Consider the following 57671-nt stretch of genomic DNA (forward strand, 5'->3'; position numbering starts at 1 on the left):
CTTCTGCTGGAGCTGCCTGATGAGTCGATGCCGAAGGTGTATGCTGATCCGGCATTGTGCCGGCAGATTTTTACGATATTGCTGGATAATGCGGTGGCGTATGGGCTGGGGGATGGCGGAAACAGGGAGCAAAGCGTGGCTGTGAGGGATGCGGAAACAGACATTGGGCGCAAAGCAGTCGTGAAATGCGGAGATGGCAGAAGGATCGTACTGCGAGCAAAGTATCTGCATCCTCATGTTGAGGTGTCTGTGATTGATCATGGCCCTGGGATTCCAGATGGGGAGAAGCGGTTGATTTTTGACCGGTTTTACAGGCAGGATCAGTCCCGCAGGCAGAAGGAGCATTTCGGGCTGGGGTTGTCTGTTGCGGCGAAGCTGGCGGAGATACAGGGGGTTGAGCTGGATGTGAGGGATACGGAGGGCGGAGGGAGTACGTTTCGGGTTACGATATAGCAGAGATACTGGTCACACGGTGTCGTGCAGCAAATACATGGCACCATGTGACTAGTAACTATTTATCACTTCGGTGATATGGCCGTCTCAAAACCCATTGGCTCCTTATCACTTTGGCGATACAATTACAGCAATAAGAAGGGAAGTCGGGAAAATGGACAAGCGAATTACAATATACCATGGTTCAGAAAAAAATATAGAACAGCCGGACTTCGGAAAAGGAAAGAATAATAACGATTTTGGTCCTGGATTTTATTGTACTGCAAATGAGGAACTTGCAAAAGAATGGGCGGTATCCTCCTTGAATGATGGTTTTTCTAAACGCTATACGTTGGATACCGAATACCTGAACATTTTGCCTTTGACTTGATCACAGGTTACCGTGCGGACGATTCCTATTTTGATTACGCAGAGTCATTTCTTAACAACGGCATTACGGTTGAGCAGCTCGCATGCACTATGCGGCTTAGAAAGTTGAGAGAACAAATAGTTATTAAATCAAAGTTTGCCTTTTCCAAACTGAAATACGAAGGCTTTGATGTTGCCGAAAAAGGCCAATACTATATTCTGCGCAAAACCAGAGATGAAGAAGCCAATCAGATTTATCTGAAAATGCTTGAAGAAGAGAGTGATGGACTGTACATTCAGGATATTATGAGAGGAGGTATTAAAAACGATGACCTACGCATACCAGGAAATATATCTGAGTAAGGCACAATCGGTACTTGGTGATGTCTTTGATTATGCCGTCAATATTTGCGGTATTTCCGGAAATGACTTCGTGAAACTGTTTATTGTAAGTTCTGTAAGAAAACGAATGGAAAATGGTGAACCCTCCTGTCTTGCAGGTAAAAGCGGTATTGAAATTGTCCGGGAAATTGTTGAAGAAACCAAAGGACAAAAACTTCAAATAAAGCCAAAAGATCGTTTTAAACGCTCCAGGGAATACCGGATTGGTTGGGCTGCCTCCTATTATCAATGGTATTCCGGCAGGAAGTACCATGACATTTTTAAAGCTATTTCTTTTGAGGATTTGCAAAAAATGTACTACACTCTCCACGAAGCAGATATAACAAAATTTGTTGACATTGTGGACTCAAAAATAAAGGAGCATTTTCCTGAAACTAATTTGAAGCGTATTCGTACAGCATATGGCTTTACTCAGGTAGAGTTAGCGGAATGTTCCGGTGTCAGCCTTCGTTCGATTCAGATGTATGAACAGCGAAATAAAAACATCAACAAAGCAAGTGTAGATACGGTGTATAGCCTTGCTAAGGTTTTTGGCTGTACAATGGAAGATTTAATCAAAATTTATGTAAGTGTCTCAAAAGGTTCACATTCTAATCGGTGAGTTTCCTTATTCCAGACGGATTCTCGCTGTTAGGATTGCTTATGATAATCAGCAAGCATACATGCTATCTTCCAGAATCTCGTCATGAACTCTATTGATAAGCTATTCCCTGGTGATTTGCGATAATAATAATTGCGTTTCATGAACTCCCGATAAATTTGAGCCGGATTATTCCGGCTCTTTTAGCACGTATCCAAGTTCCAATATATCTGCAATTCTTTTACAAGCCATACCATCACCATATGGATTCGAAGCATGAGCCTTGGATTGTAGGAGGTACTGTCATCCAGCAGTTCTGTAAAGGAAGAATAGATTACATCCTCATCCGCACAAACAAGCCTTGGTATTCCGACTTCAGTTCCTTCCGTCCTTTCCGTTGTATCATACATGACAAGAACCGACTTTCCGTGCTCTAAAGAAACTATTTCTAAAAAATATATATTTGTTGTATTTTATAGCTTATAAAAAATAAAATAGTATCCACAAATACCTTAATAGCAACCTCTGGTATATATTTTAACTGTATGGAAATCGCTAAAACAAGTACAGCACTCATTGTCATTTGGAGTATTACCAGCATCATATACTTCACATACGATATCCTCTTTTTTTCTTTACTATCGAAAACAAAAATATAATTTATGAGATAATTATATAAGGACGATACAATACGAGCAAGGGCCGTAGAACAAGGGATTACCCATAGGCTATTCCATTTCCCCCAGATTGAGTATAATACTCCAAATAATACAATATCCAAAACGCTTGATGATAATGATGAAAAAACATACCGCAGGAACACAGTGCCAAGCACCTTATAAATTCGCAATGAATCTAGAAAGGGATTAAAATGTGTAGCTATGTTATTATTCTCATAAACTGTTTCAATTGGAATCTCTATAATCGGTACATCATATCTTTGTGACTCTATCAGCATATTCATTTCAAACTCGTAGCGCTCACCTTTAGTTTCTATCAAACATTTCATAAATTCGACCGGAATACCTCTTAGGCCAGTCTGTGTATCTAAAAGGTCCAAACCTATAAAATATTTACATAATCGACTTGTTAATTTATTTCCAATTTTACTTTTCCACGGAATGTCCTCTCCATCAAATGTTCTACATCCCATAATTAATGAATTTTTATTATTTAACAAGGCATATGCACAATTTAAAATATCGTCTATTGTATGCTGTCCATCTGCATCAGCCGTAACACAACCGACAATCATTGGGAAGTTCTCTAAAATGTAATCAAATCCTGTCTTTAATGCTGCACCTTTTCCACGATTAAAGGAGTGCGTCAAAACGACACATTCCGTGGATAGCTTTGAAAAAAGACATTCATAATCATTCCCACTGCCATCATCTACGACAATAAGTTTCACCTTCTTATTGCCGCAGAGGCTGTTACATAATTTGAAAATCACTCTGTCTGGCTTGTATGCAGGAATAAGTATAGCTATTTCATCTTGCATGTTCAAATTTCCTTCCCTCTAGTTTAATCAGAGTGTCAAACTTGAAATCATCACCAAAAAAATCATAAAACAATTCTTCTGTATCAGAATAAGAATTTGCAATATAAGCATACCCACAATGATTTTTGCTAATTAAATCAGATAAGGTTTCCATATTTAATTCACCAATATAATCAACTGTTGAAATTGGAGAAACCTCATAATGCAATAAACAAAATCGAAAAGTATCATCTGAACCTGAAGATTGTTTTTCACAGATTACTACTCTTGCATTATTAGGATCATCTACTTTTTTTATCTGTTCAACCATATCCTTTATCTCGGCACTATATTTTTTTCTTTGTTCAGCCGGTACTTCATAGTAACTTTTTACAAAATTGTTGTTAAAAGAAAATACAAATACCATAGGAATATTAACTAATAAAAGCGTAATAAACCCTATTATAAAAAAATTATGATAGGGACTAGACCAATGTTTTATGTTAAGCGAATTTCTATTTTGGAGTGCAACCCCATATACACACATGATCATTCCGCATATTGCTGGCTCATAATAATGTGATGTCATATTTTGAAGATGTGCTAGGCGTTCTGGTGAAAGTTCTCTATAAAACATAAAAAGATAACTCCACAATAAAATTAAAGCATATAGCAGATTTACCACAACTGAAAATCTCCATACCGTTTTTACTCCATCTACATTATTTTTTGACATTAAAAAGCATAATATATATGCAAATAGGATAAAAGCAAATGGAGAAAGGTTAAGTCCATTCCATTTAAGTTCAGGATAGAAACTTGAACAATTCATTTCTTTTAAAAAAATAATTTTCAAAAATAAGGGGATGATATATATATGGTCTTTAATATGTTGAACTTGGTCTGAAAATGACATTCCAAAACTATTTGCCATTTCTTGAGTGAGATATGTTGATCGGTTATAGACATTGCAATATATATTCCAACTTCCTGTAATAACAACAATAATTGTAGCAAATACACCTCCCAACTTTAATTTTAAACGTCTAGCCTCTATTACTCCTAATTTTTGTTTATCTATTTTAAAGAAAACCAAATAAAATATTAATGCAAATATTGCCCATAAAAATCCTATCGATTTCTGAAGGCATATAACTCCCAATATCAATCCAAACTGTATCCTGTAGAAGAAATTGTCAGGATGAGACTTCATGTTCAACACACTCACAAGAGCTGCTCCATATGCAAATGCCATAGTTCGATCAGGTTTCTAATCCGATGCCAAACCTTGTAAATGCCGATCCAAAAGAAATCAACAATATAATAGAAACAATAACTGATATTATATTTGAGGGCATCTTTTTTATTATCGGCACTAAAAAGCCAATTGAAAAAATCATTTGTCCCGTATATAATAAGGATTCTCGAAAAGATTCTCCCCCCAATCTCTCAAACCAATATTCCATTAACAGGTTTCCCATCGGATAATCACCAAAATAATTACATATATTCGTATAAGGTTTTCCATATCCATTTTGATAAAATAATGATTTCACTTGTGCCGCCCAAAACTTAAAATCATCCCATCCAGCAATATATCTATTTCGCATGAAAAAACATACGAATACAATCGTAACGACTAACACAATAAGTGTTCTATTATTAAATGAATCAACAATTCCGTCTAAATGTAAAATACCAAAATCTTTCCCTCTTTTTTGTTTTAATAAGAAGTGTCCAATGAGCAATCCTAACATAATTAATACAAATATTAAATCAATCATGTATAATTTATTGAAAAATGCTAGCAGATGTAGTATAAGACAAATTCCACATAAATTTGTTGGCACAGTTTCGAATACTTCTACTTTAAAATAACTTGTTTCAAAAACAGTTAAAATTATAAGTGTCCCAAGTGCTATAACCAAAGACATCTTTTATCCCCCTCTTATCAAAAATAAGAACTGATATATTCTCCTGCATCACAAGCAATTACTTCTCCTGAAATACATTTAGATGCATCACTAATCAAAAAATTTGCAACTTCTGCAACCTCCTCTGGTAAAAAATATCTTTTTGAAGCAAGCCGGTCTTCAAAAAGGTTATCTCTATTAATTTGAGTCATTTCCGATACTGTGATTCCCGGAGCAATGCCATTTACTCTAATTCCACTTGTATAAAATCTCCGTGATAGTCCCTTTACCAATGAGTTAATGCTAGCCTTGGTTAATCCATATGGGATATCATCGCATTGGAACCCCCTCTCCGATGAGACAAATAATATACAATATTCCTTCTCCGGTTTTCTCTTCTCTATAAAAGATTTTGCCAAAAAGTATGCTCCTTTCAGGTTTGTATCAAATTGTTGGTTAAATCCATCTATCGTTACATGCATAATGTCCTTCTCATGAAAACTAATCCCTGCATTACATACCAAAACATCAATATCTCCGTTCAATTTTTCTTTAGCTTGAGCAATAAATTCATCACTGTTATATACGTTACTAATATCAAATGGAAGCGCTTCTGCCCGATTTTCAAGTCTTTCCAAAGCCTTTTGAATTTTTTCTTTATTTCGTCCATTAATCAATACTTTTGCACCATTCTGTATGCATTTCTTTGCGATTTCGAATCCTATCCCTGTGCTTGATCCTGTTACAAGCACATTTTTTCCTTTAAGAAGATTAGCATTATTTACAGAACTTATATTTACATCTACAGTTACATTTGGAATGCCTTTAATAATCCATCTTAATACCCTCTTTATATATTTTGTTTGCTTCATTATCTGCCTCTCATTTTCGAATTATTGACCGTATTTTTTGAATATTACTTGGGCCTAATGTATCTTTTACAATTTGTTTCATTGAAACATTATGAATAATGTTTCGAATTGTTTTAAGTGCATCACTCTCGTCTTTTGGATTTGTAAATACTTCAAACACAATAGATTGTTCACATTGTTCATCTGTAAAGACATTTATCTGCTTTTTCAAATCCAATTTATTGTCAGCGGATAAATATAGGAAACCAAGATCCTCTACATAATGTCTTACAAACTGTCTTGAACAATTTCCATAATGTCCCTTTGCAGCAATATAATTGTCAGTCGCATTCCCAAACATTGATCCCGGATGGCTATAATGTTTAAATTCTGTACCACATCCATTATTGATGAGTAATATTCTGATATTCCTTCCCAAATGACGATTTCCCAAAGAGTTCATATCATAAAAAAAAGCCAAATCACCGATAAAAAGAAAATGAAGAATATTTGGTTTTACAATAGATCCACCAAGAAATGTGGACATTCCCCCATCAATTCCAAATCCTCCAACATTGCAAAATACTTGTACATGTGACGGTAATTCAAAAAAATTCCAAGCTCTTAAAGAGTTAAGAATTCCAAAGTAAACATAACATGAGTCTGGAATAAACTCCGACATATACTTTGCAACCTCAATATTGGAAAACGGCAGTTCCGCAATCTGACTACTAATCTGCTCGCGCAAATTTTTCCATCTTAGAATCTCCGAATTATTATCAGCAGTATAATTATGTTCTTTAGCAATATTAATGTATTTTTCAAAAAAAGTTATTTCAGGCATTTCAAAAACAATTTCCACATTATGAAACCGATCTTTTATATTGCCCGATGGATCAACTCTCCATGATTTTTTTGTATCGACCATATAATAATCACCGGTAATGCCTCCTAAATCAATGATTAAGTCGAAACTAATTGCTTCTTTTTTTATTTGCTCTTGGGACGTGATAAGTGCTCCTAACACACTATATTTTCCTCTAAAATTTGATGTATGATCTGTAATTACTACAGCATTATAATAGGAACAAAATTCGTCTATTGCATTTATACATTCTGTCGAAAAAATGGTGTGTTCACCAATAAATATCGCTATTCTAGATTCTTTTATTTCTGGCAAATCATCTATAACAAAGAGTCTTTTTATAACTCTCACATTTGGTAAGGTTTTAGCGGAAAAGTCATAACTGAATGCATCTATCAAATTAATATGTACTGGTCCCTTATCATGATGTGTCAACTCAAGAATTCCTTTATTAATAAGATAATTTGCTTTCCATAAATCAATATCATTCTTGACCTCTGGAATCTCAACATACATTTTTACTGTATCATTAGGTGCAACGGTTCGATCAATGACTTGTGGCATCAGATTATCATAGACCGCCTCAACTAGTGAAAATGTAATTACCAAAATTGGAAGGTTTCTGTAGTATGCCTCCGTTAACGCAGGAAAATAATTTCTCGAAGCTGTAGCTCCCGTACATGTAATCGCAATCAATTCGTTTGATTCTTCCGCCATACCGCATGCTATGTAAGCTGCTGATCTTTCGTCAGCCGATGAGTAAATTTCAAACCATTTATCTTGCTGAATGCTGGCAACAAACATCACATTTGTAGTTCCTGGAGAAACCACAATTTTTCTGATTCCATGCTTCTTCAGCAGAGCTATTAACATTAAAATATTTTCTTTAACAGAATAATCCATACAAACTCCTCCCTTGACTATTAAGCTTCTAAATTCCTCTTACTCCGCATTTTGTTAATATTGATAATTGTGTTTTGTAAAAACTTTCTTTTGATTATAGCTAATATAATGAACGACAACAATAATATATATCTAATCCAAAAATAATTATATGAAATTAGTAAAGCAATGGAAATTAAAATAAAAACAGTTGATATTATAACAATTACTCTCAGATCGTATACTTTAATCTCTCCCATATTGTCGTTTACTACTTTTCTCATAAAAAAATAATGCATTAGAGCATAAATCATATAACATATCAGTGTAGTATATCCTGCTGCATAATAACCATAAATGTCAATAAAAAAATAGTTAAGCACAATATTAGTTAACGCCCCTGTTACTGTTGCTATCGTTATATAATGCGGCTTTTCAAAATAAAATTCAAACAATGCGAAAAAAGAATATAGAAACATAAAAAAAACACTCATAGTTACAGGGGGAACCACCCAAATTGCATTATAATAACTATTAGGAGCAAAAAATTTGATTATTTCAGGCGCAAATGCAATGAGTGAAATATTGACCGCCGCAATAAGAATTAATGAAGGATACATTACTCTCTTAATATTCTCTGCTTTATTCTCCTTTAGTTTCTGATAAAGCCACGGTTCAATCGTCTGCAAAAGTGAATTATTAAATAGCATCATTATCATTGAAACTGAATATGCCAAGCTATAGATACCTGCAGATGAATCATCTACAAGCTTTTGAATCATTATTCTATCACTGCTGTTCAACACTACCTGTGATAAGTAATGTGGAATAAGAGGGATGCAAAAGGTCAATGCATATTTCCAGTTCTTTCTCGAAAAAAAAACTTTTCCTTTTGTGATTTGATTAATGAATAAAGCGCCATATAAAATCACTTCAATAATTGCCGTTGCAAGAAGTTTAGCGGTCACTTTGTCTGTAGAAATCTTTACCAATACTATTCCAAGTGTAGGATTCAATATAGAAGCGATAACAGTAATACAGACTAGCCTTTTGTACTGCAATTCAATTCGTTTTTCAACAGCCCAAAAATTAAATGAAGAAGTTGTCCATATAATAATCATCATTAAAAGCATTTGAGACGTTTTTATAGACAATATTTGGTTCCAATATTGCCTAAAAATAGTATAAATTAATCCCCATCCCAAAACTAAAACAAATGCCAATCCTTGCATAGATGAAGCAAATATACGTCGTTCCTTTCCTTCATGTTTCACCAGCCCTTGCGCATACATTCCTCCATATAAGTTTAACACAACAATACAATTAATAATACTCTGCCATGAAAGCAAGACATTGTACTGGCCATACTCTGTTGTCGTAAGCAACCTAGTATAAACAGGCATTGTAAACACTGAAATTCCTTTTTGCATAAAGGCACACATCAAAAACCATATTGATGCCTTTAACTGTATTGGTAATTTTTTATATTTTTTTAGCAATAAGGAGGCTTTCATCCTATGATTTTACCCTTCTGTAATTAATTAGAAATTTCAAATATAAAGTCTTTAATAAATTGTTTTGAATCTTCAACAAATTTATTAAACATTACATTTTTTTCTTTAAATTCATAGATAGGAAACTTATTCAAATCATCTTTTATCACTTTATTTCCTACTTTTTCTAACAAAAAAAGAGATCTTTCAGGAGAATTACTATTGGGAATATGTATTAATTTTTTTTCAAAAATAATGCTAAACGCAACCGCATGGAATGAATTAGTACAAATTGCCTCTGCATTTCTTACAAGGTACAAAAACTCTGTAGGCCCTATATTATTTAACTGTTTAATTTCACAATGATGTATTCCTCGTGTTGGATGTATTTCATATATTTCCAAATTGTTTTCTTGAGAATACTTTTTTCCGTATTCATATAATAATTTATTATCTTCAAGTAAATATAAAAGGACATACTTTTTTTGAATTGTCATTCTGCATTCTATTTCTTCCCAATCGTTCGGAGGCAATAAAAAAACCGGATCACATACGACTTGTACATCAGGTATATATTCTTTAATAAGTTTTCTGCCAGTTTCTTCCCTGACTGAAACAGACAAAAATTCAGATAGATACTTTTTTACATTTCTCCTTTGAATTTCAGACAATTCTTTCGTTCCTAAACTTGCCGCATAAGAAATCTTTGTAATATCCATCCCAGCTCCAAAGTATATTTCACTTTCACTTGCTATCTTTTCATTCCAAATCTGATCACTTCCACATATTAAAACATCATATGGTTTAAGAAATTTTATCAGATCATCTCTCTCAGAAAATTCTTTCATTAAAATCAGATTTTTTTTAAATTCTTCGAATTTTTCTGCTTGTTTATATCGTTTCAAATACGAAATCATATTGTATATTCTACGTTTAATTGATATACCTTTTAAAAATGGATTGATTGAATATCCCTGTTTTAAATAAGACGGGAAATATGGAATAATATTTACAGTATTTCCTAATAATTCCAAATGCCTTTTTAGGGCATATGCTTGCAGCATAGCACCATAATTATGTGCAAAATAGAATGTAAGTATTGCAATTTGTTTCTTCATAAAACATCCTAATATCCTTTCGTGCTTTCCTTATATATGGAATCAATTATAGAAAACATTTCTCCTATATTTTTGCATACTATTCCTTTATGATAATTTCTTATTTTCTCACCCTGTGCACCTAAGTCAAAACAAATAATTGTTATATCAAAGGCCATTAATTCTGAAACGACATATGAAAATGTCTCTGGCCACAAAGATGGAAATATAATAACATTTACTTTCTCATTTATTAAAACATTTCTTAAATCATCTCGATTATAAGTCCCTAGCTTTTTTACTTTTTTTCCTTTATCAAATATATAATGTAATTTATTACTTCCAATTAATCGTATATCAATTTGATTTCCATATCGACCAATTATTTTTTTTACAACAATATTTCCTTTGCTTCCATTTGTAATGCTTCCTATGAACCCTATACACATTTGGGATTGATTCATTTTTAGTTTCTGATCAGTCTTTATATATGATGTATCATGCGGAACAACCGAAATATTATTTATATCTTTATATATTTTCTTAATCAGTTCTTTTGAAGAAAAAGAAAAGCAACGTATTTCATCTACATTTACTAAAAGTTTTTTCCATATGTGACGCCATTTTCGTATATCCACTTTTTTATTTCTATAATCCATCTGCAAATTACAATTTGAACAATTCAATTCGCAATATTTTCCATTAAAAAACAAATTATGCAAAGGACATATACAATCATAATCATGAACAAAATATCTAATAGTGCACTCAGGATTTTGCTTTTTATAATTAATAATATTGTCTATAATACTTTCTATGCAACTAAATCCTACCATAGAATTTATGATAATTTCATCAAAATTAAGATCCCAAATTTTTTTAATATCACTTACTTTAATAATTTTTTTGTCACCGTTAGACTCTATCTGGAAAAACGCATCTTGCATAAACATATATCCAAGTCTTCTAAGAATCAAAATATTGTTTCCAAGTCCTACAAAAGAATCCTCAAACTGCTGCGTGCCTCCCCCTAAATTGTGTGTTACAAAAAGTGTCTGTTGACAATTATTTTTTTTTATTATCTGAACATTATTTTGTAATTTCATTTTGAAATTGTATTCTGTTTCTAATTTAGTTTTTATAACCATTCTTTTAATATCACGTATTATATGAAAAGCTATATTATGTACTGCACTCATTGTTAATCATTACCCCAATTTTATTCTTAACAAATCACAACATACTACTTTTACTATGCACCGACTTAGCTGGCAACCTGCTCTATCTCTATAAAGTACTATTACTAGTATAGGCTAAAAAGTATAATATTTTTGTGGTAATTTATATTTTTGCTTATGTAGTTAATCAATCAAAAATTATTTTATCAGTCCGAATATATCATATATTTTTTAACCAATTTTCAAAAATATATTTTTCTTTTTCTTTTGAATCAATCATTTTTGTCTTTTTATTCATAAAATCATCTATTTCATCTAAGTTTATTCTCTTATAATCGATAAAAAGTGTATTTTCCTTAAGCAGATTATATATTTCCAATTCTTTAATCTTTATATTATTTGTAAGATATTTTTTATTAAAGAAGAGTGCCTCTAAAGCTCTCAGTGTAACACATTCTGATGGCTCTTCTATCATATCAATTATAACTTTAGCTGATAAAAGCATATTAAAAATATATTTTTCATAATCCACAAATTTTTTGCACCCCAATTTGCCATGGTAATCTAATATTTTAATATTAACAGAATATTTTTTACAAACCATATCGTTAAATTCCGAAATACCATTCCCTCTATTTTTATCACGCCCCAAGTAAACAAAATCCGTAAAAACGTTTTGTTCTAAATTCAATTTTGCTGGCAGCTTATACATTGTAGTTTTAAAATATATATTATATTTATTAGCATCTGTTTGATTATAACTGTATATATTTTTTCCAAACAAAGATTTAATGTAATCTATTTCTAAATATCTTTCTTTAATATATTTAATGCTATTCATATAATAAAACACAATTCTACAATTAGGATTTACATTCGAAATAATTTTTTCTAATCCCGGAAAATATGCATAATCAGAAATTACAATAGTATCAAATTTCCTTATTTCCTTTTTCCATTCGCCTAAAAGTATTTTCGGAATTTTCAAGTTCATCTTTTTTAAAACATGTGCCACAAAAAAGCCTAAACGATAGTGTGTAAATATCTGGTCACATCTATACTGTCTATTCTTGCAATATCGATAAAAATATAAGTCTTTTTTAAACACCAAAAAACAACGTTTTTTTTCTTTTTGAAAATCTGTTTTCATTTTATGAGTTTTCCTTACTTTCCTCAAAATCCTTTTTCCTATGTGCGTAATTCACCTGTAATTTTTGAATTGTAATCTTTATAACCTTTTATCATTAAGCAACATCTTTCTCTACGATTATCCAGGAATATAATTCTAAAAAAATTTATAAATGATGCGTCAATTAATAGTCGAATTCGAATTCTTAGAGGAGTATACTCTCTATGAAGCAAATAAAGACTATCTCTTGTTCTATAATAAGATCGGTTCAAATTATTTTTGCGCATTGAAATTCCCAGTATTTTCTTTTCGCCTATTCCAACCGAGTGTCTATAACTTACGTAATCGGTAAGGCAACATAACATTCCACCTTTTTTTAATCTCCAACACAAATCCCAGTCTGCACCATCAAGAAACAAATCTTCATTCCAATATCCTACACTTTTCAGTTTACCGTACTCACACAACATCGAGGATGTAATCAAATCGGTTACCGAATAACAATATTTATTTAACCGCCTTTTTATATGAGGAATTTCATATGTATTATTACTAGTATTATAATAAATCGGTCCTATACATCCTAAATTACTATATTTTCTTTTTGTAAACTCATATATTTTCACTAATTTTCTTATATGCTCATCAGAAATTTTCGAATCCTGGTCAAAAAATATAATATAGTCATCAAGATTAAATCTATAGTTACTATTTTTTAAATAATAGTTAAAAGCCTTTGCAATTCCACTATTGTATCCCATAGAATGATATATAATATTCATCCCTGTAAACATATTACTATTGTCTTGTTTACTGTTGTCTACTACAAAGGTCATATCTGCCTGACTGGCTATTGATGCAATATTTTCTACGTTTTCGCTGTGAGGATAATAGACTGTTATAATTGCAATAATTTTTTGCATACCCCGGTGCCCCTTTTATGTTTATTAATAGAACAATACTTATCATCTGCGTCGTATCAAAGCAATATGGATTAAAGAAAGTATATAAAAGATATATAATATACAACCCCAAAATATTATTTCCATATTTTTTACATAATGACAATGTTATATAATAAAATAGACCAATCCCTATTGCACCTATCTGGTAAAAAATATAAAATGTCTGCATTTCATAATAGTTAGCATTTGCAAGGCGTCCTAATAAGACATTAGCTTCTACCTCACTTGCTATACCTTTACCAAATAATAAGTTTGTATCCAGCAACATTTTTATTTGTCTGATTTTCAATGCATTACCTGTATCTGTTTTTCTACCCATTTCTAAAAATGCATAATAAGAAAAAATAGAAAGCAATATTACAAGTACTATTAAAACCATAACCTTCCACGGTTGTATACGCTTAGGGTCGATAGAAAGCAAAAAATATCCGGCTAAAAATACTACTACACCTAATAGGAATGAAAAATTGCCAGCAGTACATACTCCTAGCAAAAGAATTATATTGCAAATATCAATTTTTTTAGTTTTATAAAATCGTATAACAAATGCAAAAACAAGCAATGCATTACCATATAATTGTACTCTTGGTAAGAATCCATATACAAAATATGCGTCTCCATAATTATTTATCTGTGCCCACTGTCTAAAAGGAATATATGTCCCTTCTATAACCATTTTTATTGCAATTGAAATAATATAAACACTTTTTGCAACAGATAATATCATGAATATTGAATACTCCAAGTCAAACCGTTTTCTTTGTAATAAAAAACACAGCGGTATTACAAAAAGAATCAAATAAAAACGTAATATTCTGCTGATATCCTGTCCATTTATAATTGAGTATATACTGCTGATACTTATGTAAAGAAGATATGCAACTCCCGTTTTTAACAATTTTCCTTCCAGAGAATAGTATATAACTTGTCTAATGTTAAAAATCATATACAATCCAAAAAACACGACAATTAATGAAGAAAGCTTTTTGTACGGCACCTGAAAATATATAGAAAAAATGACCAACGTCCATATCAAACAATTTATATAATTGAAAAAACCATAACTACGTAATCTTGTTTTTCGCATCTTTACAAATTATCCTTATACCATTCAATAGCTTCTTCTATTCCTCTTTTAAAGCTCCATTCTGGATTATATCCCAGCATCTTTCTTGCTTTTGTTATATCTGCATTTGAGTGCCTGATATCCCCTATACGGTTTGGTCCATATATAGGTTCAGTATTTATATTTAATGCTTTTGTGAGATCATTATATATGTCAATCAGATACTCTCTTCCCCCATAAGCGATATTGAATACTTCTCCTGCAGCTTCATGCCCCGCCATACATGCCCGCATGTTTGCCTCTATTATATTCTCAATATATGTAAAGTCTCTACTTTGTCTTCCATCACCATTTATGGTCGGTCTCTCGCCATTCATTAATTGTTTAATAAATTTGGGAATTACTGCTGCGTAAACCCCGTTAGGATCTTGTCGCCGGCCAAATACATTAAAATATCTAAGTCCATAAGTATCAAGTCCATAATGTTTTGTATATTGCTTCGCCCATTCCTCATCTGCTCTTTTTGTTACTGCATACGGTGATAAAAGATTTCCTTCACGCCCCTCAAGTTTTGGCAAATTCGGTTCATCACCATAGACACTGGAACTTGATGCGTACACAAATTTCTTTACGTTATTCTGCTTTGCAGCCTCAAGCAGATTGACCGTTCCTAATATATTGTTAAAACAATAATATACCGGCATTTCAATACTCCTTGGTACACTTCCCCATGCCGCTTGATGAAGTACATAGTCTACATCTTTGCAAGATTTAATACATGTTTCTATATTCTTGATGTCCCCCTCTATAAACTCGAAATTGGAATTTCTAATAAATGGCTCTATATTTTCTTTTTTACCTGTAGAAAAATCATCCAGACACCGTACTTTATATCCAAAGCTTAATATAGCTTCACAAAGATTCGATCCTATAAACCCAGCCCCACCCGTAACTAAAAATAGGGATTCCGGAGGAATTTTTAAATCTGTATACCTCATTTTTGTCTCCTTTTCACAACCTCCAATATTTATATCCAGCGCCTTCATACTCTTTACGGTTTAGTATCCCTTTTAAATCAAGAAGTATTTTACACTTAGATCCGTAGAATGCATCTATATCTTTTATATGAAGCTTCTTAAACTCGTCATGAGCTACAGCCAAAATTACTGCATCCATTTCCTTTACTCTTCCTGAATCCACAAATTCCACATCGTATAATCCTTTTACTTCAGTTGGGTCTGCTTGCGGATCTACAATCATTGGTTTTATTCCATACTCTTCTAATTCATTCACTATATCAATAACTTTTGTATTTCTTATATCTGGACAGTTTTCTTTAAAAGTAAACCCTAATATTGCAACTTTAGCATTTTTTACTGATTTATCTGAGGAAATGAGACTTTTAACACAATTTTCTGCTACATATCTACCCATATTATCGTTTATACGTCGTCCAGACAATATAATCTGACTATGATATCCCAGCATTTCTGCTTTGTATGTCAGATAATACGGATCTACACCAATACAATGTCCACCTACAAGTCCTGGATAAAAATTCAAAAAATTCCACTTTGTACTTGCTGCCTCAAGAACAGCTTTTGTATCAATTCCCATTTTATTGAAAATCAGAGAGAGTTCATTCATAAAAGCTATATTAATATCCCTCTGGCTATTTTCGATAACCTTGGCTGCTTCAGCAATTTTTATACTTTCTGCTTTATGAACGCCTGCTTCAACCACCAGTTCATATACTTTAGCAATGGCATCTATGGTTTCCGCATCCATACCTGAAACAATTTTCTTAATATTTTCCAACCTATGTTTTCTATCACCTGGATTAATTCGCTCTGGACTGTAACCGATTTTAAAATCCAAACCACATTTAAGCCCCGACTTCTGTTCCAATATTGGAACACATATCTCTTCTGTCACTCCCGGATAGACCGTAGATTCGAAAACAACAATTGCTTCTTTTCTCAGATTCCTCCCCAAAACAGCACATGCTTCTTTCACAGGTCTTAAGTCAGGAGTGTGATCGTCATTCACTGGGGTAGGAACGGCTACTATGTGAAATCTGGCCTCTTTCAATTTCGTTTCATCATATGTAAATTCCAATGTTGTTCTTTTTATCGCTTCATCCCCTACTTCTTTCGTCGGGTCTATTCCTGATTTGTAAAGCGCAATTTTACTTGGATTATTATCAAAACCAATTACATCTATTTTTTTTGCAAACGCTATAGCTATAGGCATTCCGACATATCCCAGACCAATTAAAGCTAATTTTTCCTTATGTGTAACTAACCCTTCATAAACTCCCATTCTTTATGTCTCCCTTTTAATGAATATTCCAGCTATATACCCTACCCCATAAGACAAATGTAATATTAGAAATAAGATTGGCATTACAATTATTTCCGTCATTTTCTTTGTCTTCTCTAATGCAGCTCTAACTCCCATTATTGTATGAAGCAAAATAACATAACCTTCGATTTTCCATATCCACTTTTTCCATAAGCCCATCACTGATGATACAATTAGATACATTACAAATCCAAATGGTATAAGATGTCTCAACGATAATGCATTTCTACCATTTTTTAATAAAACCATGTTCCATTTGCCATTTTCAAATGCTTGTTTGGCCATCTTTTTTACTGTATTCCTAGTATAATAAACACATTTTATCTCAGGATTAAAATAAAATTTTCCACCTGCTTTCTTTATCCTTGAATGTATTTCTATATCCTGATTCCTTACATAAAACTCATCAAAATATCCGACCTGTTCAAAAATCTTCTTTTTATATAATCCATATACTGCAGTATCAGCATATCCAGGAGTATTCGATATACGAAATGATGAATTACCTACTCCAAACGGTGAAGACAATATTTTTGAAACCACATCACAATCATCTTCCATAGATCTAGTTATCAGTTTTCCTCCTACACAAACAGAATCCTCAACAGTTAAAATTGTTTTCACGCTTTTTTCAATAAAATCCTTTTCTGCTTTTGCATGAGCATCAATCCGTACTACATAGTCGCCCCTTGCATTCTGGATTCCAAGATTCCATCCGCTTGCAAGTATTCTTTTTTTGTTGTAAAGCAGTCGAATATCATATCCTTTTTTCCCATATTCATTTATCAATTCGCATACTCTATCTGCCGTCCCGTCCTCGGATAAGCCGTCAACGATAATGATTTCATACTTTTCTTTTGGATATGTCTGATTAAGCAATGAATTCAGTGCCTGTTCCAAACAACTCCTTTCATTCCGAGTTACCAACAGTACCGAAACGAAAGGCTCCTTTTTAGTATTTTTGTATTCCATTTTTCTCACATTCCTAACAAATTCTTTGCATAGTTTTGCATAACATTGTACTCTTCGTTAGTTATTTTACCTTCCTGTAGTAACCAATCTCCAAAATCTGGGACAATAAAAGTCTCTTCCTCATAATCATTTTTTTTAATAAATACCTTTACTATTGTTTTTAAAATTATTTTTATGTCGCCCCAAAAATTGATTTTTTTTATGTATTGTAAATCATATTCTAATTTATCTTCCCAAGATATTGCATTCCTACCATTCACCTGCGCCAGTCCACTCAATCCTGGTCTTGCCGTATGTCTCATACGCTGTTCATCAGTCATAAATACCATATCTCTCACAAGCTGTGGGCGCGGCCCTACTAGACTCATGTCACCTTTTAGGATATTTACAATCTCTGGAAGTTCATCGAGGCTTGTAGAACGTAAAATTCGACCAAATCTCGTTAATCTTTGTTCATCCGAAAGAATTTTACCTTCGCAGTCCCTTTCATCTGTCATTGTTCTAAACTTGTACATAAAAAATATCTTCTCTTGTTTGGATTTTGAATCTATCAATCCTGGCCGTGGTTGCTTAAATATAATTGGTGAGCCCAAATTAATTTTCACCAAAAAAGCAATTATGATATAAAGCCAACCAAAACACAAAAGTACTGTTGCTGCACAAATAATATCCGCTCCTCGTTTAACATACTTTTCATAGAAGCTTATTTTTCGCTGGAACCGTCGCATTTTTTCCTCCAATTTCTTTTCTCCCAACAAAAACTATGAAAAGCGGCTATCTTTTCATGATCGAAATTTATGTATCATCTTATGTATAGAAGAAATACTATTTGAAACAACGGTGAATAACCTCAATTATCAGATCTTGCTGATTTTTTGTCATTTTAATATCAGATGGAAGACATATACCTCTTCTAAAAATATCTGCCCCTACATCATCGCCTCTCTCTCCTTTAATATATGCATTACTATTTCCTCTTCCAAAGCCTTTTGTTGTTATAAATGCACAATTTCTGTATATCGGCTGCATATGCATTGGCTTCCAAATTGGTCTTCCTTCTGCATTAAATATAGTTAATGCTTCTAATATTTCTGTAGGACATGATTTTCCTGATTCAGATTTATATATCGCGTCCCATTCTGATTGGCGTGTTTCACACATATAATTCTCATCAATGATCATGCAACTCAGCCAATAATTAGGACTACTGTTTTGAAAATCAGCCGGATTCATTTTTATCGGCAAATCTGTCAATCCTTCTTTATATCTTTCATAAATTGCTTTCTTATGATTAATATGCTCACACAAATATGGCCACTGTCCTCTCACAATGCCAGCAATTACATTTGACATTCTGTAATTGTAACCAATCTCCTCATGTTGATACCATGGTGCATTTTCACGTGATTGTGTTGACCACTTCCGTGCTTTATTTGCATCAGCTTCATTTTCACACAGTAACATACCTCCGCTGCTTCCTGTAATGATCTTGTTGCCATTAAAACTTATACATCCAAAATCTCCAAATGAACCTGTCTGCCGTTTCCTATATATTGCCCCTAAAGATTCTGCTGCATCCTCTATAAGCAGAGCTCCATATTTATCACAAATAGTACGAAGTCCATCTATTTTTCCAGGAACACCATATAAATGTGCAACGACCACTAATCTCACGTCTGGGTAGAGTTTAAATGCCATTTCCAATGCTTCTGGCGACATATTCCAAGTATCATATTCTGTATCTATGAAAATTGGTTCGCCGCCTTCATACACAACAGGATTTACTGTCGCATCAAACGTCATATCACTGCAAAATACCCGCTTACCAAATAATGAGCCGCCTTTACCTAGGCCGGCTGGAGTTGATACACCTGAACTGCTATTATATAGTCTCTTAGCTGCCAACTTTATAGCTAAGTGGAGAGCAGCCGTACCACTACTTAATGCAACGGCATGATTTACACCCAAATATCTTGCAACCATATCTTCAAGACTGTCTATATTCTCTCCAACCGTGGTCATCCAATTGCTCTCATAAGCTTCCATTATAAATTTTATCTCTTTTCCATGCATTGTCGGAGAAGATAGAAAAGCTTTTTCCTTTAGAGGCTCTAAATTTTGAAATTTTAAATCTACTTTATTATCCATGATTTTATCCTTTTTCTCCAAAATATAAAAAGCCTGTAAGAACTTATAAATTCTTACAAGCTATATTTTCAAAAAACTATTCTTTTACTTTTCTAGTAAATATCGGAGAATAATGTCCTTGATCTTCCTTTCAGAATAAAACAGAGGAATGATACGATGCAGTGATACTGTTTAGAAAATTTAGAACTCTATGATAAAGCACATGCAAATCATAGGATTGTTTTCTAACCTGATGTAACATATGATATAAAAATAAAAATTGGCATGCTTCGCCATTTCACTTTTAATAACAATGGATATAATACAAGCAACCTAGCTAGTAGTATACTCCACCATCATTTAAGTGAGTCGCCCTCTTGGTTTTACCCAAAATATAACATCCACAATCCTTCAAACGCGACGAAGCGACGATTTGAAATCTCCCGGATTTTTAGTTCTGCTATTTATTATTCTATACCAAGGCTCTTCTCTCGAAGGTCCCCCGCTGTCAGGCTTCTGCAAAGAACCGAAGTACCTCTGCCCTGAACCTGTTTTACGAAGGCTTTTATCCGTTTCGGATGTTGGCCCGCCTCAAGACCGAATCTATATTTACCCCAGGGCTCCCCTGGAATCATATCAAAATTATATAACCATCTTTTTCGAATTTGCCATTTTCAGTCTTTAGCCGCTTACGATGCCATAGACTGAAGCTTTTCCCCCTGCGCTTCCAGAAACTTCGGAAACCTCTCTGCACACCTTTCCAGATCAAAGGACTGCATATCCTCCGCCAGATTACTCAGCAGAAATGCGCTGTACAGATTCTTTTCCACCTTCTGCCCATCTACGATCCGCCAGCTTTTTTTCAAAGGCATCTTCTGATAGGTTCCGGTGTGATGGTTGAATCCGGATGCTTTGACCAGAAACGGCAGTATCCATTGGAGTTGTTTTTCCTGTTGGGATAGCTTATATTCCAGAATCCGCAAAAATTCTCCCGGCGCTGTACCGGACATGTATGCCCCGTTTGGTTTCCTTCTTCCCAGCTTCGCAAAATCCAGATTTTCCACAAAAAATTGATTTCCATAGGAAATGATTTCTTTGGCGAGCCGATATTGCTCCTGCTTTTGGAGCGCCGACTGTTTTCTGCAAATCTCTCTGTATGCAAGCTTTGCCTTCCGATAATTACGTGAATAGTTCCAGCCACTGCTTCCCGGGCGGATTCGTCCGTCTGGAAAATAGTTGTCCGGATTCATGCTCCGGCGGCTGCGCTCCATATATTGAATTAATATTCTCTTTTTCTTTTCCAGGCCCCGGTCTTTCTCCGGGAGATCATAAACTGCTGCGGTATCCTCTGTGACTACGGCAAGCTTCCGGAATCCAATATCCAGGCCAACGTTACCGTCTCTATACACCAGGCTGACATTTTCATTGCTTCTTTCTGCTGACGCAGACGCCTGGATTTTTTTCAGCGGTATCTGTCCTTTCAGAATCACATCCAGTAAATATCGGTCTTTTCCACGGATCATTGTCTTTTTAATCCTGCAAAATCGGATTTCCTGGGACAATGCCTGTTCCTCATACTGGCTGTTTTTCTTTTTCCGAACCGGAATTTCAAGCCCTTTCCACACGAGACATTCTCCCCTCAGCTTGATGGAAGAACGATTTGTCTTTCCTGCCAGACTCTTCATTTGACCGGGCTGCTTGAAATGTACCTGCTCAGCGTGCCCGTGTATCAGGCTGTCAATGGCCTGCCAGACCTCATTTGCCAGATTCTGGACGATTGGGCTGTCCGTATGATCCTTGAAATATTGTCTGTACTTTGTAGTATCCCTGCAAATATCGTACTTCCTGAGCTGATACTTTTCGATCAGGCAGTCCCTCTCTTTAAACAGCTTCTTCCGTTCCCGTTGATCCTCTGTCCGGGACAGCGCTTCCTTGAGATTCCGGTAAGCACGGGTCTGTGCCATCTGCCTGTATCGCGTCAATGCTTTTTGAAGCAGGGCATTATAAATCTGCCGATGGATCTCAAACCGCTTTTCCAAAATATCTTTCTGCCAGGCTTCTGCCTGCAGCGGCAAAGTCAGCACAAAATACTGTTCCTGGATATTCTGCATTCACTGTTCACCTCGATTGCAGTCTATAAAAACTCTGGTTCATCCCCCTGCCGGCCCGAGTCCTCCGGCTGTACTTAAGGAAATGAACGGCTTATACGGGGGAGAGATTTCGCAAAGTATGTTACTCTGCGAAAATGAAAAATCGCCGTTTTTTCCTGAATTACTTTTATACCATAGCATATTTGTTCTTGATTGTAAATATTTTTTTCTATTTTCCAAGCGGTGACTGTTTTGCCGTATCTATCCATTTTTCCTTGAAAACAAGTACTTTTCTTGAAAATTTCACAATTATTCATATTTTTTATATTCTGCATTTTTCTGCATATATTTTACCGCCGTCAAATTCGCAGTCAGGTACCAGGGTGGCCATCCGTGTGTATCCATTCGATGCTTATCAGGTTTACCCCAAAAGAATATCTGTTAATCTGCATATCTTTTTTATCTATATAATTTTTGTCCGCCGTCATCTTCAAACATAACATTTATGATCTGAACCTCTAAAGGCTATTTTTCCAAGTGATTTCTCCAATCTTTTCGCAGAGTAACATACTTCACGAAAATTTCGACTACCACAAATAACAATTTCTTTTCTCACCTCTATCTAAAGGTCTAAAGGCCATTTCGGTGCATTGTGTTGACATATTACGATTATATATTGTATATTATATTTATAATTGTTTATAAAACTCTTCCTTTATTGTCTCATGTACATTAAAAACAAGCTGAAACCATTTTTTCTGAGTTAGGTATCAACATTTCTGTGGCAACAACAATGTTTCTAAAGCAAGTCGTACGTTATAACGGCATCCCTTTTGAACTTCGTGTCGATCCATTTTATTCTGTAGAAAATCAGACACGCTTATTAGAATCCAAAAAACGCATGGAACAAGCAGGCGGTACAGTTCATGAACTAATTGAGGTGGATGATGACGAAATCATGGGATGATTTTGCTTGGGAAGATTATCTTTACTGGCAAGCACAGGACAAATGCTGCCTTCACCCTCCGGTGCATTTTTCATCCGCCATCTTCTTCATACAAATCCAGTAATTTTTTTCCCCCGCATATCTCGCGCCCTTAATATACCCGGCAATCTCCTCAGGCTCCCGCAGCCAGTCGGACCGCACGATTCCCAGACGCAGACATCTTCTGGCTTCCCTAAGCTGCTCCTCACTTTTGCCCGCTCTCTGCATCTTCTCCAATATCCTCTCCGCCCTTCTGTCATAGCGTGGATGGGAAAATGCCTGGATTTTCGGAATATATTCCAGCTCAAAAAGGCGGTTTTCACCTGTATCCGGCAAAAAACAGACCTCCTCGGAAGTTTCCGTTATGTGCAGGTAATACATAGATGCTTTACTTTTGCCTTCTTTTTTGCGGATGATCCGTCCCAGGCGCTGGACGCGCTGACGCTGTGCGGAGGTTCCGGACAGAATAATCCCAACGGCTGCATCTGGGAGATCCACGCCCTCGTCCATGGACTTGCAGGTAATCAGGATTCGAATGTCATTTACCCGGAAACGCTCCAGAACATTTCTGTTTGCCTGCTCGCCCATTTTAGAATGGTATCGTCCTACCCTTCCCGGGTAACGCTCCTGAAGCAGACAGTACAGCTCTTCTGCCTGGTCGATTCGTTCCCCGAAGATCAGGATTTTTTCATGGGGCGCAAGGTTTTTTATCAGTTCACATACGCAGGAAATCCTTGCGGATGCCTGACAGACCAGGCTCTTTCTTTTATAGGAAAGATACATGTATTTTGAAGCCGTCTCCGCAATCTCACGGTTCTTACCGGCAGCCATGGTGCGTAGCAGTTCATAGAACTCACTCTGGCTCAGTTTGCCCAGAAAAGGCTGCTCCTCTTTCAGCTTACGGTACATTGTCAGCATCGCGTTCGTAAGTTCGTCATATTCGTACTTTTCTTCCTTTTCAAAAGACAGACCGATATGGTAAATATCGTATTGGCACACCGTATGCTGGGCGGACGCTCTGGACATTCCGTAACTGTAGATTTTTCGGCCGAGAACGGACGCAAGAAAATTCCGTGCCTGCCCGGATGGAAGTGTAGCGGAAAGGCCCAGAGAATAAAATTGTGTTTCGTCCGGATTGATATATGGTAAAAATTCAAAAATCAACTGGTTCTGACCGCTGACATAGTGGTGGCATTCATCGGCAATCAGCAATACGGCGTCCCCGCGCCGCAGCTCCGCCAATATCTGCCTTGCCAGCTCGTAGCGGGCGGAATTGATCACATAGATCATATAGCGGCAATCCGAAGAAGCCTGATGGCCGCTTCCACGCAGACCGATCAGTCCCCGCATGGAAACTGAAGGCCGCTTTTCCCCGTATGGGGCCAGATGTTCTCTCAGCGCACGATCCCACTGCCGCATCAATGCCCCCGAGGGAACCACGATCTTAACATGAAGCTCCTGGCCCAGCATCTGTTCCAGACGGTCGGCAGCCGTCAATGCCAGCAGGGTCTTTCCAGAACCGGTAACCGCCTGTACCATGCCTCTGCCTTGATTCGAAAACCACCGTTCCAAGCATTCTTCCTGCCATTGATAAAGCTTCTTTTCTTCCATCCAGTTCCACCCGCCTCTAAGGAACTGCAGGTAAATCACTCATTCATCTTGAGTTGACTGCCTTTCTACAATTCCTGATTCTAATTCCATTGTATCAGATTTTGGGGAATCTACAAGATCCTTCTTCCATCTCTTTCTTTTACTAAATTGCAGTTTACGATGCCTTGAACCTTGCCGCAATGCGCAAGGTCAGGCCGTAAATATTAACAAATTGTAATATTTTTCCACAAATCTCCTGCAAAACATTGCAAACCAGCACTGTTTCATATATACTTTTTGTAGTTCACGAATTCCGAAATAATGCGGTCTTCATGGCATTTCCATACAGCCATTCCCACACATATGTTATGCCGCAGTTTTACATGGCTGTAAATCTTACAAAAGAAAAGGATGAAAACATGAATTACGAAGATTTATACCAGACCCTGCAGCCACATGAAAAGTCCGTAAAGGACTGCATTTCTTCTCTTCAAAGGCTTTTTAAAGCAGTCTTACGTGAGACAGAAAACGGAGATGTGAAAAGCCTTGTCCGGGACTTGAACGCCATGGAGGAGGCTGCGGCAGTTATCACATCCTCATTAAAGGATCTGGCAGGCGCGGTAGATGATTTTGATGCAAAGGCTTATTTTGAAAACGGAGATTTCGCGGAACAGATGCTTGCTGTCTGTGAAGAAAAGGGTGTCGATGTCCGGGGTGAATTTCCTGTCTACGAGATGTTTCCTTACCGTGTCAAACTGGATGCCGAGAATCAGGATGTCTATCTTGACCGCAAGAAGCTGCAGTGCATGCGCCCCCAGAGTCTGATAGACACAATCCGAAGCAGTCAGGAGAAGCTCAACAAGGCTTCGTTCAATGAACTCACCTTTGCGAATGAATTGTCCGATGCATACGACCTTGCTCTTCTAAAACAGAAACGCCAGCCGGGAACAGACATCTATCTCACCAGCCTGTACAAATTCCTGGCTCCCATGAGCCGTTTCCGGAAGGACTACAGCCAGAAGAGCTTTGCCTTTGACCTGGCCAGGCTTTACATTTCCGGGATTGACGAGACCAAAGCCGGGAAGAAATTCCAGTTTGGGCCGACCCGGGATCAGAATAAATCTATCCGTATACTGGATCAGAACGGAAACGAGCAGTTCCTGGCTACCATCCGTTTCTATGAAGAATAAGAGGTGAGAGCATGAACCTTGATTTCAGCGATAAAAATAATACTGGCAGCCCTTATGGAATGACGTTTGCAGATGCCGGTGCGGAAAACGGTGCCGCGCCTATTCAGAATGCATCTTCTTCCGTCCCATTCGAAGACCAGACACCTTCCCCACTGGATTCCGCCCGTCAGCTCACCTGCGGGATTGATTTTCTTACGGACTTCTGGAAGGAAAAGTATCTCCAGGAGTATATAAAAAACGGAGGCAGCAAGATCAAGTTTATCACCGGCCGCACAGGCAGCGGAAAATCCCATTTCCTGCGTCTGATGACTGCAATTGCCCAAAACGAACATTATAAGGCCGTTCAGTTTTCAGCGAAAAATATCTGGATGCATGATTTTAAGGAAATATACAAAGAAATCTTTCTTCAGTGCGGCATCATGGAATGCCTGGAGGGGATCAGCCGCCATCTGATCCGCGAAATGGGCTATGACCCCGATGAAGTTTCGGACGGAATGCGGTTTATTGATTATCTTTCCGAACATGGTCAGGCGGACGCGCTGACCCGGCGTGAGATCCGCACCCAGTTAAAGCATATCTTTCTGGAAAATCCCATGCTTGATAATAATTTTGCCCTTGCATGCAGCATGCTTACGGGAAGCATCCTGGGCTACCCTGTCCTGGAGGAGCAGAACCGGAATCTCCTTCTGGCATGGCTGGAAGGCGACCGCACGATCAAGCTTTCCCAGCTCCGCGCGCTGGATTTTTATCCCAGCCGCATCACAAAATACAATGCCAGACACATGCTTCGTTCTTTGACAGAAATCATCCACCTGGGCGGGTACTCCGGACTTTTCATTGCCATTGACGACCTTGAAATCCTGATCAGCCGTTCCAGCCTGGAACCAGTACATTATACCAAGATGAAGCGGGAGGATACCTACGAGAGCATCCGCCAGCTCATTGATGACATTGACAGCATGAAGCACATTATGTTTGTGTACGGTTTTGACCGGGAACTGATCGACAATGAAAATGCCGGCCTGAAATCCTATCAGGCTCTGTGGATGCGCATCCAGAATGAGATTGTCGGGGAGCGCTTCAACCGCTTTTCGGATATGGTCGATCTGGACCGGCTGGCAGTGCAGGAGTACACGCCCGATGTAATCGTCTCCATATCCAGAAGCCTGGCCGAGCTGCAAAAAAATGTACAGGCTGCCCCGCTGGACCGTGAAGCTGCGGAAGAGGTTGCAGCCCAGGCAAGGACAGGAGCCATCGGCATTCCCCAGTTGATTCAGAATATAATGCAGGAGGTACGGATGGATGTATGATATTGAAGCAAGGCACATCATTGAAGCTCTGCGCTCCGGTGTCCCCTCCCGTGCCGTAGGGCAGTATTTTTCCGAAGCAAGACCCAGAATCATGCGGGAAATCTCCGACCGTCTGGATTCGGTATGCGATGCCGGAAAATCCAGCGGTATGATCATCAGCGGAAAATACGGCGAGGGAAAAACCCACCTTCTGAATACCGTATTCAATCTGGCCCACTCCAACAACATGGTTGTTTCCTATCTTTCCCTGAGCAAAGAAACTCCCATGGATAAGTTGTATCTGGTCTATCAGAAGGTCATTCAGAACACCTATCTGCCCAGGCGTCAGCAGCCCGGATTTATGCAGGAACTGGAAAAAATCTCCGCCAACAGCCCGGTAGCCAGTGAAATGCTTGTCTATGTACTGCAGCAATTGGAAACGGATAAGCTGTACTATCTGTTCCGCTCCTATCTGAACACGGAGGACTCTGACGAAAAATTCCTCCTTCAGGCCGATCTGGAAGGGGATTTTGTTGCAAATGCAGCTTTGAAAAAGATCTACCGCCGAATATTCAATGAGACGGTAAAGTATAAAGTCAATTTCACAAAAACGAAGCATTGCGGTGATTACTTTAAGTTTATGAGCCATCTGTTCACTTTGATGGGGTATCATGGCTGGGTCATCCTCATTGATGAGACCGAGCTGATGGGCCGTCTCGGCAAAAAAGCCCGTCTGAACGCCTACCGCAATATGGCCCGTTTTCTGCTTCCGGAGCGTTGCCCGGAGAATACATTCAGCATCTTTGCGCTGAGCGCTTCCTATACGGAGGATGTAATTGAAGCCAAACATGAATACGAAAATCTGGAGGCCGTTTATCCGGATGAGCCGGAGCCTGCCAGGACGGTGCTGGATCTGCTTGTTAAAGCGCCCCAGCTTGTTCCTCTGACCAAGGAAGAGATCAGCAGCGTATTGGGTAAAATACAGGATTTCCACGGCAGGGCCTATGAGTGGACGCCCAATTTGTCCCCCGCATCGCTGACGGAATCCACCCAATCGGGAGGGTATCTGCTCCGCACTAAGATCCGTGCGGCAATTGAGTTTTTAGACCAGCTTTATCAGTACGGAAAGGCAGGGAATACCACGGTAAACGAACTGGGGGAAGAGACCTTCACAGAGGAGGTTCCATTACTGGATGAATAAGTATATCCCTTTCGGGAACTGAAACTGCTCGTCAAACCAGACTTCCTGATCCCCTTGCCGGATTGAGTAAATATATCTCTTTCAGGAACCTCAGAAAATAATACAGCCTTGAACACAGGCTACGTTATTTTCTGAGGTTTTGTAATGCTTCAGGATCAGGCGCCCCTTCTCAGGAAAAGTCCCGTACAAGCAGCTCATCCTCTGTCAGCAGTTCTTCCACCGTTCCCAGTCCCAGTTCTTCCAGCACCTTCCGCACATACGGATTTTCCAGCGGGGTATTGTAGGGGGCTTTTCCGGCATAGGCGTCTACATGCCGGGTTCCTTCCTCCACATCCAGGATTGCTTTAGGGCCGCCGACACAGCCTCCTGCACAGCCCATCCCTTCGAAGAAATTCGCGTCGGTCTGCCCTTCCTTGATCCTGCGGATCATCTCCATGCAGGCTTTGGTTCCGTTTGCCTGCTCGGAGCGGACATGGATCTCCCTGCCCGGGCGGAGCTGGTCTACCATCTCGGATACCGCATGGCTCACACCCCCGGTCCTGGCATAAAGCCGGCCTGCAGAGGAGGCATGCTCCTTTTCCAGGTCAGCCAATTCCTCCGGACGGATATCCGCCGCCTGAAAAATATCCTGTATTTCCTGAAATGTCAGCACATAGTCCACTGCATCCGCAATGTCCGGCTCCCTGGCTTCTTTCTTTTTTGCCAGGCAGGGACCGGCAAAGACGGTGACCGCATCCGGATGGATTCGTTTGATCATGCGGCCGCAGGCAACCATGGGAGAGACGGCCCCGGGCACATGGGGCATCAATTCGTGGTAGATCCTGCGGATCATGGAGATCCAGATGGGACAGCAGCAGCTTGTCAGTTGGTAATCTCCTGTATGCTGCACATGCCTGTCAAATTCCAGCGCTTCTTTTAAAGTCAGTATATCCGCAAACAGAGCGACCTCTACCATCCCGGTAAATCCCAGCGCTTTAAACGCCGTACGGAGCTGCCCGGGCGTGACCTTTTCACTAAACTGTCCGAAAAATGCCGGAGCCACCATCATATAGGCCGGGCCTTTGGCTTCCCGAACGGCTTTCATCGCGGGAAGCACGTCTCTGCTTGCGGTCAGCCGGCCATCCCGGCATGCCTCAATACATGCCTCACAGCCTGCGCAGAGATCCGGGCGGATCGTCAGCTTTCCTTCCTCATCCGGCCGGATCGCATCGAAGATACAGCTATTCTGGCAGGCACGCTCATAGGCGCACTCCTGGCATTCATCAATGTGCAGGACCGGGGCATATTTTTCCGGGTGAAGCAGGCAGTCCAGATGGTAAGGATCATAGTCGGCCGGCAGCGGCTCGTCCAGTCTGATCTTTCTTTTCAGAATATCCCGATATAATTCATCAAATGTTTTCATAAGATTCCTCTTTCTTCCACAAAATAATCTGCAGCTCTGCAGGGTATGCCTTACCATACCTCGGCAGTTCAATATACATATTATAGACTGGAATGAAAGATTCTATTGCTTAACAGCAAAATCTTTTTCTGCATTTGCATAAATTACGCCCAGTTTCTGAGCATATCCTGAATATATCTTCGGATTCCCTGTTCAGAACCAATTCCATACGTTTTGTCTACAGCCATATAATATTCCCGGATGCTGTCCTTCGTAAGGGCCGCGTTGGAGGGAATCTTATCATCATATCCGCTGCGGGCATTCTGCCAGGGAGCTTCATTGTGTGTAATTCGTTCAAGCGCCCTGCCCCCGTAGAACCCGAAGGTGTTGATGACCAGATCGGCGGCCCTTTTCTCGTCAGCCGTCAATTGGCCTGCTGCTCCCTCAAAGACCGCGAAGCGCGGGTCATCAATCGGATTATACTTAAAATCCCGGAAAAGGTCGTATACCTTCGGATATACAGGGCCATGAACCCAGGCCCGGCAGTCTTCTTCAAAAATCGGCCTTCCGTATAACGCCGAATAGACACCCTGGATAAAGTAAATCAGTTTTTGCAGCATCAGAGGCGTGACCTCTTCCAGCTTTTCAAAAATGTAGGCGATCACATGGAGCATATTATCCGACACGGCAAACAGCTCCTCCAGACCGGCTGCTGCGTTCATTGCCTTATGATACGCTGTGTCCGCAATCTTTTCCCTGTTTTTATTCAGCAGCTTTTTCATATAGGCCGGGGATGTCAGCGCGGCACGCATGATATCGGAATATTCCTTAGAGGGCACCTGGCCGGACAGGTATCTGGAAACGGTCACTTCGCCAAATCCGAGAGCCAGCGCCAGCGGAGCCTTCCCGATCTTATAAATCTTCATCAGCTTCTCGATGTCATCCACCGTAACAAGCCCTTCAGCCGCCCTGTACTGCTCGTCAACCTCCCGGATATTCTGATCCGTAAGCCCGGGAATCCCCATCTCTTCGCCGCACTCCGGGCATACCGCTGTGGTGATTGCAAACTGGTAGTCTTTGTCCCGGATTGTTTTTGTAATGGTTTTCCTCTGCAGTATGTATTCTGTATCTTTTCTGCACTCCACACAAAAATCCATTCTTCTTTTCTCTGCCATGATAGCCACCTCCATCTATTGAAAACAATATGTAAGCGGATGCTTCTGCCTGTGAAAAGATATCACAATGACGAAACCATTTTCCAGATTGTTAATCTTTATGTATAATGGGACAATCGTTTCCTCTGCACCATTCCTCTCCAAAAGCGATACATCCTTGCCGAAAACATATAACCGTTCATGCTCAAACCCTGTATGCTCGTTTTGCAGTACGGCCGAGAAATCTGCCGGCTCCAGGCTCAGCAGAATCTCCTTCGCCCTGGCTTCATTCATCACGTAATCCAGAAACAAATCAATATTGTCCTGCCGCCTCGAGTTCCTGGCAATTCTGTATCTGTCCTTTCCTACCGCATCCTTCACCTCTGAAAGATACGCTTCGATGTCCTTCCATGTAATATTCAATATATTCTCCTCTTTAGAATATGATTGTGTTTTCGCTTTTTTCTATCATTAGGATAACCTAATGATAGATTTTTGTCAATACTCTATCACAATATATTTTTTCTTTCCATCCGATCCAGAATCCCGTCCACGTCCACCCCCGGATGTGTCAGATACATCCGGCACACCTGCTCCGTAAACCCTTCGTCAATGTGATGCCGGACAGCAATCTCCGCGATTCTCCTTCCGGCGTCCACGTCCTTCATGATCTGGCGGATCAGCCTGTACATATCCTGTTCCGGGATTTTCATCTCCTCCTCTGAGTCAGATCTTCCTCCCTGCCCTGTGCCGCATACCCTCTTCGTATGTGCGTCTGCAGCCATACGGCCCTGCGGTATACCTGCGGGCGCTTCCGCATTGGAAATTGTCTTTCCTTCTGCCGTGGCCAGGCAGTCAATCTGCTCTGTTTCCAGACGATGTTCGGCAGGATGCAGGGTAAGAAGCATCATAGTGACCGGCAGGCGGAATCTTCTCGGCCCGCAGCTCCCCGGATTCAGGCAGGTTATATTTCCAAAACGCCCCACCTCATATTTATGGGAATGCCCGCAGACGATAAGATCCGTTCCTGATAAATCTCTCCGGATCTGTTTTTTGTCGTGAATCATGTAAATACGGAATCCAAAAAGCTCTGTTTCCAATTCTTCCGGTAAATTTTCCGGCAAGTCCTCCGGACAGGCTTCAAGGGCATGAAAATCCTTTAACCGGACTGAATCCACATTTCCCCGGACTGCACGTGTATCCGCAATCGACCTGAGCTGTCTGAGGACTTCAGGCTTTCCAACATCGCCTGCATGCAGTATGATTTCACAGGTTTTTAAAACTGCTGCCGTCTCCGGCCGTAACAGGCCGTGTGTATCTGAAATCACTCCGATGCGGTGTCCTTCCATATCTGTTCCTCCTAACGTTTGTAAAAAAATCACGCTGCGGCTGGATTGATTGCCCGTTTCCCTGTACACGCAGCCTGTAGCAGCTTTTTCCCCCTGCTCCATACAATCCGCCCTGCCGCCAGCCTGCATACAATATGCAGAAAACTGCCACTGGCAGCCTTCTCGTATAGGTGGTATTAAAACACCAGCTCCTGCTGCTCCATCACTTCAATCTGCGACACCACCATGGTCTCCGGCTCATTTCCCCGCAGATGATTGGCCCGGAGGTAGTGCATACCGCTGCGCAGGCTTGCCGCGATCAGGTTGAGCACGTAGATATTGTCAAACCGATTGTAAATGCTGTCCCCGCCAAGCCCGGTCAGGCAGATAAGCTGCGTATTGGTTTTCTTCGCCACATCCATGAGGGGCTTGAGCAAATGGGACGCGTTGGTCTGGGCAAAGGGGTTGTCCATAAGCAGCACCTTCCCTTCGTTGCGGTCCGCGAAAATATCCGTCTCATCCCTGCGCATATAGTAGAGCAGGCTGGAAAGGATTACGAACGCGGACAAAAATCCCTCTCCGCCTGAGTTTTTCGCCACCTCGGCCCAGGTGATCGGGTATTCCCGCTGGGCCTCGATCTTGTAGAGCCGGATCTGGACGTTACCGATGCCGACTACCGTGTCGTACAGGTTCCGTGTGGTCATACGGGTGCCGAAATATTCTTGGGCATTTTCATTTCGCTCAAAGATCCCGATTCCTTTCTGAGTCAGCTCGTCAATCAAATCCTGCAGGCGGATGCGGTACATGTTTTCATTCTCCTCCCAGGCGGGAAGCTGGATTTTCAGCATCTTAACGGCCCGCCCGCGGATCGTGATGGTGGAATTGTGGTCGATCCTGCCGATGTTTCTGTGTACCTCCTGAAGGTAGTCCTCCAGCAGCTCCGCGATCTTCTGCTTCTCCTTCTCCACCACGGAGATATCCACTTCCAGCTTTTCCATCAGGCTGTCATAAGACTGAATGGTCGTTTCCAGCTGGCGCTGCGTCTGTCCTGCATCATCGGCCAGCTCCAGCATGGCCTCCAGAGGTTTCTTATAATAGTCCTCCTGGAAATGTTCGTCCCGCACGATCTGGTTCAGCACGCGGACCAACTGCTCCTTCGCCTCCTGCCTGGATTTTACGCACTGGTTGTAGTCCCGGATGAGGATGCCTTTAAAATTCCGCAGCTCCCGGGCATTCATCTCCCCAAAGTCCTGCTCCCAGACTACCGGCTCCTTCCGCGCAAACTCACTGTATTCCGCCAAGGCGGTCAGGTTTTCATTGAGGCTCCAAAGGCGGTTCTGCAGCTTGTCCGCAGTGTGCGCAAGCTCCTTCTCCTGATATTTTAACTGGTTTTTCCGGGACTCGAAGTCCTGGTTCTGGATCTGGGCCTTCGGCAATGGCTCCTCCCTGCCGCACTCCGTGCGCATCCTTTTCAGCAGGTCCGACTTCTGCTGGGTGATGACGGCGATCCGCTTGTCCTCCTCATTCCAAAGGGCCTGCTTGGTCTGGATCTTCAGCTGACGGTCTTCCAGAAGCACCTCCTGATGAGATTCCTCCTTCCGATTGTAATGGATATCCTGCCATGCCGTCTCGGACAGACCGAACTTTTTCTGCAGATGCCGCAGTTCCTGATCCGATTCTTTGTAACGCCTGCCGCTGAGCTGCTCCTGGCGTTCCAGCTCCTGGATCTCCATGGAAACGGTGGCCGTAACCGCCGCGTATCTGGCTTCCATGTCCGCCACCACTTTCCGCAGCTCCAGACGCCCACGGCCGGACGATTCCTGAGGCATTCCCTGCAACACCCAATCCCCCGCATCTTCCCACAGCTTCCGCCAGTCCTCCCCGGCTTCCTTCTCCGCCAGGTCCGTATATTCCTCATACCTCCGGTACTTCCGTACCGCATCCTGCTGTTCCTCTTCCTCCCGGAGCAGCGCATCCCTCTCAGCCTCCAACGACCTTTGGCGGTCCTGCAGCTTTTCCAGCTTTTCCATGGAGAGCTTCTGCTGTTCGGTGAGCCTGCGGATTTCCTTTCTGCACAGATCAAGCTCCCGGCGGGAATGCAGGTACTCTTCATAGGCCCACTGCATTTCCTCGAAATCCTCCGTTTTCCGCTGCTGCCGTTCCAGTTCCCGGTCTGCCCTGCGGATATCCTGCTCCTGGCGGTCCATCCGGTCTTTCAGTTCCGCAATTTCCTGAGAAATCCCCCGGATGTCCTCATCCGTACTGCGGATCTGCCCCTCCAGTTCTTCCAGAAGCTTTCCGTTGGCAGCATAATTTTCCCGGTTCACCGACTGGTTTTTCACCTGCTCCTGGCGTTCAAAATACTGCTGGTATTCCTCCTGGCGAATCCGGATGGCTTCCTGCTTCCGCAGGATCTGCTGTTCCTTTTCCAGAACCAGCCCGCGCAGCTTTTCCTCATCCAGAAGCTTTTCGTTGAACAGGACATAAAAGCTGACGCCGCCGAAGCTGCGGACATTCCCCTCCTCCTGCGTCTCTTTATTTTCCAGATGTTCCCGCAGGATGATCGGGATCGGGAAGGAGGTGCAGATATTTCCCCTGTGCCGGGACAGCTTATCCAGCTCCTGCCGGGACAAAATCAGACCGTAAGGCAAAAAGGGATGGCAGCGGACCAGCTCCTGGTTCTCCTCCTCAGAATATCCGTTCTTTTTCAGCCATTCCATCCCGTACACGACATGGATTCCCAGTCCGGCCAGCTCTGCCTCCAGCTCCTGGGGCAGCTCCAGTACCTGTCCCTTTGTCAGCCGCTGGTATTCCTTCTGCAGAGCATCCTCCTCTTTTTCCAGGTTCCGCCGGAGATTGGAAATCTCCAGAAGCTTTCTCCCGGAAGCATGGAGAATTTTTTCCGTGTCAAAGACATCCTTCTCCTCCAGATCCAGATATTTCAGGATCACCCTGCGGGTCTCTAACTCTTCCTCAAAGGCAGCCCGGGTGCGCTCCTGCTGCTCCAGCTTTGCCTTCCTGCGGATCTGTGACTCCCGCAGATCCGTCAGTCTTCGCTCCTGGCTGCGCCGGGTTTCCCTGGCCGCTTCCAGCGCCTTCTTCGTTTTCAGCCGCTCCCGGCTCAGCTCCTCCGTCCGGTTTCCCAGGGATTCCCGGAAGATCTCCAGGGCTCCCGGCTCATATTCTCCCAGAATATTGCGCACAAAATGCTCCTCATACCGAGTGTTAAACTGCTCCTCCCGGCGGTCATAGGACTGAACCCGGGTTTTAAGCGCCCCTTCCGCCGAAGCCCGTTCCCTGAGCTGCTCCTCCCGGGCCGTCTGCGTCTCCTTTTCCCTGGAAATCTCCTCCGATGCCGCTGCGGCTGCCTGGCTGTTTTCCTGCTGCCTTTTCCCGGTTTCTTCCAGTTCCCTCTCATAATGGCGGCGCAGCACATACCCCAGGCGGTTCCGCTCCGGTTCCAGGTTCACGCTTTTCTCCTGAGCCACTCTCAGCCTTTGCAGCGCCCCGTCCCACTCAGCCTTTTCTTCATCCGCAAGACGCTGCTGTTTCGCGCAGGCCAGCAGGTGAAGCCGCCTGACGATCCCTTCCGTCTCCCGTTCCAGGGCTTCTTTTTCTACGGTGATCATATCCCGGTTGCTTAGGTGAAAACGCATCTGCTCTTCCAGCTCGTAAATCTCGCCGGACAGTTTTTCATATTCGACGCGGGCAATCTCCTCATGAACCTGCTCCATCTGCGCCAGAATGTCCTCATGCCCTTCCTTCGTCCCGGCCTGCAGGCGTTCCAGCTCCACAATGAAATGAGCCACCAGATTTTCCTGGGCCTCCTCTTTGAACTCCCCTTCCCGGTAGATCGCCAGCTTTTCCCGGATCTGTTCTGCCTCCTGCTTAAACAGGCGGATCGTATCCCGGCGCTGGATCTTGGAACGGTTGTCCTTATACTGGCCCACGTATTTTTCCAGAATGCTCTGAAATTCCTTCATCCGGTTCCGCTCTTTATTCAGCTTGCTTTCCACCGCGTCCAGAAACCATTTTTCCACCAGCCCCTTCTCGTCCCGGCAGTCGGAAAACAGCTCGGAAAGGCCGGACTCCTTCAGATTCACCTTCTTGATGATGCTCTCCCACTCCTTGTAATGGATCTGGTACTCCTGCAGCTTGTCGAAATACTGCCTGGACTGGGCCCCGTTGTTCATATCATAATAGAAAAAATGCAGGGAGCGGTCCCGCTTGTATTCTTCGAACATCTGGCGGCACGCCGAAAAATTTTTCAGAACCATTTCTTTTTTTCCTTTTTCCACCACCGGAAGATGATGAATGTCCTGAATGCAGGAGGATCGGTATTCACAGATAAGGTTGACCATCTCCAGGTCTTCCCCGCTGTCGCTGTCCTGGCTGCGCCGCACCATCATCCCGGTCAGCACGAAGCCCGCGTTTTGATCCAGCGCCCACTCCACCAGGATGAACGAAGGCTTGCCGGTGGTGAAATAGCTTTCAAAGGGACGGTCCTTGGCGTCCCGGTACCGTCTGTGGACAAAAGGGGCGGTCAGCATTTGAACCAGGACGGATTTTCCCCCGCCGTTGCGCAGGGAGATCAGCGTACTCTCGCCGTTGAAGTGAAAGGTCTCATCGCTGACCCGGATCGCGTTGTTATTGTAGTTGATATTGATCAGACGGACTGCATTGATTTTGCTCATTTTTACTTACCTCAATTCTATTTATAAAAGCTCAGGAAATCTGCTCTATACTTCCCCGGTACTCCCGAGAACCCGCAGCACCCGCTTGTAATTGTTCTGGTTCAGCAGGTTCCAGTCCATAAAATTATCCAGCTTCTTCGTGGTTTTGATCATCTCGTCCTGCTCCACATATTCAATCAGCCCCTGCTTCTGCAGAAAGGTCAGGATGTGGTGGAGGAAGCCCTCCTTCGTGGTTCTTGCACGCGACCCTTTTTCATCGGATTTCAGCGCTTCATACGCCTCCAGCATGTTGGAAAATGCGATCCCCGCCTGTTCCTCCCGGTCTTCCGGGACATTTTCCGCGCCTTCCTTCAGTCTCCGGGAAATGCAGTTCTGCAGCTCTCCCACCCGCATATACTCCCGGGCCTTACTGCTGCTCCCCTGGCCGTCGAAAAATTCCACCAGGAGGGTGAGGATCGCGAACTGGGACAGATAGTAATCCTTATCCGTGGCATTGGATTTGCAGAGCACATTTTTTAGCTGTGCTTTGGAAAATCCGAGAAAATGATTTTCCTCCCCGGGAATCAGATAGATCACATTGCCGTAACGTTCAATGGTGCTTTTGGCCGCCTCCCCCTGGGATTTGACCAGGTTCTGGATCTCCTCCTGCTCCGAGTACGCCTTAAACAGCAGGGGTTCCTCCTCCTCCCGCAGCTCATGGTGCTCCAATAGATAGTAAAAGATCTCCTGGCTGGTTTTGATATCTCCAAATTCATAGGCCATGAAAAATCACCTCTCCCTTCCGACTCTGTTTTTTTGTCCCTGTTTCCAGCCGCCTCACACACATGCGCAAAATCAGCCTTCTTTGAAATATACGCTGATCCGCACATTGGAACAGCGGATATCCTTCCGTTCCCCGTGTTCATTCAGAATCCCCGGAAATGTCACCGCCCCGCCGTGTTCCAGGCGGCTCACGCAGATCCGCTCCACATCCCCAAGCCCCGGATTCTCCTCCACAATCTGCAGCAGCATCTCATTGATCTGAAATTCCCCCTGCCGGTCCTGGATGAACTGGCTCCGCTCCTTTTTCAATACGTCGATCTCCATCTCCCGGTTTTTGATCAGCTCCACCATGATCTCCTTGAAGATCTCCACATTGGGAATCAGACGGCCGCGCATCTCCTCATCCTCCCGGGTCTGCGCCGCCGCCTGCTCCAAGGTAATCTCCCGGTTTTCCGCCCGTACCGCCTGTTCCAGCAGGCAGGTCATGCTCTCCTCGTATCGTTTCAGCTTTTCCCGCCGGAGCCGTTCCTGGTCACGTTCCCAGGCTTCCTCGTCAAAATCAATCTGCTCCTCTATATCCTCCTCCGCCTGCCTGCGCACCGGGCGCTGAAGCTGGAACGCCTTGTTCAGGTTGTAGGCCTTCTCCGCGTCCTGGTTGAACAACGGGCGCAGGAAATATTCCAGTTCCTCCAGAGCGGCCGGATTTTCCAGAAGCTTATCATACAATTCTGTCCGCAGGGAAAAACGCCGGATCAGCGACATCCGGGTCAGGTCTTCCAGCTCTCTCGTGTACAGCGCTTTCAGATCCAAATGGCTCCCCAGGATCTTCTGGTGCTCGTCAATGGTGCGGTTCAGATACCACTCGATCTCCCGCAGAAACTGCAGCTTTTCCTCCTCCTTGGGGCTGAGACGCCGGACGTTGATGTTGGTCTCTTCCAGCTCCTGCACCCGGCTTTTGACCATCTCCCGGTAGTTCTGGAATTTTTTCTTGGTGTCGTCGATGGTTTCCAGATTTTCATGGAGGATCTGTTCGTAATCGCGAACCGAATAATTCAGCGCATTTCTCCGGATCTTCCCCATGGCCTCCTGGATCTTCTGAAGCTGGATTCTGAGCAGGTTGAACACGTTCTTGATCTCGTCCGCAGCTTTGTCATAGCTCTGCTTTTCCAGGTGCATCTGAAAGATCATCTCATGAATGGTCAGCTTCATATTATTCTCAATTTCCAGGGTTGCCAGTAAGAGGTTGTACCCGTCATCCGTAAGGTAATAAGAGGTGCGCTTGAAATCCTGGTCAAGATAGACGATTTTATTCGCCACGTAGCTGATATGCATACTCTGATATGCGTTCTCTTCGAAGTCATAGCCGTCAAAATGCATGACCCTTCCCTCATTGGAGAGGATCACATTGACAATAAAGTCCCCGAGCCGGCGGCAGTCCTCGTAGGACATGTCTTTTTTGAAATACTGGACGTTGACCGCATCGATATAGGCGCCGATATCGTCCATCGTGCAGTTTTCCTCCCTCAGCGACTGCTCCATAATATAGAGCATTACGGCGAAAATCAGGTTGAACTGCTCGTCCGTCTTCTGGAATCCGTACTGCTTCCAGGTCAGTTTCTGCAGGCTGTTCTGAATCAGAACCGTGTACAGGCCCACATTTTTCATCCTTTTTGGAAAATGTTTTAAAAATTCATACTGCATATGACCATTCCTTTTCTGTATGCGGTAACATTCAAAAATCCGAAATGTTTAAAATCTCCTGCGGGATATACCTGCCGGCTTCCAGAATCCGGCGCATCGTCTCTGCGGCGGGCTGTGTAAAATAAGAAAAAAACAGGTTCCTGATGTTCCGGTTCTGCATCTCCTTCGTCTCCGGAAGCTGCTCTGTCTGTCCGGCTTTTTCCAGCATGGCTTCATAGGCCGGGACAAAGGGGACGATCTCCCGGGAATCCCGGCACGCCCCGGCCAGGCTTTCATAGATCCCGATCCCTTCATAATCCAAATCGCCGAAATAGCAGATCTCGTTGCCCTCTGCCTTCATATAGGGTTCCACACAGAGTTCGAAATCCTGAAACGATTTCCAGATGCCTTTCCCCGCGCCGTAGATCAGGGTTCCGATCCGCTCCCCCAGGATGCTTTCATTCCCTTCCAGCAAATGTCTGCGCATACTGTAGAAGGTATCCTTATTTTCCAGGATCAGCAGCTTCTGGGGCACGTCCCTCGTGTGGGAATAGTAGGAGAGGGGCTCCGCAGTACCGTAGACATTCAGGAAATCCAGCTCCAGCCCGCAGCGCTTTAAAATCCGTTTTCCCTGCTCCCTGGAGAGAAATTTTTCCCGATTCCAGATCTCAAAGCTGCGCTCATTGACCGACTCCTGATGTTCCAAAAGCGTCCGGTGTTCTTTCAGATATGCGTTCAGCTTCAGAACCCACTCCCGATCCTGCTCGTAGGCCGCGGGATGATTCAGATAATAGTCCACGGAAAGAAGCGGGACAAGCTGATATGTCAGCTCTTCCCGCAGTTCTTCATAGTCCTTCTGTTCCTCTGCCAGCCAGTATTCCCGGTAAAGGGCCGGGCGCTTGCCGTTGGTGCCGGATGCCTTCACCGGCCGGATCCGGCCGGAATCCAGCAGCCCGAAGACATAGCGGTACTGTTCGGCGTAGGTCTCATTTGCACAACGCCTAGTCAATTGTTCCAGAGTGATCCTCTTCGTGGGCAGTCTGTCTTTAGAGTTCATCATAAAATTTGTATCCGTCCCGGCCATGTTCCTTCACATAGTAAAGCGCTTTGTCGCTCTGCTGATAGAGCCCTTCGTCCATCCCTTTCGGGGAAAACGCGATCCCCACACTGAGCGTCACCTTCGGAAGCCCGTCCTTGGGGTTCTTGAGTTCCAAACCGATGGAACTGAGCTTATGAATAATCACGTCTTTTCGCTCCGGTGTAATGTCCGTCATAATCACGGCAAATTCATCCCCGCCGATGCGCGCCGGATGATCCTCCGAGCGGAACTGATCCTGGAGAAGCCCGGCCACTTTTTTCAGAACCAGGTCGCCGGTGTTGTGTCCATACCCGTCATTGATCTTTTTAAATTCATCCACGTCGATGAGCAGCAGCGCCATCGGATTGGCGGATACCTTCAAAATCTCCCGCAGCCGGTCAAAGGAGCCGCGGTTGGAAATCCCGGTAAGCGGGTCATGGTCGGCCCTGTGGCGCAGCAGTTCCTGGTTGGCCGTATTAACCTCGAAGATGTCGTTGTAGGTCAGGGCCAGGTACTGGAACTCATAGGAACCGGTGATCTGCATCAGCTTCCCTTCTTTGATGCAGTTGATATAGAGCCGCAGCGGCCTCATAACCAGCATAATGTTCATAATAAATACCATAATATTCAGTACAAACAGGACGCTGATGTATCCTCTCTGCTGCGCGAGCATGTTCTGCAGCGCGTGTACGCTTTTTGACTGGCTCTGCCCCATTTCCGCCACAATATCATCCAGAAACTGTCCGATATCTTCCATGATCTCTTCCTTGGCTTCCTGGTAGGTATCGTTGAACACCATGTCCTGTGCTTTGAGCAGCATCTCCTCGTGAGAGAGTTCGCTGTCCTCCGCCGTGAGCTGGATATCCCCCACCTCCTTGGGAAGCGACTTCTTTTCATATGCATGGGCAACCGAAACCAGCTTCATGGCATAGAGCTCCCTGGAAATCAGTTTGTTGGAGTTGAAAAGCGCTGCCTCCAGATATTCCCCCGCTTTCTGGCTGAAGGTAAACTGCCCCAGTTCCTCCAGCGCCTTCTCCCGGCGCCTTGTCTGATTCACTTCCTTCATATAATCGTTGGCGTACCGGAGTTCCGCAGTGACGGCAAACAGACGCACCTCCTCTGTAAGGTAGTCGGAGCCTTCCCGCACAATGGCCGCGTTTTTCTCGCAGGCAATATAATTGTTGGTAGCGGAGACCAGTTCGTCGTAGCGGAGCGACACCTGCAGCGTCGCATAAATAACCAATATATACAATACACATGCCAGGAAGATCATCACGCCGTTGATCGTACGGATCTTGACCCCTCTGACATTATTCTGCTTTTTATCCTTCATAAACAGCCCTTCCCCCTTTGCTTACTGCCTTATTGTACCAAGTCGCTAGCGCGACGGCTAGCCCCAATTACATAAAGCCGCCACATTTTCCCAAAAAAAGTAGCAGTTTCCATATTTTTGTAGTATTGTTAAGATACCCCTACCAAAACAATCGCATTATACGGGAACTGCTATGCTTAGTTTATCATGGATCTTTACTCTTAACAACTACATTTTTTGCTTTTCGCGTCCACCTCCTTTGGATGAACTGTCACTTTTTACATTTTATCTTACAAAGGAGGTCCCATTATGGACAATTATCTGAATTCTTACCGGGAAATGATTTCCCTACGCGGCCTTACACACCACACAGTGACATCCTACTCCACTTATATTTCTGCTTATCTGGATTATCTTTCCGTCTTCCTATGCAAAGACCCTCAAGATGTCTCCTGGCAGGAACTCCGCGATTTTATCCGCTGGCTACAGAAAGTCCGTTCCCTTTCGGACAGAACCATGAACGCTGTCATCTCACAGCTCCGTTTTTTTACCATCTATGTGCTCCACAAAACATGGGATGATTCCCAGCTTCCCAGGCGCAGGTTTGACGAATATCTTCCCTATGTCCCCTCCCAGAAAGACACCTGGACTTTTATCTCCACCATTCCCGATCTTAAGGTCAAGGCCTTTGTCACCCTTCTGTATTCGGCTGGATTACGTTCCTGCGAAGTCCGGAATTTAAAATGCCCTGATATTGAGCATTCCAACAAGCGTATCTTTATACGGCAGGCCAAAAACCGTTCCTCCAGATATGCCATCCTTTCGGATACCGCATGGGATACCATCCTGGAATACTGGTATTCCTTCCCGGCAGGGGCTCGCCCAAGGGACTGGCTGTTCACACAGCAGCGGGATAAAACCAGGCCCCTCAACCATGAGCATATCCCACATCATATCGCTCTGCATGAAAAACGGCTGGGATGGGAACACCGGATCTCCTGCCATACCTTCCGGCACGCTTTCGGTACCCACCTCTATGAGAATGGCACGGATCTGCTTACCATCAAAGCCCTGCTTGGACATAAATCTATTACTTCTACCACGATCTACGTCCATCTGGCTTCTAATGGTACAACCTGTGCCGTAAGCCCCCTGGACAGACTGGCAGGTGAATATCGTGGCCGAGTATAAGATACAGAAGATCTTTCAGCAAAACTGGGAATCCTTTTGTGCTTCCTCGGCTCCCTTCCCTGTTCAGGAGAAGGCAGCACATGCCATCATGAACTGCAAGACCGGCAGCCTGGGATTCTCCGTCTCCCGGTGCCAGGATTGCGGACACATAGAAATCCACAATAATTCCTGCCGGAATCGGAACTGTCCCAACTGTCAGGCGGTACAAAACGAGATCTGGGTGGATCAGCGCCGGGAGGAGGTCATTGATTCCCCATATTTTCATGTGGTATTTACACTTCCTCATGAGTTGAACCCCCTGCTCTACTGTAACCAGACACTTTTATACAGCCTTTTTCACAAATGCTGCTCCCAAACACTTTTAGATCTGTCACAGAATCCGAAATACCTCGGGGCAGTCCCCGGCATCATCCAGGTCCTGCATACATGGAACCAGGAGCTTTCCTACCATGTACATATGCACTGTATTGTTTCCGGCGGCGGACTCACAAAAAACCGTCAGGTCAAAACTTCAAAGGGCACATTTTTTATCCCGGTACGTGTCCTCAGAGAGAAGTTCAAAGGGAAATACCTCTCTCTTCTGGAGGAATACTACCGCTGCGGAAAGCTTGTGTTTTCCGCTTCCTGTGAAAAGCTGCGGAATCCTTACGAATGGAAAGAATTCAAAGACCTCCTTTACGGAAAAGACTGGTGCCCTTTTATAAAAGAAACCTTTCGCGGTTTCGGCAACGCCCTTGAGTATCTTGGCCGTTACACACATAAAATCGCGATCTCAAACAGCCGGATCCTTTCTGTTACGGATTCCGAAACTACATTTTCCGCCAGGGCAAAGAACCCCGGAGGACACAGGCGGCAGATATCTCTGAAAAATGAGGAATTCATCCGGCGTTTCCTGATGCATGTGCTTCCTCATGGATTTCAAAGGATCCGATACTATGGATTTCTCAACAACCGGATGAAATCCAAAAACCTGAAACTGATCTTCAAGCTGCAAGGATATCAGAGATTTAAACGCCGGTATCAGGATCTGTCCATAGCGGAACTGCTCAAGGCAGTCTGGAATTTCGATATACGGGTCTGTCCGGAATGCGGCTGTATGAACATGAAGCACCTGGGAAGGGTTTATGCGAAACCGCGGTAAAGTGCCTTCCCATCCATACTGTTTTTTTAAGATCTTCCAAGGGAAGGTCTGCGAAGCATGCCCAAATTTATTTTGAGCCCTCAGCATCCTGTTGGATTTCATAGGTTTTCGGATTGTTTTTTCATTTTCAGGCTCTCCGGGAGGATACAATCCCCATACCTTTTTCGGCTAAACGTCCGCGACTTGCTACAATTGCGAAGAATCAGATTCCGAGCAGTTCTGTGTTTTTCCAGAGCTGCTCTTTTAATCTGCTCTGAATCTGATACTTCACTTAATAATTATAACAGATATCCAAAGAAAATGCGAAAAAATTTTGGCAGAATTACCATAAAAAGTTTCCCTTTCAAGAACAAAAAAAGGAGCAGATCTGAAAAAACGGATTTCTACGTTGTTTCAAAACTGCTCCTTTATAAAAAGATCACTTTCAATCAAATCCAGATTCCTTTATCTCTTCAGAATCCTGCGGGCACTTCCTTCGTCGCAACGATGTCAACTCCGGTCCCGGCAATATCTGCCGCGATCACGTCCCCGATATGCACCGGCGCTTTGACGCAGATGCCCCTGAGGCTGTCTACACACTCCGCCATCTTGCCCTTGGGAATGTCGGATTTTGTTTTTACGGAAACCATCTCCAGCGTACCGCCCTCTACTTTTACGGTGGAGGTCACGATCCGGGTCGGGTTGGTCACTTCTTTTCTGGCGTAATCCTCCCCCCGCTTACAGGTATGGCCTGTCACGGCGGTAATCTCTCCTGCCCCATCCATTTCTACTGTCACGGCGCACCCCATGGGGCAGCCGATGCAGGTCAGTTCTGTCTTATTCATCTCTTATGCCTCCTCAATCTTCACAGTGATCTGCGCAAGTCCCTCGCGCTCCCGAAGCTCCTCTTTTTTCAGGAGAATCTCCTCCATCTCGCCGGGCGCCATGACCGGACGACGTTTGTGGATGATCCGTTCCCCGTCCAGATATACGCTGACATAGCATTTGGAATAAACCGCGCCCACGCGGAAACGTACCTTTAGCTGTTCCTCCATCCCGTCTACGCGGATATGCGACGGAACCGTATAACGGACGCCTTCCGTCGGAACGATGGGAATCGCTTTTTCTTCTGCGTCCCCGGAAATCCGCTCTTTATTTCCGAGAATATATCTGGCCGCATTTTTTCCGGCCGCAGCCGCTTCCTCTGACACAAAGTCTACCAGATCGTGTACATGCAGCACATTTCCGCAGGCAAAGACGCCGGGGATGCTGGTTTCCAGACTTTCATTGACAACCGGGCCGCTGGTCACCGGAGACAGCTCTACGCCGGCTTCCTTGGACAGCTCGTTTTCCGGTATCAGTCCTACGGAGAGCAGCAGCGTATCGCAGGAATAATATTCTTCCGTACCCGGGATCGGTTTTCCTCTGCCGTCTACCTGTGCAAGCGTGATTCCCTTCACCCGCTCTTTTCCGTCAATGTCAATCACCGTATGGCTGAGTTTCAGCGGAATGCCGAAATCATCCAGGCACTGCACGATGTTCCGTTTGAGGCCGCCGGAATAGGGCATCAATTCTGCTACCACCTTCACCTTCGCGCCTTCCAGGGTCATCCGCCTTGCCATAATCAGGCCGATATCGCCGGAGCCCAGGATCACAACCTCCCGTCCGGGCATGAAGCCTTCCATATTCACCAGACGCTGCGCCGTTCCTGCGGAATAGATTCCGGCCGGACGGTAGCCCGGGATGTTCAGCGCGCCCCGGGGACGTTCCCGGCAGCCCATGGCGAGAATGACGGATTTGGCCTGCAGCTTCTGCAGCCCTTCCTCCCGGTTCATAATGGTCACTTCCTTTTGCTCGGAAATATCCATCACCATGGTGTTCAATTTATAAGGAATGTTCAGTTCTTTCACACGGTCGATAAACCGCTGTGCGTATTCAGGCCCGGTCAGCTCTTCCTTGAATGTGTGAAGCCCGAATCCGTTGTGGATGCACTGGTTCAGGATGCCGCCCAGCTCCTTGTCCCGCTCCAGTATAATCATATTTTCAATGCCGTTTTTCCTGGCTGCCTCCGCCGCGGCAAGACCGGCCGGACCGCCGCCCACGATCACCAGATCGTAATTATTCTGCATGGTTTTTCCCTCCTGATAAGTTGGCAGCATACACAGCCCCGCCCTTTTTCGGACGGCCGCCGCCTGTTCCTCTGCTGCTCTGAATCATTACTGTAATTCTTTATTTTTTCCTACGATCAATCCGGAGCCTTTTCCGCATTTCGTAATTTCCGACATATCTTTCTTCAGTTCTCTTGCAAGGATCTCCATGGTCCTCGGCGAGCAGAAACCGGACTGGCATCTTCCCATTCCCGCGCGGGTGCGGCGTTTTACGCCGTCCAGTGACTTTGCACCCAGGGGCCTGTGGATGGCGTCCAATATCTCCCCTTCCGTCACTTTTTCACAGCGGCAGATGATGTTTCCGTAGGCCGGATTCTCTTTGATCAGGGCGTTTCGCTCCTCTTCGGATAAGGTTTTCGGATCCAGGATTCCTTTTCTTGTGGCTTTAAAATCTGCTTTTCTGGCTGGATTAAGGATACCTGTCACGATCTCCTTCACATATTCTCCCACCGCCGGGGAGCTTACCAGTCCCGGAGACTCGATTCCCGCGCAGTCCACGAACCCCTTGGCATCTTTCAGCTCTTCAATGATAAATTCGCCCCCGTCCTCGTGGGCACGCACTCCCGCAAAGGAGGTGATGGTCTGCCGAATGGGAACATTTTTTACGGATCTGGCGGATACGCTGATTACCTGATCCAGTCCGTCCCTTGTGGTGGCGGTCGCTTCCCGGTCTTCCTGCTCAATGGCTGTCGGCCCTACGATGATATTTCCATGAACCGTCGGGGATACAAGCACTCCCTTGCCGAACTTGCCGGGGAGCTGGAAAATGGTTCTGGTAACCAGGTCGCCCGCGGTCTTGTCCAGCAGGCAGTAATCCCCCCGCCTGGGCGTAATATGTATATGATCCGCGCTCACCATGTTGTGGAACTTGTCTGCATGGACACCGGCCGCATTGACCACTACCTTCGTCTCAATGGGGCCGTTTTCCGTGATCAGCCGATAGCCGCCGTCTATTTTTTCGATCTCCTGCACTTCCGTATCAAACCGAAATTCCACCCCGTTTTCACAGGCGTTTTCCGCATATGCAATATTCAGTTGGAAGGGACAGATCACGCCTGCGCTGGGAGCCCACAAAGCAGCCGTCACTTCATCCGCCAGATTGGGTTCCATGGCGTGGGTCTCTTCCCGGTTCAAAATCTTCAGCCCTTCCACTCCATTGGCGATTCCCTGGTCATACAATTCCTGCAGCATCTCCTGGTCTTCGTCGTCCCGGCAGACCACCAGGGAACCGCAGGGATTGAACGGTACGTCCAGTTCTTCCGCGAGCTTCGGCATCATTTTGTTGCCCTGTACATTCAGCTTTGCCATCAGGGAACCTGGTTTTGCGTCGTAGCCTGCATGCACGATCGCGCTGTTTGCCTTTGAGGTGCCGCAGCACACGTCCTCCGCTTTCTCCACCACACAGATCTTCAGATCGTATGCGGACAGTGCTCTTGCAGATGCGGTGCCGGACACTCCCGCACCAATAATTACAACATCATACATCTTCTCTTCCTCCATCATTCAGGGCTGCATTGCAGGCCCGATGTGCTTTATATAATGAAAAAAGCCAGATGAAGAATGAACATACTGTTTGTTTTACATATGTCCGTTCCTTTCATCTGACTTTTTCTCTACACTCAAAGCCTGAATGAACCTCGTTATGAAACTATAAGCATTTCGCCGAAAAATCCTGCCCGGCGGAAGCTTACGTCATTAAATCTGCTGGTTTTATTCTAGCACGAATCAAGTGCAATTACAAGTTTTGATTTTTGTTTTTTCTTTGTTGTTTTGTTCACTGTTACTATTCACAGTCCAAATGGCTTTTTTGCAACACAAATGGACCGGTATTTCGCCGGCCATTTGTTTCAAACAGGCTGAATGCTTTTATGGCTGGGATGTTTGAGAGAATATTTCTTCTATAGTATAAGGATTCCCGTTACACAACCTCGTCAATGCGCTCATCTCATTGATCCCATTCCTTCTGCATGTTTCTATATAAGTTCGGATTGCCGCATAATTGTCTGCTGTCCTAGCTGAAGCGAACTGGCCTGACACCTTCATTTTTGTCTTCACACCACGCAACGCCCTCTCACTCAAATTGTTGGTTGTGGGCAACGAAAAATCTTCCACCCATGCAAAAAAATTTTCCCGGTAATCTATAATCCTCGCAATAAGGGCACGCTCAAATGGCCCGGAATAATCGGATGTATTGGCTGCGGCCTCCCCCTCTGCTTTCCCCAGCAGTTCCGTCATCTTTTTGTTAAAGTTTTCTATATACGCCTCCCCAAAGCTTTCCTCCCCCGACAGGATCCGGTCATTTCTGTCCCTGATCGTGCCGGAGACCAGCTGTTTGATCTCAAGTAATACCTTATGCCCTGTTTCGTCCGCACTCTTTTGGAGGTCCCTCTGCAGGTGTGCATTGCATTCCAGATTCATGAATACAAACCTGCTGTTGTAATTGATGGAATTGTGGTCATGCATGACACTTGTCATTTCTGTGAGCGCCTCCAATATCCCGTCTGCCAGTATGCCATCCATGTCCTTTTTGTTATGGGCAACATAATAGGCGGCTGTCTCATCCCCGTAAAAGCGCAGGCATATCCTGGACTTGTCAGCCATCACCACAGTGTCATCCCAATAGAGGATGGGGCGTGTGACCAGGAGCCGGAAAAGATCCTCCCTGAATTGTTTTAAGCCCCTGGCCGCCCTTGGCTGGAGTTTCGCGATATACCCTTCACTGGGACATACCTCCCCATCCGTCAGGCCGCTGATCAGGAGGGGAACCTTGTTGATGGCCGCGTTTGTGGTGTTCATCAGCGAGAGGGACAGCGCCTGGAGAAACGCCCCATACTGGCACTCGGCCCGTAAGGCCGGGTCAATCCCAGTACGGACAATCTGCCCGCAGTTTCTGCACTGGTACACCCAAAATTTATGGAGCCGCTTTATGACTTTGACCTCGATATCAATCTCGTATTTTTCCTCACATTCACCGGTAAAGGTAAAATCCCCGCAGCCGCATTCCGGACAGAATTCCCCGTCGCCCACCGGATGGCTTACTTCCTCGTCCACCTCTTCCGGCCCAGGCTTTTCCAGGGTATGGCGCTCGTGTCCGCGCTGCCCGCCTTTCGGCTTCCCTGTATTCCTGCGGCTGTTCGGGATATGCCTGTCTTTCCACGGGGGTGTCTGGCCGGTTGGGGTGGAAGTATTTGTGCTATCCCTGCCGAGCAGGGCTGCCGCATGGGCGAGCTCTGCCGCCAGCCCATGGATCACGGCATCCTTTTCCGCAAGCTGCCCCTCATAATCCTGGATGATGGCGGCAATCTTATCATCGGATGCTTTCAGGATCTCCCAGTTTTTATCCATCAGTTTTTGGATCTTCTGTTCTTTCTTATTCAATTCGGCCTGGTATTTTTCCCAGTCTGAGTCACATTCCCCAAACCAGATGTTCCGGATGGTAACCGTGGCGGCATGGGCCTTTGCCAATTCTTTTTTTAACCGTTCAATCTCCTTGATATACCCGGCAACCACCTTGTGGTGGTCTGCCTGCAGCTTTTTATATCTTTCCCCGTTCCGGAAAGCTTCTAATTCCCGGCGCATGGCCTTATTCTGGTATTGGAGTGTGGTATATTCTGAAAACAGACGGTCCATGGCTGCCTCCTATAGGTATCCTGTTTACGCTTCCGGTATATGGGAAGCGATTTCTTTTATACGTTCCAAACCAATGTCATTTAGTTAAACAAAGCCAGACCGGTGTTCTATAAATTATTAGATATAAAGTGGACTTGTTTTCACAGCACAAGCCAGAACATATGTTTTTGCTTGTGTCTGAGAGACTGTTCGGATCATAATGAAAGAGGTGAAAATTATTTTTGGGCATGACGACTAAGCAGATCCGCATCTGCTTAAAAAATATCTATATTTAAGGTAAAAATGCTTTCAGGCTGCCCGGTATATAAGATATCGCGGCCTCCGGAAATGGGCTGTCTTTAGCCTGTGATACTGCCGTTCATTTCGGATCGGGATCAACCTGCGCTGAAGCAGGGCGGTTACATTGATTGAGCCTTCTTTCACAGAAGGACGTAGGAACACCCTGCAAATATGGGCTGCTGTACCAAAATGTATTTTGTAATCATGCTTTGTCTTCTTTTGATGGACCACAGCAGTATGGTTGATGATACTTTCTGTCAAGTTGTAGACGATGAGTTTTGCCCATATTTCCTGTTTGACAAAGTCCGGCTTATAAGAATGGAAATTGATCAATCCGATGGTATATTTCAGTTTCCGAAATGAGGATTCCACGCCCCACCTGGAAAAATAAAGCTCTTTTAGACGCTTTGGCGGAAATTCCTCTTCCGGGAGATTGGTAACCAGGCACTCATAAGTGGACTCTGATATGGGAAACCTGACAATGCGGAACGTAAGCTGGTAGGTATCCCGTGTCCCGTACTCAATAAAATCAAAGGAGGTTGCCTTATCGACAAAACGGCGGTATCCCTCTACAGCAATCTTTTTTGACTGGCTGCGTACCAGGGTGACCCGAACCCGGATGTCAAAGGATTCCTTGTCAGGAAAATCAAAACCGGAAAGAAGGCCTTTGGAATGGATATCCTTTGCGCGGAAGAGGAAAAACTGCCCTTTTTTGAGCACATGGGCCATATTATTATAGGAGCAGTAACCACGGTCACCGATAAAAATAGTCTTTTTCCAGGGGGAAGTCTGATGGCGGTCCACCAGGGTGGCAAAGGCCCGGTATTCATCCTTATTGTGAATCGGCTGGATCAGTGCATCGGTATAGATGTGCTTGTCCAGATTGTACAGGGCATTTAAATGCAAACTGTAAAATCCTTTGGCAGAATGCCCTTCGGAAACAAAGTAGTCAGGGGAAGCAAACGTGGGCTTACTGAAAAAGGAAAAGGTAGAGCCATCCGCAGCAATGGATTCATAGCCGTCTGCGCCTTCCAAGGAAGAGAGTGAGGAATGGAAGTGATGAAAAACGGCTTCCATGGCTTCCGGTTTTAACTTTGCCCGTTGCTGATTGAGTGCGGAAACGGAAGGGGCATCTGCATCCAGATCAAAAAACTCCAAAAGTTCCTCGGAAGTGGAGGAAGAGCCCTGGGAAACCAAAAACGTAATGAGCTTATCCGGTGGAAGCTTTTTCTGGCGGGTAAAATCCTTGTCTGGGTGGACGGAGTATTTTGAGATTGTGGACGCAACGCTGTCCACAGCAGAAGAAAAAAGAGCCTTGATTTTTTCATGAAACATAACGAATGTACCTCCTTGGATTAGAATCATATATCGCTCTAAATCCAAGGGCCGCGCTCGCTACCTCTAAAAAGAGGATCAGCAGCGAGCGCGGCCGCACATTTTGTTTGATTTGTCAAGTACTAATATAAAATTCCGCAAAAAAATCAAAAAGAATGGTTAGACCCCCACTTAAAAAAGGCTCTACCCCATCCATCTGAGTTTTCTGCTGAAAAAAACAATAATTTCCATGAAAATGGATTTTCAGATGCAAGGTTTTCAGATAGAATAACCCCAGTAATATCGCGGGTTGAAGCCAACAAGACGGGTGAACACCGGTGAGTGGAACATCGGATTTCGTCCATATATTAACTAAATGACATTGCGTTCCAAACTGGAACGCAGCAACTGGTTGCGGTGTTCTAAAACTTTGATCCTGGCATCTTTTTCCGCGCATTCCTTTTTTAATGTTTCAGCAAGGAACCGGTAGTCGGTTTCTGGTTTTTTCTTTTTGCTATGGCTGGAATTGTCATCCGGTTCCTTTTTTCTGCCGCGCTTTCCTGACGACGGGATCAGTTCACCTGTCTCCGGATCTTCTGTGCCAAGATATTTCCGGATCGGCCTGGATTGTTTTGTTTCCGGGTCATAATGGGAAGTTGATTCATAGAGGGCAACCCGACCTGTTTTTTTATTCACATATCTTACGATTGACATTTTATCTTCCCCTTTCTACATATTGGTACTATATATTATAACACATACCAATAAAAATATCAATATGTTATTGGTATGTTTTTCAAAAAATACCAATAAACTAACAGGGATGCTGGTTTAATAAGCCAAAGAGGGCCCCAAACCATAGATAAACACTAGGTTTGAGGCTCTCTATTATAATTGGATTTTATACTTTAACCAGACTGTGAATAGTAACCTTCCTTCGTTATTGTTCACACGGCGTCGTGCACCCTGCTGCACGGCGTCCGGCCAATAAAGTAACATTTTCCATCATATCCAGCCCGTCTACACTCCGTTCCGGTCCGTCCTAAACAAGCGTCGCTGGCGCTTAGGACCGCCGAAGGCGACTTAAAATAGGCTGGATACTGTTACTGGAGCACCCAAAGGGTGTGAACAGTAACCTTCCTTCTCTTATTTCCATAGGCAATAAACTTCTTCCCACAGAATGATGAATCTCTGGTAATATTTTGCTGCTACTCTCCTTTGTACCGCCTGCGATAATAATCCATCGTCCGATACTCCAATATATCTTTCATATGCTCACAGAACGTATGATTTTTTACAACTGCCCTCAAATCCTCCCTTATTGCCAAAGCATATCCCTCTTTATCAATAAAAAAGCCTTTTCCCGACGCCTTTAAAAACTTTATCGGCATTGTCTTTGCTTTTGCCAAATGCTGTTTATCCGTCATGTTTTTGTATTCCTCATATGTGATTCTGTCAGAAAAATCCCGCCAGTTTTTATTCCTGTCAAAAAAATCTTTCCAACATGCAAGAACCTGAGCCTCTGTAATCTCCAACAAAACATTCCCATGATTATAAAATGTATACAAAACAGGCATTTTATAAATTTTCGTCATATCCGTAGTTTCAATTAATGTTAAAAATTCTTTACCGATTCCTGCGTATAGAACCTCTTCCTCTTCAGATAATTCGTTTAAGCCATGCAAATATTCCAAATAATGTCTGAATGGATTTTCCTTCGTATGCCTTATGCAATACTGATATACCTCATATTCCATATAAGTAAATAAATCCATTCTGGTAGGAATTTTCCCATCCAATAACTCTTTTACGCGATCATATTCCTGCCTGATCCGCTCTCTTACTGTCAGCGATTTCTTATCCAGTTCTTTAAATAAGTCGATTAACCGTACATCAAAGTCAACAATACAGTCATCCGGATACTCTATATCATGATAGTCACCGGCTCTTTTTTCGCAAAATGATTTTTCTCCGCCAAGCAACAGCGGCGTTTTTCCTGCTTTTTCATAATTTCCAATAAAATCCAGAACATTCAAATATTCTTTTCCCTTATAAATGCGGAGTCCACGTCCTAATTGCTGCAGAAACACAACAGGCGACTCCGTAGGTCTGAGGAACATCACTAAATCAACCGAAGCAATATCCACGCCTTCATTAAACATATCTACGGAAAATATCACGTTCACTTCCTGCTTTTTCAGCTTTTGAATGGCTTTTTCCCTATCCTCTGAAAATTCACCAGCAGAATTACTGTATACGGCCACTGACGCAATTCCTCTGTTGCAAAATTCCGCTGCCATTTCTTCCGCATGCTGCCGGGAACAGCAAAATCCCAACGCTCGCTTTGAACGACATTTCATATAATGCTTATAAATTAATTCATATCGCCTGCCGTTATTTCTATATATTTCCGTCAGTTCTCTCTCGTCATATCTGCCTTTTACCAAATGCAGTTTGGAGTAATCCGTATCATCATAGACGCCGTAATAATGAAACGGCACTAACATACCTTTGTTAATTGCCTCTTTTAATGAAATTTCATATGGTACATTGTAATCGCAGATTTCATAAATATTTTTCCCATCCATACGCTCAGGAGTTGCCGTGAGTCCAAGCATAAACTTTGGCGTAAAATAATTTACAATTTTTCTATATTGCTCATTTACCGCATGATGAAATTCATCAATGACAATATAATCAAAATAGTCCTTTGGGAAATATTCCTGTTTTAAATACTCTGCCCGTCCCAACGTCGCAACAGATGCGAAAATAACCGACTTATCGGTATCTTTCCGCTTCCCATAAAAAAATCCATAGTCATCCGAATGCCGCACGTTCTTAAATGAAACTGCTGCCTGCCTAAGGATTTCCTCCCTATGTGCCACAAATAACACTCTGCTGTATTTTGCAGAATCGAAGGCCGCAAGATATGTTTTGCCAACTCCGGTAGCTGCCTGAACAAGACCTTTTGCCGCCCCCTCGGCTCTGCTGTCTTCCAATGCATATAATGCCTCAATCTGTGCCCCTCTCGGCTGAAACAATACCTGAATGTTTGTATCAATGTCATCTTCAAGATTATCATATTTTGCCAGATCTTTCGATACAGCCGGTTTATGCCAGTTTTTTGAATATCTGCGCAATTCCTCATTGTCTATAATGATTGAGTGGTTAAAAAATAAGTCCTCAAATGTATGATAAAACAACTGGTAATTTTTATGATCTGCAATACTGCTAAAACGGTAATTCCATTCAATTCCTGATGTCAATGCGCTTTTTGAAATATTGGAAGATCCTATGTAAATTTCACTTGTATCTTTATAATGGAAAATATATGCCTTGGGATGAAACGACCGCTCTTTGTCATTGTAAAATCGTAAATCTATACGGTTACCAAATTCTTTTTTTATCAGATAAAGTGCGGACGGCTGTGTGATTCCCAAATAATTCCCTGTCAAAATCCGCACGGAAGCGCCCTTGTCCAAAGCCTGCCTGATATCATTCAAAATCATTCTGATACCGGATTCCATAAGAAAAGAAACAATGATATCGATTCCTTTCGCTTTTGACATACTCATTTTAAGCTGGTAGTACAAATATCGGCTTCGGTCTCTGTCACCGGTCATTACATCGGTTGACACAATCACCGGTTCATTACTGCTGTCTATTTTTTCCGCAGAACTAAATTGAGCCATTTTTCATCCCCTCGTTCTGGCCGTGCATCTAATGAAATCCACTGCTCCTCTATCGTTACATGTTCTATCTGTTTTATAAAACCCGCAAATGTTGCTTCCGTCATATCCGTGAAATAACGTCCGTTTCTTTCCCCTGCAAACGTTCCATATTTGAAAGAAGTATAAATAATCCCATTGCCTTTTAATGCAATCACCATTTTACGCATAACCTCTTTAAGTTCATCCAAGGGCAAATGCAATATTGAAGAACAAGCCCAAATGCCATCATACTGTCCGACCTGTACCAACTCGTTAAAAAATGCGTGTTTTACTTCAATTCCTGTATATTCGCTTGCCAATTTGCATAATTCGGCGGAACCATCTACTGCATCTACCCGGTATCCTTGTGATAAAAAATATTTTGTATCGCGTCCCGAACCGCATCCAAAATCAAGAATTGCCGCATTCTTCGGTAACCTGTCCGTAAACTTTTTCTGCGTAAATTCAAAATCCACTGATACCGTTCCCAGTACAAATTCCCTTGCGTTTGAATTGTAATAGCGGATTGTTTTATCTTCTTTCATACAATTGCATCCCCCCATATTGTTCCTATGCGTTGAAATACTCTTATTTATTTCCAAATTTTTCATTGACATTTTTTTAGATAATCCCATATAATATATCGGGCACATACTAACGGTGCGCAGATTTATGCGTTTTCAATGAAACAATAAAATTCAAGCTATTGACTTGAATCTGTTTTGTGCTATAATCTTTATAGAGGATAGCGACAAGATCAGCTATCGTTGGTTATGAAGCAATTGACTGTGTCGGCATGCAGCCAGATGCGGAGCCAGACCTTGGGTTATGCGATAACCTCAAACCGAATAGGTTCTTCGGAGCTGAAAGAAAACGCTTATCGGGGCCTTGCTCTTGCAAGGTCCCTTATTTTATCAAAGGCGGCATTACAAAAATGGACATTTTACAACAATCTGCATTAGCTTGGAAAGAGCTAACAGAATATCGATACCAGTTTGTGTATGGCTACAAAAAAAATTTGTATCCGATTAATCTCACATTTTCATTTGAAGACTATCCACATCTGGCTGGTTTTCAATACTTGAAAGATATCTCTATTCCTAATTATACATCTGCTAAAATCATAGTTCGAATTCTTGAAGGGAAAATAACTTTCGAACAAATTCAAAAAGCAGCACAATATGAAGAAATGGTCAAACCACGATTAGAAGCATTAATCCATTTAAAAAACTCTTTAGATAATGATTTTAATCTTTATTCTTTCATGCCGCAAATGTATCCTTTTATAACTAATATTAAAGCAGATTACCTGATTACTAGTCACATTGTTATTGATAGCTATGTTTTCATAATCCATACTACACCAAAAGGTACAGCAAAATGCGACTTCCTTTGCTGCTCAGCTTTTGCAAAAGGAAAACGTGACTATGAAACAAATCAGAGAAAATGCGCATTACTCAAAAAAGAACGTATACATATCGAGTCAAATACAACTACTATTTTACTTAATAAATTGAATACGGAATCATCATAGGAAAGCATTTCTACATCATGATCTAATCTGTACTTATTTTCCATGTATCATATCCCTGCAGCCTGGCGGCTTCATATATGGGCTTGAGGTTATGGTTGAGAATATTCATAAATTGAGTTTCTGTATTCCCGCCTATGTAGAGCTTCTCGGTAGCCCAGATCGCATTCAGATTATTTTTTCTGCACTTCTCAAATTTCCTGATCAATAGCTGTGACCGTCTGTCTGCATCCTGAGGGAAAATCAATCCATACAGGTAAAATTGATATCTTGCAAACGGAAGGAAAAATATTTCCCACGGCGGAAGCTTATTGTTCTTGCTGGAATTCAACGATTTGCGCATCGGTATCAGGTTCCATAGTTCATCATTTGAAATGTAGGATCTCGGCACAAAATGATCTATGGACAAATCTTTTGCTGGGATATCTTTTCCGGTATAAATTTCTTTGATCGGCTGTCCGGTCAATTCCGCAGTTGTTTTCCATAGATCACGGGCCTGTTCCAGTTTGCGGAGCTCCTCGTTTTCCGGGCAGATCTTATAGATAATCCCTGGCACGCCGGGATTTCGATCCTGTAAAAACTGAGCCTTATTATATTGTACCCAGCTCTGAATCACAGAAAAGTTCTTCAGAAGCAGTTTTCTCCAATATACATTAACCCGGATTTTCTTCTGCACGCCGACACCGTCCAAAATTGTATAAAGCAGGTTTTCATTTCCTGACAGCCTGGCCATATATGCGATCAGCCTGCTATGTTTATCATTTTTTATATATGACAGACCTTCTTCTAAGCCTTCCGCATCAAAGAAAGGGTATAGAAGCTTATAGGG

46 protein-coding genes and 2 pseudogenes (2 of these 48 cut by a window edge) are annotated in these 57671 nt (G+C 42.8%); 10 read left to right on the forward strand and 38 right to left on the reverse strand.

The window, feature by feature from the left end; all coding sequences use genetic code 11:
- From EBB54_RS19750 to EBB54_RS19760, 3 genes and pseudogenes are all read left to right on the forward strand, one after another.
- Window positions 1-453, forward strand: partial view of a sensor histidine kinase gene (locus EBB54_RS19750; protein ID WP_170178138.1) — the 3' end only. 912 nt of this gene lie to the left of the window's left edge; only the last 453 of its 1365 coding nucleotides appear in the window; its start codon lies beyond the left edge, outside the window; the stop codon is at window positions 451-453.
- A gap of 154 nt (window positions 454-607) precedes the next feature.
- Window positions 608-1164 (forward strand): annotated as a pseudogene (locus EBB54_RS19755) (DUF3990 domain-containing protein).
- Entirely contained in the window at window positions 1130-1804 is a 675-nt protein-coding gene (locus EBB54_RS19760; protein ID WP_125128651.1) for a helix-turn-helix transcriptional regulator, read from the forward strand. Before EBB54_RS19755 ends, EBB54_RS19760 begins: the two are co-directional and overlap by 35 nt.
- A gap of 182 nt (window positions 1805-1986) precedes the next feature.
- Here EBB54_RS19760 and EBB54_RS19765 read toward each other — a convergent pair whose 3' ends face one another.
- The 19 genes from EBB54_RS19765 to EBB54_RS29950 all read right to left on the reverse strand — a co-directional run bounded on the left by EBB54_RS19765 (window position 1987) and on the right by EBB54_RS29950 (window position 22572).
- Window positions 1987-2193, reverse strand: coding sequence for a hypothetical protein (locus tag EBB54_RS19765; protein WP_125128652.1), 207 nt, complete (start codon window positions 2191-2193; stop codon window positions 1987-1989).
- A gap of 38 nt (window positions 2194-2231) precedes the next feature.
- Complete coding sequence (locus EBB54_RS19770; protein WP_125128653.1) at window positions 2232-3284, reverse strand: glycosyltransferase; 1053 nt, start codon at window positions 3282-3284, stop codon at window positions 2232-2234.
- Window positions 3274-4518: a hypothetical protein gene (locus EBB54_RS19775; RefSeq protein ID WP_125128654.1), complete on the reverse strand. Its 1245-nt coding sequence runs from the start codon at window positions 4516-4518 to the stop codon at window positions 3274-3276. Before EBB54_RS19775 ends, EBB54_RS19770 begins: the two co-directional genes overlap by 11 nt.
- A 7-nt stretch (window positions 4519-4525) precedes the next feature.
- Window positions 4526-5197 carry a hypothetical protein gene (locus EBB54_RS19780; RefSeq protein ID WP_125128655.1) on the reverse strand — a complete coding sequence of 224 codons (672 nt, stop codon included), beginning with the start codon at window positions 5195-5197 and terminating at the stop codon, window positions 4526-4528.
- Between the two features lie 17 nt (window positions 5198-5214).
- Window positions 5215-6048, reverse strand: a complete 834-nt coding sequence (locus EBB54_RS19785; protein ID WP_205128758.1) for an SDR family NAD(P)-dependent oxidoreductase — start codon at window positions 6046-6048, stop codon at window positions 5215-5217.
- A 10-nt stretch (window positions 6049-6058) separates the two neighbouring features.
- Entirely contained in the window at window positions 6059-7795 is a 1737-nt protein-coding gene (locus EBB54_RS19790; protein ID WP_125128657.1) for a thiamine pyrophosphate-binding protein, read from the reverse strand.
- A 20-nt stretch (window positions 7796-7815) separates the two neighbouring features.
- Window positions 7816-9288, reverse strand: a complete 1473-nt coding sequence (locus tag EBB54_RS19795; protein ID WP_125128658.1) for a lipopolysaccharide biosynthesis protein — start codon at window positions 9286-9288, stop codon at window positions 7816-7818.
- Window positions 9289-9311: 23 nt separating this feature from the next.
- Window positions 9312-10385: a polysaccharide pyruvyl transferase family protein gene (locus EBB54_RS19800; RefSeq protein ID WP_125128659.1), complete on the reverse strand. Its 1074-nt coding sequence runs from the start codon at window positions 10383-10385 to the stop codon at window positions 9312-9314.
- Window positions 10386-10393: 8 nt separating this feature from the next.
- Window positions 10394-11470, reverse strand: coding sequence for a glycosyltransferase (locus EBB54_RS19805; protein ID WP_162307172.1), 1077 nt, complete (start codon window positions 11468-11470; stop codon window positions 10394-10396).
- 292 nt (window positions 11471-11762) lie between these two features.
- Entirely contained in the window at window positions 11763-12692 is a 930-nt protein-coding gene (locus EBB54_RS19810; protein ID WP_125128661.1) for a hypothetical protein, read from the reverse strand.
- A 38-nt stretch (window positions 12693-12730) separates the two neighbouring features.
- A complete protein-coding gene (locus EBB54_RS19815) occupies window positions 12731-13507 on the reverse strand; it encodes a glycosyltransferase (RefSeq protein ID WP_243127737.1) in 777 nt (258 codons plus the stop codon).
- Window positions 13482-14363: a hypothetical protein gene (locus EBB54_RS19820; RefSeq protein ID WP_148099383.1), complete on the reverse strand. Its 882-nt coding sequence runs from the start codon at window positions 14361-14363 to the stop codon at window positions 13482-13484. Before EBB54_RS19820 ends, EBB54_RS19815 begins: the two co-directional genes overlap by 26 nt.
- Window positions 14364-14725: 362 nt before the next feature.
- Entirely contained in the window at window positions 14726-15700 is a 975-nt protein-coding gene (locus EBB54_RS19825) for an SDR family oxidoreductase (RefSeq protein WP_125128664.1), read from the reverse strand.
- A 13-nt stretch (window positions 15701-15713) separates the two neighbouring features.
- Window positions 15714-17024 carry a nucleotide sugar dehydrogenase gene (locus EBB54_RS19830; protein WP_125128665.1) on the reverse strand — a complete coding sequence of 437 codons (1311 nt, stop codon included), beginning with the start codon at window positions 17022-17024 and terminating at the stop codon, window positions 15714-15716.
- Window positions 17025-17027: 3 nt separating this feature from the next.
- Window positions 17028-18038, reverse strand: coding sequence for a glycosyltransferase family 2 protein (locus EBB54_RS19835; protein ID WP_125128666.1), 1011 nt, complete (start codon window positions 18036-18038; stop codon window positions 17028-17030).
- 5 nt (window positions 18039-18043) lie between these two features.
- Window positions 18044-18766, reverse strand: a complete 723-nt coding sequence (locus EBB54_RS19840; RefSeq protein ID WP_125130917.1) for a sugar transferase — start codon at window positions 18764-18766, stop codon at window positions 18044-18046.
- Between the two features lie 97 nt (window positions 18767-18863).
- Window positions 18864-20186 (reverse strand): DegT/DnrJ/EryC1/StrS family aminotransferase, encoded by a 1323-nt coding sequence (locus EBB54_RS19845; RefSeq protein WP_125128667.1) that lies wholly within the window; start codon window positions 20184-20186, stop codon window positions 18864-18866.
- Between the two features lie 668 nt (window positions 20187-20854).
- Window positions 20855-22276 (reverse strand): hypothetical protein, encoded by a 1422-nt coding sequence (locus EBB54_RS19850; RefSeq protein WP_125128668.1) that lies wholly within the window; start codon window positions 22274-22276, stop codon window positions 20855-20857.
- Window positions 22277-22350: 74 nt separating this feature from the next.
- Entirely contained in the window at window positions 22351-22572 is a 222-nt protein-coding gene (locus tag EBB54_RS29950) for a hypothetical protein (RefSeq protein WP_148099384.1), read from the reverse strand.
- Between the two features lie 431 nt (window positions 22573-23003).
- Between EBB54_RS29950 and EBB54_RS19855 the strand changes: the two are divergent.
- Window positions 23004-23222: pseudogene (locus tag EBB54_RS19855) on the forward strand (type II toxin-antitoxin system RelB/DinJ family antitoxin); the annotation flags it as partial.
- Between the two features lie 51 nt (window positions 23223-23273).
- On the opposite strand, the gene EBB54_RS19865 reads toward EBB54_RS19855, so the two are convergent.
- Window positions 23274-24851, reverse strand: a complete 1578-nt coding sequence (locus EBB54_RS19865; protein ID WP_125128670.1) for a DEAD/DEAH box helicase — start codon at window positions 24849-24851, stop codon at window positions 23274-23276.
- Window positions 24852-25249: 398 nt separating this feature from the next.
- Between EBB54_RS19865 and EBB54_RS19870 the strand changes: the two genes are divergently transcribed.
- Genes EBB54_RS19870 through EBB54_RS19880 form a run of 3 tightly spaced genes read left to right on the forward strand, consistent with a single transcriptional unit; the run spans window position 25250 to window position 28510 of the window.
- Window positions 25250-26020 carry a hypothetical protein gene (locus tag EBB54_RS19870; protein ID WP_125128671.1) on the forward strand — a complete coding sequence of 257 codons (771 nt, stop codon included), beginning with the start codon at window positions 25250-25252 and terminating at the stop codon, window positions 26018-26020.
- A gap of 11 nt (window positions 26021-26031) precedes the next feature.
- The gene (locus EBB54_RS19875; RefSeq protein ID WP_125128672.1) at window positions 26032-27330 is read left to right on the forward strand and encodes a BREX system ATP-binding domain-containing protein; all 1299 of its coding nucleotides are present in this window, start codon (window positions 26032-26034) and stop codon (window positions 27328-27330) included.
- Window positions 27323-28510 (forward strand): BREX system ATP-binding domain-containing protein, encoded by a 1188-nt coding sequence (locus EBB54_RS19880; protein WP_125128673.1) that lies wholly within the window; start codon window positions 27323-27325, stop codon window positions 28508-28510. Before EBB54_RS19875 ends, EBB54_RS19880 begins: the two co-directional genes overlap by 8 nt.
- A gap of 169 nt (window positions 28511-28679) precedes the next feature.
- Here the strand turns inward: EBB54_RS19880 and EBB54_RS19885 are convergent, their stop codons facing one another.
- The 9 genes from EBB54_RS19885 to EBB54_RS19925 all read right to left on the reverse strand — a co-directional run bounded on the left by EBB54_RS19885 (window position 28680) and on the right by EBB54_RS19925 (window position 41920).
- Window positions 28680-29912 (reverse strand): [Fe-Fe] hydrogenase large subunit C-terminal domain-containing protein, encoded by a 1233-nt coding sequence (locus tag EBB54_RS19885; RefSeq protein WP_125128674.1) that lies wholly within the window; start codon window positions 29910-29912, stop codon window positions 28680-28682.
- A gap of 143 nt (window positions 29913-30055) precedes the next feature.
- Window positions 30056-31066: a type II TA system antitoxin MqsA family protein gene (locus EBB54_RS19890; RefSeq protein ID WP_125128675.1), complete on the reverse strand. Its 1011-nt coding sequence runs from the start codon at window positions 31064-31066 to the stop codon at window positions 30056-30058.
- 15 nt (window positions 31067-31081) lie between these two features.
- The gene (locus EBB54_RS19895) at window positions 31082-31468 is read right to left on the reverse strand and encodes a hypothetical protein (RefSeq protein WP_004074709.1); all 387 of its coding nucleotides are present in this window, start codon (window positions 31466-31468) and stop codon (window positions 31082-31084) included.
- Between the two features lie 86 nt (window positions 31469-31554).
- On the reverse strand, window positions 31555-32394 hold the full coding sequence (locus EBB54_RS19900; protein WP_125128676.1) for a metallophosphoesterase family protein: 840 nt from the start codon (window positions 32392-32394) through the stop codon (window positions 31555-31557).
- Window positions 32395-32570: 176 nt separating this feature from the next.
- Window positions 32571-37067, reverse strand: coding sequence for a hypothetical protein (locus tag EBB54_RS19905; protein ID WP_125128677.1), 4497 nt, complete (start codon window positions 37065-37067; stop codon window positions 32571-32573).
- Window positions 37068-37112: 45 nt separating this feature from the next.
- Window positions 37113-37829: a DUF6063 family protein gene (locus EBB54_RS19910; RefSeq protein WP_004074703.1), complete on the reverse strand. Its 717-nt coding sequence runs from the start codon at window positions 37827-37829 to the stop codon at window positions 37113-37115.
- Between the two features lie 72 nt (window positions 37830-37901).
- Window positions 37902-39530, reverse strand: a complete 1629-nt coding sequence (locus EBB54_RS19915; RefSeq protein ID WP_125128678.1) for a hypothetical protein — start codon at window positions 39528-39530, stop codon at window positions 37902-37904.
- A gap of 31 nt (window positions 39531-39561) precedes the next feature.
- A complete protein-coding gene (locus tag EBB54_RS19920) occupies window positions 39562-40569 on the reverse strand; it encodes a Wadjet anti-phage system protein JetD domain-containing protein (RefSeq protein ID WP_125128679.1) in 1008 nt (335 codons plus the stop codon).
- Window positions 40556-41920, reverse strand: a complete 1365-nt coding sequence (locus tag EBB54_RS19925; RefSeq protein WP_125128680.1) for a GGDEF domain-containing protein — start codon at window positions 41918-41920, stop codon at window positions 40556-40558. The genes EBB54_RS19920 and EBB54_RS19925 overlap by 14 nt, the downstream gene beginning before the upstream one ends.
- Before the next feature lie 288 nt (window positions 41921-42208).
- Between EBB54_RS19925 and EBB54_RS19930 the strand changes: the two genes are divergently transcribed.
- Window positions 42209-43090: a tyrosine-type recombinase/integrase gene (locus EBB54_RS19930; protein ID WP_125126748.1), complete on the forward strand. Its 882-nt coding sequence runs from the start codon at window positions 42209-42211 to the stop codon at window positions 43088-43090.
- A complete protein-coding gene (locus tag EBB54_RS19935; RefSeq protein WP_125128235.1) occupies window positions 43077-44231 on the forward strand; it encodes an IS91 family transposase in 1155 nt (384 codons plus the stop codon). The genes EBB54_RS19930 and EBB54_RS19935 overlap by 14 nt, the downstream gene beginning before the upstream one ends.
- Window positions 44232-44683: 452 nt before the next feature.
- Here EBB54_RS19935 and EBB54_RS19940 read toward each other — a convergent pair whose 3' ends face one another.
- The 8 genes from EBB54_RS19940 to EBB54_RS19975 all read right to left on the reverse strand — a co-directional run bounded on the left by EBB54_RS19940 (window position 44684) and on the right by EBB54_RS19975 (window position 55874).
- On the reverse strand, window positions 44684-45055 hold the full coding sequence (locus tag EBB54_RS19940; protein WP_004074696.1) for a DUF1667 domain-containing protein: 372 nt from the start codon (window positions 45053-45055) through the stop codon (window positions 44684-44686).
- A 3-nt stretch (window positions 45056-45058) separates the two neighbouring features.
- Window positions 45059-46339: an NAD(P)/FAD-dependent oxidoreductase gene (locus tag EBB54_RS19945; RefSeq protein WP_125128681.1), complete on the reverse strand. Its 1281-nt coding sequence runs from the start codon at window positions 46337-46339 to the stop codon at window positions 45059-45061.
- 87 nt (window positions 46340-46426) lie between these two features.
- Window positions 46427-47863, reverse strand: coding sequence for an NAD(P)/FAD-dependent oxidoreductase (locus EBB54_RS19950; RefSeq protein WP_125128682.1), 1437 nt, complete (start codon window positions 47861-47863; stop codon window positions 46427-46429).
- A 381-nt stretch (window positions 47864-48244) separates the two neighbouring features.
- On the reverse strand, window positions 48245-50008 hold the full coding sequence (locus tag EBB54_RS19955; protein WP_125126564.1) for an IS66 family transposase: 1764 nt from the start codon (window positions 50006-50008) through the stop codon (window positions 48245-48247).
- Window positions 50009-50296: 288 nt separating this feature from the next.
- Window positions 50297-51622 (reverse strand): IS4 family transposase, encoded by a 1326-nt coding sequence (locus tag EBB54_RS19960; protein WP_125127865.1) that lies wholly within the window; start codon window positions 51620-51622, stop codon window positions 50297-50299.
- Between the two features lie 351 nt (window positions 51623-51973).
- Entirely contained in the window at window positions 51974-52315 is a 342-nt protein-coding gene (locus EBB54_RS19965) for a hypothetical protein (protein WP_125128683.1), read from the reverse strand.
- 494 nt (window positions 52316-52809) lie between these two features.
- Window positions 52810-55293 (reverse strand): DEAD/DEAH box helicase family protein, encoded by a 2484-nt coding sequence (locus EBB54_RS19970; RefSeq protein ID WP_125128684.1) that lies wholly within the window; start codon window positions 55291-55293, stop codon window positions 52810-52812.
- Complete coding sequence (locus EBB54_RS19975; protein WP_125130919.1) at window positions 55263-55874, reverse strand: class I SAM-dependent methyltransferase; 612 nt, start codon at window positions 55872-55874, stop codon at window positions 55263-55265. The genes EBB54_RS19970 and EBB54_RS19975 overlap by 31 nt, the downstream gene beginning before the upstream one ends.
- Window positions 55875-56107: 233 nt before the next feature.
- On the opposite strand from EBB54_RS19975, the gene EBB54_RS19980 reads away from it, so the two are divergent.
- Window positions 56108-56845, forward strand: coding sequence for a PBECR4 domain-containing protein (locus tag EBB54_RS19980; protein ID WP_243127739.1), 738 nt, complete (start codon window positions 56108-56110; stop codon window positions 56843-56845).
- A gap of 22 nt (window positions 56846-56867) precedes the next feature.
- Here EBB54_RS19980 and EBB54_RS19985 read toward each other — a convergent pair whose 3' ends face one another.
- Window positions 56868-57671, reverse strand: the 3' portion of a protein-coding gene (locus tag EBB54_RS19985; protein WP_125128686.1) for an HNH endonuclease domain-containing protein. 393 nt of this gene lie beyond the right edge of the window; the window shows 804 of its 1197 coding nt (coding positions 394-1197); the start codon falls outside the window, past its right edge; its stop codon occupies window positions 56868-56870.

This window comes from Schaedlerella arabinosiphila (genome assembly GCF_003885045.1).
Lineage (GTDB): Bacteria > Bacillota > Clostridia > Lachnospirales > Lachnospiraceae > Schaedlerella > Schaedlerella arabinosiphila.

Coding starts and splice junctions, on each gene's coding strand:
- EBB54_RS19765 (WP_125128652.1), bottom strand. CDS start 2,193: ATGTATGATACAACGGAAAGGACGGAAGGAACTGAAGTCGGAATACCA.
- EBB54_RS19825 (WP_125128664.1), bottom strand. CDS start 15,700: ATGAGGTATACAGATTTAAAAATTCCTCCGGAATCCCTATTTTTAGTT.
- EBB54_RS19980 (WP_243127739.1), top strand. CDS start 56,108: ATGCAGCCAGATGCGGAGCCAGACCTTGGGTTATGCGATAACCTCAAA.
- EBB54_RS19790 (WP_125128657.1), bottom strand. CDS start 7,795: ATGGATTATTCTGTTAAAGAAAATATTTTAATGTTAATAGCTCTGCTG.
- EBB54_RS19835 (WP_125128666.1), bottom strand. CDS start 18,038: ATGGAATACAAAAATACTAAAAAGGAGCCTTTCGTTTCGGTACTGTTG.
- EBB54_RS19970 (WP_125128684.1), bottom strand. CDS start 55,293: ATGGCTCAATTTAGTTCTGCGGAAAAAATAGACAGCAGTAATGAACCG.
- EBB54_RS19820 (WP_148099383.1), bottom strand. CDS start 14,363: ATGATATTATCTGTTGCAAAAAGTGTTTATATTATTTCAATTGCAATA.
- EBB54_RS19910 (WP_004074703.1), bottom strand. CDS start 37,829: ATGGCCTATGAATTTGGAGATATCAAAACCAGCCAGGAGATCTTTTAC.
- EBB54_RS19925 (WP_125128680.1), bottom strand. CDS start 41,920: ATGAAGGATAAAAAGCAGAATAATGTCAGAGGGGTCAAGATCCGTACG.
- EBB54_RS19815 (WP_243127737.1), bottom strand. CDS start 13,507: ATGACCTTTGTAGTAGACAACAGTAAACAAGACAATAGTAATATGTTT.
- EBB54_RS19975 (WP_125130919.1), bottom strand. CDS start 55,874: ATGGGGGGATGCAATTGTATGAAAGAAGATAAAACAATCCGCTATTAC.
- EBB54_RS19850 (WP_125128668.1), bottom strand. CDS start 22,276: ATGCAGAATATCCAGGAACAGTATTTTGTGCTGACTTTGCCGCTGCAG.
- EBB54_RS19930 (WP_125126748.1), top strand. CDS start 42,209: ATGGACAATTATCTGAATTCTTACCGGGAAATGATTTCCCTACGCGGC.
- EBB54_RS19780 (WP_125128655.1), bottom strand. CDS start 5,197: ATGTCTTTGGTTATAGCACTTGGGACACTTATAATTTTAACTGTTTTT.
- EBB54_RS19880 (WP_125128673.1), top strand. CDS start 27,323: ATGTATGATATTGAAGCAAGGCACATCATTGAAGCTCTGCGCTCCGGT.
- EBB54_RS19865 (WP_125128670.1), bottom strand. CDS start 24,851: ATGGAAGAAAAGAAGCTTTATCAATGGCAGGAAGAATGCTTGGAACGG.
- EBB54_RS19845 (WP_125128667.1), bottom strand. CDS start 20,186: ATGGATAATAAAGTAGATTTAAAATTTCAAAATTTAGAGCCTCTAAAG.
- EBB54_RS19960 (WP_125127865.1), bottom strand. CDS start 51,622: ATGTTTCATGAAAAAATCAAGGCTCTTTTTTCTTCTGCTGTGGACAGC.
- EBB54_RS19875 (WP_125128672.1), top strand. CDS start 26,032: ATGAACCTTGATTTCAGCGATAAAAATAATACTGGCAGCCCTTATGGA.
- EBB54_RS19840 (WP_125130917.1), bottom strand. CDS start 18,766: ATGCGACGGTTCCAGCGAAAAATAAGCTTCTATGAAAAGTATGTTAAA.
- EBB54_RS19800 (WP_125128659.1), bottom strand. CDS start 10,385: ATGAAGAAACAAATTGCAATACTTACATTCTATTTTGCACATAATTAT.
- EBB54_RS29950 (WP_148099384.1), bottom strand. CDS start 22,572: ATGAATAATTGTGAAATTTTCAAGAAAAGTACTTGTTTTCAAGGAAAA.
- EBB54_RS19770 (WP_125128653.1), bottom strand. CDS start 3,284: ATGCAAGATGAAATAGCTATACTTATTCCTGCATACAAGCCAGACAGA.
- EBB54_RS19870 (WP_125128671.1), top strand. CDS start 25,250: ATGAATTACGAAGATTTATACCAGACCCTGCAGCCACATGAAAAGTCC.
- EBB54_RS19915 (WP_125128678.1), bottom strand. CDS start 39,530: ATGCAGTATGAATTTTTAAAACATTTTCCAAAAAGGATGAAAAATGTG.
- EBB54_RS19965 (WP_125128683.1), bottom strand. CDS start 52,315: ATGTCAATCGTAAGATATGTGAATAAAAAAACAGGTCGGGTTGCCCTC.
- EBB54_RS19900 (WP_125128676.1), bottom strand. CDS start 32,394: ATGGAAGGACACCGCATCGGAGTGATTTCAGATACACACGGCCTGTTA.
- EBB54_RS19805 (WP_162307172.1), bottom strand. CDS start 11,470: ATGAAATTACAAAATAATGTTCAGATAATAAAAAAAAATAATTGTCAA.
- EBB54_RS19945 (WP_125128681.1), bottom strand. CDS start 46,339: ATGCAGAATAATTACGATCTGGTGATCGTGGGCGGCGGTCCGGCCGGT.
- EBB54_RS19940 (WP_004074696.1), bottom strand. CDS start 45,055: ATGAATAAGACAGAACTGACCTGCATCGGCTGCCCCATGGGGTGCGCC.
- EBB54_RS19785 (WP_205128758.1), bottom strand. CDS start 6,048: ATGAAGCAAACAAAATATATAAAGAGGGTATTAAGATGGATTATTAAA.
- EBB54_RS19810 (WP_125128661.1), bottom strand. CDS start 12,692: ATGAAAACAGATTTTCAAAAAGAAAAAAAACGTTGTTTTTTGGTGTTT.
- EBB54_RS19795 (WP_125128658.1), bottom strand. CDS start 9,288: ATGAAAGCCTCCTTATTGCTAAAAAAATATAAAAAATTACCAATACAG.
- EBB54_RS19885 (WP_125128674.1), bottom strand. CDS start 29,912: ATGAAAACATTTGATGAATTATATCGGGATATTCTGAAAAGAAAGATC.
- EBB54_RS19955 (WP_125126564.1), bottom strand. CDS start 50,008: ATGGACCGTCTGTTTTCAGAATATACCACACTCCAATACCAGAATAAG.
- EBB54_RS19775 (WP_125128654.1), bottom strand. CDS start 4,518: ATGGCATTTGCATATGGAGCAGCTCTTGTGAGTGTGTTGAACATGAAG.
- EBB54_RS19760 (WP_125128651.1), top strand. CDS start 1,130: ATGACCTACGCATACCAGGAAATATATCTGAGTAAGGCACAATCGGTA.
- EBB54_RS19905 (WP_125128677.1), bottom strand. CDS start 37,067: ATGAGCAAAATCAATGCAGTCCGTCTGATCAATATCAACTACAATAAC.
- EBB54_RS19920 (WP_125128679.1), bottom strand. CDS start 40,569: ATGATGAACTCTAAAGACAGACTGCCCACGAAGAGGATCACTCTGGAA.
- EBB54_RS19950 (WP_125128682.1), bottom strand. CDS start 47,863: ATGTATGATGTTGTAATTATTGGTGCGGGAGTGTCCGGCACCGCATCT.
- EBB54_RS19830 (WP_125128665.1), bottom strand. CDS start 17,024: ATGGGAGTTTATGAAGGGTTAGTTACACATAAGGAAAAATTAGCTTTA.
- EBB54_RS19890 (WP_125128675.1), bottom strand. CDS start 31,066: ATGGCAGAGAAAAGAAGAATGGATTTTTGTGTGGAGTGCAGAAAAGAT.